The 57,671-nt window shown below is 57.5% G+C and carries 46 protein-coding genes (1 of these 46 running past the window's edge); 38 read left to right on the plus strand and 8 right to left on the minus strand.

The annotated features are described in order from the left end of the window. Positions 1-114 precede the first annotated feature (114 nt). Positions 115-1,299: an IS256 family transposase gene (locus ACEUKI_RS09170; protein ID WP_131218582.1), complete on the plus strand. Its 1,185-nt coding sequence runs from the start codon at positions 115-117 to the stop codon at positions 1,297-1,299. Positions 1,300-1,660: 361 nt separating this feature from the next. Here the strand turns inward: ACEUKI_RS09170 and ACEUKI_RS09175 are convergent, their stop codons facing one another. Continuing rightward, positions 1,661-2,095: a hypothetical protein gene (locus ACEUKI_RS09175; RefSeq protein WP_374156767.1), complete on the minus strand. Its 435-nt coding sequence runs from the start codon at positions 2,093-2,095 to the stop codon at positions 1,661-1,663. Positions 2,096-2,387: 292 nt separating this feature from the next. Between ACEUKI_RS09175 and ACEUKI_RS09180 the strand changes: the two genes are divergently transcribed. Together ACEUKI_RS09180 and ACEUKI_RS09185 are read left to right on the plus strand one after the other, a co-directional pair. After that, positions 2,388-3,806: a polysaccharide biosynthesis tyrosine autokinase gene (locus ACEUKI_RS09180; protein ID WP_374156768.1), complete on the plus strand. Its 1,419-nt coding sequence runs from the start codon at positions 2,388-2,390 to the stop codon at positions 3,804-3,806. Between the two features lie 226 nt (positions 3,807-4,032). Next, positions 4,033-5,355 (plus strand): hypothetical protein, encoded by a 1,323-nt coding sequence (locus ACEUKI_RS09185; protein ID WP_374156769.1) that lies wholly within the window; start codon positions 4,033-4,035, stop codon positions 5,353-5,355. Positions 5,356-5,418: 63 nt separating this feature from the next. Here ACEUKI_RS09185 and ACEUKI_RS09190 read toward each other — a convergent pair whose 3' ends face one another. Together ACEUKI_RS09190 and ACEUKI_RS09195 are read right to left on the minus strand one after the other, a co-directional pair. Next, positions 5,419-5,874, minus strand: coding sequence for a hypothetical protein (locus ACEUKI_RS09190; RefSeq protein WP_374156770.1), 456 nt, complete (start codon positions 5,872-5,874; stop codon positions 5,419-5,421). Positions 5,875-6,090: 216 nt separating this feature from the next. Beyond that, entirely contained in the window at positions 6,091-6,474 is a 384-nt protein-coding gene (locus ACEUKI_RS09195) for a YjzC family protein (RefSeq protein ID WP_374156771.1), read from the minus strand. A 108-nt stretch (positions 6,475-6,582) separates the two neighbouring features. Between ACEUKI_RS09195 and ACEUKI_RS09200 the strand changes: the two genes are divergently transcribed. Beyond that, positions 6,583-7,644, plus strand: a complete 1,062-nt coding sequence (locus ACEUKI_RS09200) for an AAA family ATPase (protein WP_374156772.1) — start codon at positions 6,583-6,585, stop codon at positions 7,642-7,644. Continuing rightward, positions 7,637-9,916, plus strand: a complete 2,280-nt coding sequence (locus ACEUKI_RS09205) for a S8 family peptidase (RefSeq protein WP_374156773.1) — start codon at positions 7,637-7,639, stop codon at positions 9,914-9,916. Before ACEUKI_RS09200 ends, ACEUKI_RS09205 begins: the two co-directional genes overlap by 8 nt. A gap of 138 nt (positions 9,917-10,054) precedes the next feature. Here the strand turns inward: ACEUKI_RS09205 and ACEUKI_RS09210 are convergent, their stop codons facing one another. From ACEUKI_RS09210 to trxA, 3 genes are all read right to left on the minus strand, one after another. Continuing rightward, positions 10,055-11,038 carry a G5 domain-containing protein gene (locus ACEUKI_RS09210; protein WP_374156774.1) on the minus strand — a complete coding sequence of 328 codons (984 nt, stop codon included), beginning with the start codon at positions 11,036-11,038 and terminating at the stop codon, positions 10,055-10,057. A 113-nt stretch (positions 11,039-11,151) separates the two neighbouring features. Further along, positions 11,152-12,420 (minus strand): ISL3 family transposase, encoded by a 1,269-nt coding sequence (locus ACEUKI_RS09215; protein WP_374156775.1) that lies wholly within the window; start codon positions 12,418-12,420, stop codon positions 11,152-11,154. A 258-nt stretch (positions 12,421-12,678) separates the two neighbouring features. Then, positions 12,679-13,050 carry a thioredoxin gene (gene trxA / locus ACEUKI_RS09220; RefSeq protein ID WP_374156776.1) on the minus strand — a complete coding sequence of 124 codons (372 nt, stop codon included), beginning with the start codon at positions 13,048-13,050 and terminating at the stop codon, positions 12,679-12,681. A 167-nt stretch (positions 13,051-13,217) separates the two neighbouring features. Here trxA and ACEUKI_RS09225 point away from each other — a divergent pair, with 167 nt between their 5' ends. The 11 genes from ACEUKI_RS09225 to ACEUKI_RS09275 all read left to right on the plus strand — a co-directional run bounded on the left by ACEUKI_RS09225 (position 13,218) and on the right by ACEUKI_RS09275 (position 27,752). Further along, positions 13,218-13,880 (plus strand): NUDIX hydrolase family protein, encoded by a 663-nt coding sequence (locus ACEUKI_RS09225; RefSeq protein ID WP_374156777.1) that lies wholly within the window; start codon positions 13,218-13,220, stop codon positions 13,878-13,880. A gap of 49 nt (positions 13,881-13,929) precedes the next feature. After that, positions 13,930-14,787, plus strand: a complete 858-nt coding sequence (locus ACEUKI_RS09230; RefSeq protein ID WP_374156778.1) for an alpha/beta fold hydrolase — start codon at positions 13,930-13,932, stop codon at positions 14,785-14,787. 9 nt (positions 14,788-14,796) lie between these two features. Then, the gene (gene nudC, locus ACEUKI_RS09235; RefSeq protein WP_374156779.1) at positions 14,797-16,089 is read left to right on the plus strand and encodes an NAD(+) diphosphatase; all 1,293 of its coding nucleotides are present in this window, start codon (positions 14,797-14,799) and stop codon (positions 16,087-16,089) included. Positions 16,090-16,114: 25 nt separating this feature from the next. Next, entirely contained in the window at positions 16,115-16,528 is a 414-nt protein-coding gene (gene gcvH / locus ACEUKI_RS09240) for a glycine cleavage system protein GcvH (RefSeq protein WP_007051338.1), read from the plus strand. Positions 16,529-16,645: 117 nt separating this feature from the next. Continuing rightward, complete coding sequence (locus ACEUKI_RS09245; RefSeq protein WP_374156780.1) at positions 16,646-17,977, plus strand: App1 family protein; 1,332 nt, start codon at positions 16,646-16,648, stop codon at positions 17,975-17,977. 60 nt (positions 17,978-18,037) lie between these two features. After that, positions 18,038-20,554 carry a S9 family peptidase gene (locus ACEUKI_RS09250; RefSeq protein WP_374156781.1) on the plus strand — a complete coding sequence of 839 codons (2,517 nt, stop codon included), beginning with the start codon at positions 18,038-18,040 and terminating at the stop codon, positions 20,552-20,554. A 64-nt stretch (positions 20,555-20,618) separates the two neighbouring features. Next, entirely contained in the window at positions 20,619-21,650 is a 1,032-nt protein-coding gene (locus tag ACEUKI_RS09255; protein ID WP_374156782.1) for a 3-isopropylmalate dehydrogenase, read from the plus strand. A 56-nt stretch (positions 21,651-21,706) separates the two neighbouring features. After that, complete coding sequence (locus ACEUKI_RS09260; RefSeq protein WP_374156783.1) at positions 21,707-22,792, plus strand: biotin/lipoate A/B protein ligase family protein; 1,086 nt, start codon at positions 21,707-21,709, stop codon at positions 22,790-22,792. Between the two features lie 238 nt (positions 22,793-23,030). After that, on the plus strand, positions 23,031-23,750 hold the full coding sequence (locus tag ACEUKI_RS09265) for a Crp/Fnr family transcriptional regulator (protein WP_010080827.1): 720 nt from the start codon (positions 23,031-23,033) through the stop codon (positions 23,748-23,750). A 103-nt stretch (positions 23,751-23,853) separates the two neighbouring features. Then, positions 23,854-26,157 (plus strand): transglycosylase domain-containing protein, encoded by a 2,304-nt coding sequence (locus ACEUKI_RS09270; RefSeq protein WP_374156784.1) that lies wholly within the window; start codon positions 23,854-23,856, stop codon positions 26,155-26,157. 221 nt (positions 26,158-26,378) lie between these two features. Further along, positions 26,379-27,752, plus strand: a complete 1,374-nt coding sequence (locus tag ACEUKI_RS09275; RefSeq protein WP_374156785.1) for an NADH:flavin oxidoreductase/NADH oxidase — start codon at positions 26,379-26,381, stop codon at positions 27,750-27,752. 167 nt (positions 27,753-27,919) lie between these two features. Here ACEUKI_RS09275 and ACEUKI_RS09280 read toward each other — a convergent pair whose 3' ends face one another. Then, positions 27,920-29,071, minus strand: a complete 1,152-nt coding sequence (locus ACEUKI_RS09280) for a quinone-dependent dihydroorotate dehydrogenase (RefSeq protein ID WP_080785337.1) — start codon at positions 29,069-29,071, stop codon at positions 27,920-27,922. Positions 29,072-29,427: 356 nt separating this feature from the next. Here ACEUKI_RS09280 and ACEUKI_RS09285 point away from each other — a divergent pair, with 356 nt between their 5' ends. From ACEUKI_RS09285 to ACEUKI_RS09340, 12 genes are all read left to right on the plus strand, one after another. Next, on the plus strand, positions 29,428-30,231 hold the full coding sequence (locus ACEUKI_RS09285) for a DeoR/GlpR family DNA-binding transcription regulator (protein ID WP_080785336.1): 804 nt from the start codon (positions 29,428-29,430) through the stop codon (positions 30,229-30,231). A 4-nt stretch (positions 30,232-30,235) separates the two neighbouring features. Continuing rightward, the gene (gene galT, locus ACEUKI_RS09290; protein ID WP_047378783.1) at positions 30,236-31,486 is read left to right on the plus strand and encodes a galactose-1-phosphate uridylyltransferase; all 1,251 of its coding nucleotides are present in this window, start codon (positions 30,236-30,238) and stop codon (positions 31,484-31,486) included. A gap of 17 nt (positions 31,487-31,503) precedes the next feature. After that, on the plus strand, positions 31,504-32,754 hold the full coding sequence (galK, locus tag ACEUKI_RS09295) for a galactokinase (protein WP_080785335.1): 1,251 nt from the start codon (positions 31,504-31,506) through the stop codon (positions 32,752-32,754). A 273-nt stretch (positions 32,755-33,027) separates the two neighbouring features. Continuing rightward, positions 33,028-34,527 (plus strand): MFS transporter, encoded by a 1,500-nt coding sequence (locus ACEUKI_RS09300; RefSeq protein ID WP_374156786.1) that lies wholly within the window; start codon positions 33,028-33,030, stop codon positions 34,525-34,527. Between the two features lie 407 nt (positions 34,528-34,934). Then, positions 34,935-36,542 carry an extracellular solute-binding protein gene (locus ACEUKI_RS09305; protein ID WP_080785334.1) on the plus strand — a complete coding sequence of 536 codons (1,608 nt, stop codon included), beginning with the start codon at positions 34,935-34,937 and terminating at the stop codon, positions 36,540-36,542. Positions 36,543-36,696: 154 nt separating this feature from the next. Then, positions 36,697-37,623, plus strand: coding sequence for a sugar ABC transporter permease (locus ACEUKI_RS09310; RefSeq protein ID WP_080785333.1), 927 nt, complete (start codon positions 36,697-36,699; stop codon positions 37,621-37,623). Positions 37,624-37,635: 12 nt separating this feature from the next. After that, entirely contained in the window at positions 37,636-38,571 is a 936-nt protein-coding gene (locus ACEUKI_RS09315) for a carbohydrate ABC transporter permease (RefSeq protein WP_115770431.1), read from the plus strand. A gap of 61 nt (positions 38,572-38,632) precedes the next feature. After that, a complete protein-coding gene (locus tag ACEUKI_RS09320; protein WP_374156787.1) occupies positions 38,633-39,310 on the plus strand; it encodes a YesL family protein in 678 nt (225 codons plus the stop codon). 28 nt (positions 39,311-39,338) lie between these two features. Then, the gene (locus tag ACEUKI_RS09325) at positions 39,339-40,430 is read left to right on the plus strand and encodes a LacI family DNA-binding transcriptional regulator (protein ID WP_080785330.1); all 1,092 of its coding nucleotides are present in this window, start codon (positions 39,339-39,341) and stop codon (positions 40,428-40,430) included. A gap of 74 nt (positions 40,431-40,504) precedes the next feature. Then, positions 40,505-42,436, plus strand: coding sequence for a glycoside hydrolase family 32 protein (locus ACEUKI_RS09330; RefSeq protein ID WP_374156788.1), 1,932 nt, complete (start codon positions 40,505-40,507; stop codon positions 42,434-42,436). A gap of 168 nt (positions 42,437-42,604) precedes the next feature. Beyond that, complete coding sequence (locus ACEUKI_RS09335) at positions 42,605-42,877, plus strand: ACT domain-containing protein (RefSeq protein ID WP_032682402.1); 273 nt, start codon at positions 42,605-42,607, stop codon at positions 42,875-42,877. 36 nt (positions 42,878-42,913) lie between these two features. After that, a complete protein-coding gene (locus ACEUKI_RS09340) occupies positions 42,914-44,278 on the plus strand; it encodes a PFL family protein (RefSeq protein ID WP_374156789.1) in 1,365 nt (454 codons plus the stop codon). Positions 44,279-44,596: 318 nt separating this feature from the next. Here ACEUKI_RS09340 and ACEUKI_RS09345 read toward each other — a convergent pair whose 3' ends face one another. Beyond that, positions 44,597-45,259: a tRNA (cytidine(34)-2'-O)-methyltransferase gene (locus ACEUKI_RS09345; protein WP_007053738.1), complete on the minus strand. Its 663-nt coding sequence runs from the start codon at positions 45,257-45,259 to the stop codon at positions 44,597-44,599. 20 nt (positions 45,260-45,279) lie between these two features. Here ACEUKI_RS09345 and ACEUKI_RS09350 point away from each other — a divergent pair, with 20 nt between their 5' ends. The 10 genes from ACEUKI_RS09350 to cas1e all read left to right on the plus strand — a co-directional run. Continuing rightward, positions 45,280-46,242 carry an A/G-specific adenine glycosylase gene (locus ACEUKI_RS09350; RefSeq protein WP_080785327.1) on the plus strand — a complete coding sequence of 321 codons (963 nt, stop codon included), beginning with the start codon at positions 45,280-45,282 and terminating at the stop codon, positions 46,240-46,242. A 164-nt stretch (positions 46,243-46,406) separates the two neighbouring features. Beyond that, positions 46,407-47,225, plus strand: a complete 819-nt coding sequence (locus ACEUKI_RS09355) for a hypothetical protein (protein ID WP_181896236.1) — start codon at positions 46,407-46,409, stop codon at positions 47,223-47,225. 242 nt (positions 47,226-47,467) lie between these two features. After that, positions 47,468-48,694, plus strand: a complete 1,227-nt coding sequence (locus tag ACEUKI_RS09360; RefSeq protein WP_115770435.1) for a Fic family protein — start codon at positions 47,468-47,470, stop codon at positions 48,692-48,694. Between the two features lie 2 nt (positions 48,695-48,696). Then, positions 48,697-51,861: a CRISPR-associated helicase Cas3' gene (gene cas3, locus ACEUKI_RS09365; RefSeq protein WP_115770436.1), complete on the plus strand. Its 3,165-nt coding sequence runs from the start codon at positions 48,697-48,699 to the stop codon at positions 51,859-51,861. Then, the gene (gene casA, locus ACEUKI_RS09370; protein WP_236838379.1) at positions 51,851-53,581 is read left to right on the plus strand and encodes a type I-E CRISPR-associated protein Cse1/CasA; all 1,731 of its coding nucleotides are present in this window, start codon (positions 51,851-51,853) and stop codon (positions 53,579-53,581) included. The genes cas3 and casA overlap by 11 nt, the downstream gene beginning before the upstream one ends. Next, positions 53,578-54,267: a type I-E CRISPR-associated protein Cse2/CasB gene (gene casB / locus ACEUKI_RS09375; protein ID WP_080785322.1), complete on the plus strand. Its 690-nt coding sequence runs from the start codon at positions 53,578-53,580 to the stop codon at positions 54,265-54,267. Before casA ends, casB begins: the two co-directional genes overlap by 4 nt. A gap of 87 nt (positions 54,268-54,354) precedes the next feature. Further along, the gene (gene cas7e / locus ACEUKI_RS09380; RefSeq protein ID WP_080785321.1) at positions 54,355-55,581 is read left to right on the plus strand and encodes a type I-E CRISPR-associated protein Cas7/Cse4/CasC; all 1,227 of its coding nucleotides are present in this window, start codon (positions 54,355-54,357) and stop codon (positions 55,579-55,581) included. A gap of 1 nt (position 55,582) precedes the next feature. Beyond that, a complete protein-coding gene (cas5e, locus tag ACEUKI_RS09385) occupies positions 55,583-56,425 on the plus strand; it encodes a type I-E CRISPR-associated protein Cas5/CasD (RefSeq protein WP_179133482.1) in 843 nt (280 codons plus the stop codon). After that, positions 56,425-57,114: a type I-E CRISPR-associated protein Cas6/Cse3/CasE gene (cas6e, locus tag ACEUKI_RS09390; RefSeq protein ID WP_080785319.1), complete on the plus strand. Its 690-nt coding sequence runs from the start codon at positions 56,425-56,427 to the stop codon at positions 57,112-57,114. The genes cas5e and cas6e overlap by 1 nt, the downstream gene beginning before the upstream one ends. A 47-nt stretch (positions 57,115-57,161) precedes the next feature. Then, on the plus strand, positions 57,162-57,671 hold the 5' portion of the coding sequence (gene cas1e / locus ACEUKI_RS09395) for a type I-E CRISPR-associated endonuclease Cas1e (protein ID WP_256866890.1). It continues 474 nt past the right edge of the window; only the first 510 of its 984 coding nucleotides appear in the window; its start codon is at positions 57,162-57,164; the stop codon falls past the right edge of the window.

Raw genomic sequence — 57,671 nt, forward strand, 5'->3', positions numbered from 1 at the left:
GAGATTTTGCGCACTTTGGTTTGGGCTTGAGATAGGGGCATGGCCCGTGTCCTGTGTACGATTTTCAGTCGCCAGACATTAGAAAACCGCGATTGGAAACGAGGGCACGAAGCCATGTCACAGCAGATTCTACAGGTCGACCAGGCCATGTTGGAAACCACCCTGGACCGGATGGTCCGCAAAAGCGTCGAGGAGACCCTGAACGCGATGCTCGACGCCGAGGCCGACGAGATCACCGGCGCCGCGCGCTACGAGCGCAGCGGGGACCGCAAGGCGTACCGGGCCGGCCACTACGAGCGCGACCTGACCGTCAAGGCCGGCAAAATGAGCCTGAAAGTGCCGAAACTCAAGGGCGCGGTGTTCGAGTCGGCCGTGATCGAACGATACCGTCGGCGTGAGGAGAGCGTCGAGGAGGCCTTGATCGACATGTACCTGGCCGGCGTCTCCACCCGCCAGGTCGATGATGTCAGCCGGCTCCTGTGGGGCGACCGCATGCCCTCGCAGACCCTGAGCGACAAGCTCAAGCGCGTCTATGCGGATATCGACGCATGGCGGGGCAGGCCCCTCGAACAGGATTACCCGTACCTGTTCATGGACGGCGTGTGGCACAAAAGGTGCTGGGGCGGGTCCGTGGAGAACGTGAGCATCCTGGTGGCCATCGGCGTCGGCATGGACGGGCGGCGCGAGGTGCTTTCGGTGGCCGAGGGCATGAAGGAGGACGCGGAAAGCTGGCGCGAATTCATCAAAGGCATGCTCGCACGAGGCCTCAAGGGCGTGAGACTGGTGACGGGAGATCGGTGCGCGGGGCTGGTCGCCGCCGCGGGCGAGCTGCTGCCCGATGCCCGCTACCAGCGGTGCATGGTGCATTTCGAGCGCAACATACTCGCCAGGGTCAACCCCGGGAACCGCGACTGGGCGGCCGACGCACTGAAGGCCGTGTTCTCCATGGAATCACGCGACAAGGCGTTGGAGAAGGCCGAATCCGTCGCCCGGGACATGGAATCCAGGAAACTCAAGGAGGCCGCCAAATGCCTGCGCGAGGGCATCGGCGAGACCACGACCTACCTGCTCGACGACTACCCGCGCGAGCATAGGCGTCGGATCCGCACCAACAACATGATCGAACGGCTCAACCGCGAGATCAGGCGCAGGACCCGCGTGGTCGGCTCGTTCCCCGACGGACGCAGCGCGTTGATGCTCGTCTGCGCGAGGGTCCGCTACGTGACATCCGACGAGTGGTCGACGCGCCGCTACCTCGACATGTCAAGGCTCGGTGAGACCGTACCAGCAGCGAACTGATCACCGCCACAGGGACGGGCGAAGACCAAAGTGCGCAAGAGTTCGGGCACTACCCTACGGCCTCCACCACGTCACCAACCTCATCGCCCTGGTCATGCTCCGATGCGGCGGACCCGACATACGACTGCCACAACCCGCAATCTAACCCACGAAAACAGCAGAAGCCTCTAACTTAAGTGCAATCTGACATATACTCATTGCCTGTTGTGCGCAATATTTCAAATTAGATTCTGTTTATTGATTTCAGCCATACCATTCATGTCGTGCGACATGAGGGGAAAATACTGTAGAGGCATGAATCCTCGGTAACTGAAAAACCAGGCCTCTACAGTATCCACGAAATCGCAAATTAAGCGAAAAATCACTCGGCCTTCTTGCGGCCGCGGCGCTTCATAGTGCCGGCGGTGGCGTTGGCAACGTCGAAAATCACAGTCTTGTCTTCCGGGTAAGCAGTGCCGTTGGTGGAAACGAAAGAGACTTCACCTTCCGGAGCCTCGGCAAGCGTGAAGTATTTAGAAATTGCTTCAACAAGCACGGCATCCTTGATGCTTACAGACGTAGTCTGCTTGCCTTCACCCTTGCTGAACTTCACGGCGTTGTCTGCCTTGGCGGTAGTCGGAGTGACGGCAATTTGTTTGGTCTTATCGTTGATGAGGATTTTGACCTGTGCTGGAAAATTCAGCACTTCTGCGGTGGCCTTATTAAAACGTACAACGGAATCGGTAACGGTCATTACCGTTTTGCCAACGGGCTTAACTAGCTGAACTTCTTCAAATCCTTGAAGCAAGGATGCCATAATATACTCCTTCGCACTGCATAAATATTATTGACAATATTGATTGTAATGAATGATGATTCGAATCACAATTTTGCATATCACATTTTTAGTTTCAATTCATAATATGGGATAGAGAAATATCGTCGTCGCAGGGTATATCGCGAAACTTTACTGTAATTGCAATCGTGTGCAGTTATTTTTGCGGCTGTATCAAGGGTTTCAGGCGATGCCCATGGTCTCGAGAAGTTCCCCAGTAGGTGCTAAGTTATGAATCATCTGTGAGAATTTCCCGAAGAGGTAAGGAAGAACATTGACCATCGCTGACTTGCTGCAGATTGTTCGCAAGCATCTCGCGTCTGCGATTATCTCGTTCGTGGTGGTGTTTGCTGCAGTCGCAGCTGTCACGTTCATCATGCCGCCGAAGTACACGGCTACGGCTGAAGTGTTCGCCACGTATGCCGGTCAGTCCGGCGAGACGCAGACCACCAACGATATGAGCTCGGGTGCCAATTATTTGAACACCCAGATCAAGACGTATCCGGAACTGGTAAAGACCGAAGCCGTGCTTCAGCCCGTCATTAAGGATCTCGGCCTGGATATGACCACGACCGATCTTGCCGGCGTGGTGACCGCTACGAACCCCACGAACACGTTCATGGTGGATATCTCGGCGGAAGTCGGCGATCCGCAGCAAGCGGCCGACATCGCCAACAGCGTGGCGAAGAACCTCTCCGATCAGATTTCCTCTGACCTGTACAACAACTCCTCTTCCAGCGGCTCTCCCATCAGGCTCACGGTAGTGCAGAAGGCCCAGACTCCTACCAGCCAGAGCTCCCCGAACATTCCGCTGTACCTGGCCGCCGGCCTGATTCTCGGCATCATCGTGGGTATCGGTGTTGCTCTGCTGAAGGACATCCTCAACACCAAGGTGGACTCCACCGATGACGTGCGCGAGCTGACCCATGCTTCTTCGCTGGGTACTGTGCCGCAGGCTTCGATTCTTGACGACAGCCGCCCGGTCGTAGTCGCTCAGCCGGCCGGTAGCGAGGCTGAGGAATTCCGTCGTATTCGCATGAACCTTTCGTTCCTTACCACCACCGCCACGCAGGGTCATGGCCGACTGCTGGTCATCACCTCTACCGATCCGTCCGAAGGTAAGACGACGGTTTCCTCCAACGTTGCCGTGGCTCTCGCCGAGGAAGGCAAGAGTGTGCTGCTTATCGACGCCGATCTGCGCCACCCGTCCGTGGCCCACAAACTCGGCATCGAAGGCCACGTGGGCCTGTCTCACGTGCTGTCTCGCCAGGCATCTCCGGCCGACGTCATCCAGAAGTACTGGAAGCCGAACCTGCACATCATGCCGGCCGGTAAGCGTCCGGCTAATGCCAGCATTCTGCTGAACTCCGATCTCATGAAGGAAATGGTTAATCAGGCTCTCACCCAGTACGATTACGTGATCATCGATACTGCTCCGCTGTCCATTGCCAGCGACGCCACCGTATTCGGTCGTATGGCCGGTGGTCTGGTGCTCGTGACCGGTAAGGGCGTTGTGGAGAAGAAGGAGCTGAAAAGCACCGCTACGGCTCTGCAGACCGCCGAAGTGCCGATTCTCGGCTTCATCTTCAACTTCGCTGACCCGAAGAAGATGCACTCGAAGAATTATTATTACTACTATTACGAGGACGGCAACAGGCGCAGCTCTCATAAGGGCGCCAAGAGCAAGGGCTAGGGCAAGAAGGAAGGCCGCAAGTAGTAGTTTCGGCGTTTGCCTATTGTCTTGCAATATGGACCGTGCGGTACCTCTGTGCCGCACGGTTTTTTACTGTTATAAGACTGAATTATTTGGGTGCATGATGCTGGCTGTATATCGAATAGTAAAGAATTGTGACATTCTTGAATACCAGCTGGCACGCTCGGCATAGGGCTGGATAAACTGACAGTTTGGAATGACTTCAATGACGCAAAGGAATGAGAAGAGCATGGGAACAGACGAACGCCCTGAACCGAACGCGGAATCTGGTTCCTCTACGTCGCCGGCTCGCGGCGATATCGTCGATACCTTCTGGGACATACCTCCTATCTCGTTTAACGAGAACGCAGGCAGCGCTGCGCCGGGTGACGGCAACAGTACTGGTGCTGTTGCGGCGAATACTGATGGCGGTGCCTCTCCCTTTTCCGATGCTGCGGAGAGCGCTCAGTCGCCTCAGCAAGATGACATTGCGACGCTGCCGCTTTTTGCGCCGGTTCCTGAAGCCAAGCCGCAACGTGATAGTGCCACAGACGATCTGAGCATCGATTTCAGTGCCATCGAGCGGAACCCTGAACCGGTGGAGGAGCCGGAGGGAGACCGCGCGGCAGAGGTGTCTCGCGGCGGCAAGGGCGGCAAGAAGAAGACCAAGGGCATTATCGTTTCGGTGATTGCTGCGCTGGTGGTGATTGCAGCGATCATTGGTGGTGTATGGTACTGGCGTTCCAGCGAGCAGCGTCAGGAAAGCCATCAGCCGCATCAGGATGCGTTGACGGCATGTACTGAGGCCGTGGACCAGAATTCCACCGCTCAGAAGGCGCTGACCAAGGCGTTGGCTGATACCAAGAGTGCTCAAAGCATTACAGCTGATCAAGTGGCTGACGGTGCGACCGTGGATGCGCTGAAGAAGACAATCGCCGCGGTAAAGAACGTGGAAGCGGTGGAGTGCAAGACTTCAGCTTCTACGTCGGACCTCAAGGAATATGCCAAGACGGCCACTAGCCAGACCAAGACCGCCAAGAAGAACGCCACTGCGATTACTGCCGCGGCAAAGGCCGTGACGGACAGCAAGAACGCTAAGGATCAGGCTGACGCCCAGCAGGCGTTGCAAGGCAAGATCACCGAGGCACAGACTTTGCTGGACAACAGCCTGTATGCCGTCGACGATAATTCAACGCGAGTGACGCTGGAAAGCGACATCGCCAACGCCAATACCGTGCTGTCCCAGCAGGGCACTGACGTAAAGACCATGCAGGATGCCGTCAACACGCTGACTGCGTCCATGGATGCAGTAAACACGTCCATGGCCAACTACAGCGCAGCTGTTGAGGCTCAGCGTGCGCAGAGCCAATATCGGTATCGCTATTCGAACCAGGGAACGACCACTACGACGCCCCGTGATACTACGACCACGACGCCCACTACTCCTACCGAGCCTACTACTCCGACGCCACCTACCACCCCAACTACGCCTCCTCCTCCGCCCGCCCCCACGCCTCCCCAGCCGGAGGATCCTAAGAGATCGGAATAATTTAGTTCGATGACAAATGAAGGCCCTGCAGATTTTCTGCAGGGCCTTCATAAATCCAAAACATTATTTTGTGAGGTCATCAAACCAATCTTTAGTGCGCTCCCATAATGCCCATTTTTTGTCATCGATTATGAAATCCTCGACATATTGGTATATGCCAAGAAAGTTGTACGTGCCCTTTTGCTTTAAGAAAGTAGCACGTTCATGACCGGGCTTGGTATGGTCAAACCGCTCTAGCAAGTATTTTTTGTCATATTCATCTGTGTTGGCCTTCTTTGATAAGCAGTTGCCATATGTCCCATTGTCTCCATTCAAAAAGACGACGATGTAATCGGTAGGTGTTGATTTGTTATCTGCCATATAAGAAATATTTAATGGGCCTACTCCGCGCATGTTTTTTGATTTGTAATCAGTCCCACACATGTCGTTCACCGCGTCTGCAATGATTCGGTAACCATGATCTGTCAAGGGCTTTTTGAATTTTCTAGTTCCAATATTTCTTGCTCGTCTATTGGCCATGTCAACTTCCTTGTATCGTGACGCTTCGGAGTTATCTAATTATATAAAAGTTTGTTTAGTGACGAGACAAAATATTGTCTTGCCTAAAGCAACACACCGGCGTCATGGCATTCATTGATTAATCTAATTGGATTGGGCGTTCTCTGGCGAAGCGGCCGGAGAACACCCAATCATCGCACCGCTGTGGCGTGAAATATTGGGCCTACAAACGACGACTCAATGTTTCGCCGCGGGACGGTGCTGCCATAGGTGTCCGCTTTCCTGTGTAGGTGGAAGCCTGTCTCCCTGATCGATGTGTACGATGCGTGGATTGGCAACTGCGCCTCCGCGCGGTCCGACCTCCACGTAGGTTCCCGGGCGGCGGTTGTCTTCGCCGGGCTTATGATTCGAAGCCATAGTGGTCTCCTTTATAGTCTGGAGCTCTATATCCGCATGGGGGTGGCCATGAGGCAATCCCACGCGGTAGACTTGCGATGTCGTTTTCTCAATGACATGCGAGTCCAAGGGCTCGTTCCGGACTCCGACCTGTTCCCGCAGGCCGGAGTTTTTCTTTACCGCGGCCCATGTGGACCGCTTAGCATAGCGTATCACTAGGAGCATTGAAAGACAAATCCTTATTGATTTGAGACATAGATGTCATTGATTAAAAGTATGCTGATTAGATATCAGTTGGAGTCGAGTGAGCGGATTGTGAGGGCGCATAGGATCATGAAGAAGAAAGACGTGCTGAACCTGATTCGGTACCACGCTGAGCATAACGATGCGGCATTCCGCAATGAGGCGTATGGTATCGCAAAGGATTTCGACCGTTCCGGCGATGTGCAGTTGGCATCCTATATCATCGCGCTATTGTCGGATGCTAACACTTTCATTCCACAGGTCGCAGATTCGGCCGCGCGGTCAGAGTTTCTTACGAAGAGGCCAGTGGTAAAGACGTCGCTGCCTTTGCCGGAGCCCATTACAAACGATATCCAGGGGATTCTCAATGCAATCGGTCGGAACGTTGGTATCCACCGGTTTCTGTTCCATGGTCCAGCAGGTACGGGCAAAACAGAGTCGGTTAAGCAAATATCAGCCATCCTACGGCGTGATTTGTACGTGGTGGATTTCAGTATGGTCGTGGACAGTAGGCTCGGACAGACGGCGAAAAACATTGCAAAGTTGTTCGATGAGATTAACGGTTTCACTCAGCCAGACCATGTGATTGTGTTGTTCGACGAGATTGACGCTCTCGCATTGGACCGTGTCGATTCCCATGATGTGCGCGAGATGGGTCGGGCCACGTCTGCGCTGCTGCGCCGGATGGACGAGCTGTCGGAGCAAGTTATGCTGTTCGCTACCACTAACCTGTTCACCAAGTTCGACAAGGCATTCGTCCGTCGATTCGATGCTGTCATTGATTTCGGCAGATATACGCGTGAGGATTTAGTTGACGTAGCCGAAAGCATCATGAACGACTACGCCGGCCAGTTCTCATTCATCAGCAAGAACATACGATTGTTTCGTAAGGTTCTTTCTCTGGCCGAGCGGCTACCGTATCCGGGCGAGATGGAGAACCTCATCCGCTCATCTATCGCATTTAGCAAGCCTAATGACGAGTTCGACTATCTACGGCGCCTCTACGTCGCGCTGGTATCTGACGGTGCAAAGAACATCCAAGATGTTCGAGCGCTGTATGGTCAGGGATTCACGCTACGCGAGGTGGAAATATTGACAGGTATTTCTCGTAGCACCATCGCACGGGAAGTGAAGGAGCGTGACAATGAATAACGCACTGCGACTTAAGGGTAAGTTCCAGACTAGGAAGGCCCAGCGTCCTGGAGCGCCCACACTGCCAGCACGCGCGAAGGTCTCTGCGGAAGACGTGGATGACAAGATCAAGCAACTGCAAAGTGTGCATGATTTTTGGAACAGACGGAAGGCGCCTGTCTTGCCTCTGGTTGAAGTGCATTATAGAACTGTGGTGGCAAAGAGCAATCGTATACGTCAACTGCTGTCTGGACCGGGGAAAAGAGCCAACGACTCTATCGTCGGGGCCTACTTCGAAGAGATTAACGGCCTGCCGTGCCATGTCATCACTCATTATGTGACTATGCCAATTATCGAATCAACTATCGCCGATTTGAAAGCATGTCGGACGATATTAGAACGACATGACGGTGACATCGACGCGGATGGTTTGGCTGCGCTCACCAAGGCTGGTCTCGACCGGATCGACTCGAACACTGGTCTAAGCAAGACTGCCTTCGCCCAGATTGTCCGAGACGTGTATTATATCAAGCGCTTCGATGTCAAGCAGCATGTTGACGAGCAGATGGACCGTTCTCTGGTTACCATCTATAATACCAATCGCGATATTCCCCAGACCGTGACGCTGCTGAACTCCCTAGGTGTGGACGTTATCTCAGCGAATCTGCTCGATTCCACCACCATCCGCATGACCCCCGACCAATACGATGTTCTCGCCAAGTCCGCGCCGTATCTGGTCGCCATGTCGTTGAAGGATGTTTCACAATTGGAGTTTGAACCGGCTTCCACACGCGATGAGTATGCGCCCGACATTCCCGAGCCGGGCAACGAGCCGATTATCGGCGTCATTGACACGCGATTCGACATGGGTGCATACTTCTCTGACTGGGTAGAATATCACGATGAAATCGACCCCAATCTGGGCGAGAATTCTGACGATTATATGCATGGTACAGAAGTCACATCGCTCATTGTTGATGGTCCCACTTTGAACCCGAGTCTTGATGATGGGTGCGGTCGTTTCCAAGTACGTCACTTCGCTGTTGCGAGGGAAGGGCGGAACAGCTCGTTCGCCATCCTCACTGCGATACATCGTATTGTTTCTGCAAACCGGGACATCACCGTCTGGAACCTGAGTCTTGGCTCAACTTTGGAGGCACCTGAGAACGCCATCTCACCCGAAGCGGCCATCCTAGATAGATTGCAGAACGAATACGGCGTAATCTTCATCGTTTCCGGAACCAACAAGACGGCAGCCGACGACCGGAACAAACCAAAACGCATCGGCGCACCTGCGGACTCTATCAACGCGTTGGTCGTTAACGCCATCTCCATCCTCAAGGAACCAGCAAGCTACACGCGAGAAGGTCCTGTGCTCCAATTCTTCCGCAAACCCGATCTCTCATGCTTCGGTGGTGACGACACTGAACGCATGGCCGTCTACAAGCCAGGCGGCATCGCTCTGACGGCTGGTACCTCGTTCGCGGCCCCGTGGATCACACGAAAGATGGCCTATCTGATACACGTTATGAACCTGTCACGGGAAACAGCCAAGGCTCTGCTCATTGATTCCGCATCTGGGTGGGGTGCCTTCCCATCTACTGGAATCAAGCTCGGTTACGGTATCGTACCCACGCATATCAAGGATATCTTGACTACGCCGTCCAATGAGATACGGTTCGTGCTCGAAGGTGCCGTCAATGCTTTCGAGACCTACAACTGGCGTATCCCGGTGCCAGTCGTGAATGGAAAATATCCCTATATGGCGAGAGCAACACTCTGTTACTTCCCGAAATGCGACAAGAACCAGGGTGTCGATTACACGGACACTGAGCTGGATCTTCATTTTGGACGGATGAAGGCCGATGGCGTTGATTCGCTCGACAACAACGTACAGGGCGACCCAACCGCGCGAACTTACGAAGGGGACGCACGAAGGCTCTATCGCAAATGGGATAACGTGAAACATGTCAGCGACATTGAGAAATCCCGTTTTGTGCCCCGAGCCACCCGAGGTATCCCGTACTGGGGCTTCAAGATTCGCAAAACCGAACGTTTCGACCCGCAAATCGACGAGAACGGTATTATAGGGGCCAATGCTGGCGACGGTATACGTTTCGGTATCGTGGTGACCCTGCGCGGTATGGATGGACGCAATCACTACGACGAGTTTAAACAAAACTGCCAGCTGCAGGAAGAGCCATGGATTGTCGAGGAAATCGATATGAATACTAATATTGAGCTCTACCACGAAGCAGACGTGAACATCGACTTTGATGATGATAATGAATAGAAATGAGCTTAGTTTTGTTTCGTGTGCTAACTAAATCGGCGAGATTAGACTATTCCGTTACTGGAACAGTCTGATGGCTGACCGTTTTTCTGAATATGCAAAAGCCCCGCGACTTAGGCGGGGCTTCAGATGCATGGCTTAGTAGCTCTTGTGTGCCTGCCAGTACGCGTACGCGCCGGAAATCGAACCATAGCGGCCGTTGCAGTAGTTCACAAACCACTTGAACTGGGTCTGGTAGTTGGTCTGCCAGTCTGCACCTGCGGAAGCCATCTTGCTGCCTGGCAGCGCCTGCGGCAGGCCGTAAGCACCTGAAGACGGGTTCGTGGCGGTGGGGCTCCAGCCGGATTCGTGGCTGATGATGAAGTTGGCGGCGGTGAAGTCGGCCTCGGAGTAGCCGTTGGAAATCAGGTAGTCATGCGCCCAGGACTGAATCTCGCCGGCCGGCGTGGTGGTGCCGAGGCTGGCGGCGCTGGACGAAGACACGGTGGCGGTGCCCACCAGAATCACCTTGTCGACCGGTGCCTTCTTGACCCATGAGGTGAACACGTTGGAGGAGACGACCTTATCGCCGGAGCGGGTCACCAGAGACGTGGTCTCCAGCACACCCTTCTCACCCTCGGTCTCGACCTTCTCCTGGCCATTGGGCAGGCTCGAGGTCTCTTTGCGTACTTCATTGAAGGCGATATCGGTGTCAGTGGTCTCCACCGTGGTGTTGGCGCGGTCGACGGAAATGACCGTGGACTCGGTGACCTTGGAATCCAGGCTTGGGCTCACGCTATCTTCCGGATCGAGAACGATATCACCGGTTTCCAGCACATCCTTGACGGTGGTCATGTTGTCTTTTTCGCCGAGAACCACGCGGGACTTGCCGTTGACCTTGACGGTCACATAAGTGGTGCTCTTGAGCGCGCCACGGGAGGCCGAGCGGGAAGCTGCGCCGTCGGTGGCGGAGAATGAGGTTGGGGTGATGGGATGCGTAGCGGTGCTCGCCTGATAGAAGTCGCGAGATATAATGCCTGCAGCGGCAATGAGACCCACTGCGGCTACGGCCGCTGCGATCTTCGCCCACTGACCCCGAGATAGGGTTTTGACGATTGAGGTTCGCTCAGCGTGCTTCGACATTGCGCTCCTTGGTTGGGTACACACTGCTCTCCATCATAGGACGTTGAGTGGATGAATAAAAAATGGCTCTTCGGGTGTTTGTGTGGGTGTGAATCATCTGTCTTGCTTACTGTCTATTGGCGTCCGGGGAGTTGGAGGTTGAGTCCGCCGCATTTGAGCATGACCAGGGCGATGAGGTTGTCGAGGTTCCGGTAGCCGTAGCCGATCTTGATGGTGGTCTTGATCCTGTTGTTCACGGCCTCGAGCCTTGCGTTGGACAGTCCGCTGCGGATGGTCCTGAGGATGTCGAAGCGGCGTCGGTCGATCTTCTCGCCGAGCGGGACGAATCCCGGGATGCCCGACAGGAACGCGTCCGCGGCCCATTGGCGCAGCAGGGGCGCGGCCGTCTCCGCCGTCTGTTTGAGGATCATCCTGAGGCGTTCCTTGAGCTTGTACGCCTGCCAGAGGGTCTCGTCGGTGTTCGCCACGCATTCCAGTTGGGCCTTCTGGCCGGCGGCCAGGTCCGGCCCGTTCTTGAGCAGCGCCCACCGGGCTCCTTTGATCGGGTCCTTCGCGCCCTTCCCGGCCGTGCCCGTCTTCCTGGCCTCGCGCCATGCGGCGGTGCGGACCTTGTCGAGCGCGTCGGTCGCCCAGCCGACGATGTGGAACCCGTCGAGGATGCGTTCGGCCTGCGGGCACCAGCGGAACGCGCACTCGTCGATCCATCTGGCCCCGTCGCCGGTGATGACCCGGATGGATTCGCGCTGGGCGGGCGTGAGCTGTTGGAAGAACAGGTCGAAGACCTTCTCCCCGTGGCCCTGGTGCATCCAGATGACGCGTCCCCGGTCGTGGTCGACGACGATCGTCATGTACTTGTGCCCGCGCTTGTAGCTGGTCTCGTCCACGCCGATGGAACGCAGATGGTCGAACAGGCCCGCGCCCTGTTCGGCGCGCAGCTCGTCGGCGACGCGCCGGCAGACCGGACCGACGCTCTTCCAGTCGACGCGCATCAGCGCCGATACCGCGCTCCTGGGCGCGTGCACGCTCAACCATGCCACCTGCCGCTCGAAGTCATACGTGTACGCGCTCTTGCGCCTCGCCCACGGCACCATCGCGACCGTCACCCCATGGGCCCCGCAGTCGACGCGCGGCGGCGCGTATTCCAGCAGGAGTTTCGCGCAGCCGATGTCGAGTTGCCGCCAACGCCGCGCGGGCAGACGGTCGTACGGCCGGCCATGCCCGCCGCATTCGGCGCAACGGCCCGTGTCCCTCGCGTACGGGCGCACCGGTACGACGACCACGTCGCCGCCACGGCGATCCTTCTCGATGCGCGGCGCGCCGGTCACGACGTTCGCGGGCAGGTGCAGCATGCGCTTGAGCGCGCCGGCTGATATGGTGGGCACAGGCGTTCCTCTGTTCTTCGGTTCTATTCTTGGCGGAAACAAACCTAACAGAAGAACGCCCCTCTCATACCCGCACACGCGAAAACCCCGGCAACGACACCGATACTCACACCCTCACCACACAAACTGGCGAAGACTCTAAAAAATCCGTGGTGGGTGTTCGACCCGCCACGGATGGCATATGTAGTAGTCATCAGTGCAAGGAAGCACTATATATGGGCTTTTTCCCGTGCTTCCGCTGCCGCAGCGTGATAAGGCTTACTGCTGCTCCTGTGCTGCCTGCTGTGCTTTGGCGGAGGCCAGATCCAGCGCCTTGGCCTGGGCGATGAGGTCGTCCAGATCGGAGGCCTGCAGCGCGCCGGCCTGCTGGAAAATGACATCGCCCTGCTTGGCAATCATCAACGTAGGCACAGCTTGAATGCCGGCAGCCTGAGCCAGATCCTGATTGGCGTCGATGTCCACCTTGACGAAAGCGATGTTCGCATTCTCCGGCTCGTTGGACGCAGCCTCGAAAATCGGGCCGAATGCTCGGCACGGACCGCACCACGTGGCCCAGAAGTCAACGAACACGATTTCGTTGTCGGTGATGGTCTTCTCAAACTCAGCTGAAGTGATGGCGGTGGTGGCCATTGAAGTTCCTTCCTCAAACACAGTGCTTGATGCTATGTACCAGCTTCCCAGCATCACCCAACATTTCGGCAAAAGTTTGTGCCCCAAGCTGAATGGATTGTGGGCGCATGGAGGCGATGAGGCGCTTTGCTGAGAATTCACAGACAATTTTTCGGTGAATTGTGCCCATGTTCATCAATGCGCGCGATAATGAGACCATGCCAGTCATGAATGATGAAGTGCCCGACGAGGGCGATTATGATGCCGGCCGTGGCCGCGGCGAATTCGACAACATCACGCCCGAGGACTTCATTCACGGAGGCGGTTCGGGCCACGGCAACCCGCCGGGCTGGCTGGGACCGGCCGACATCAACCGGGCGCGCCATCAGATGCCCATCGCGTACGTGGAGATCGTGCCCGTGCGCACCGATGAGATGGGCCGCATCTCCCAGGTGGGCTCACTGCTGCGCGTATCCGAGGACGGGTCGATCGAGCGTACGCTGATTACCGGCCGCGTGCTGTATCACGAAACGTTGCGCGAGGCCATCGCCCGCAATGTGGCCAAGGACTTGGGCGATATCGCCTTGCCGCTGCTGCCGGTCGGGCTCCAGCCGTTCACCGTAGCCGAATTCTTCCCCACGCCGGGACTAAGCGAATACTACGATCCGCGCCAGCACGCCATCGCACTGTGCTACGTGGTGCCTATCGCCGGCGACTGCAAGCCGCAGGACGAGACGCTGGATGTGGAATGGGTGGATCCCAAGAGCGACGTAATGAACACGTTCGTGGCGCAGATGGTCAACGGTCATGGTCGCATCGTGCGGCAGGCGTTGGCCTGGGCCGGAATCTGACAGTTGTTCTGCTTCCCGCTGGTGGGACGTGAATGTGAAGGAGTAATTCATGGCAATCGAATTGGCCAATCATATCTATCGCGACGGCGAAGGCGTGCCGGTGGTGCTGATGAACGCCTACCCGGTGGACCACCGCATGTGGGACGTGTGCGCGAAGGCGCTCGCCGATTTCGCCGATCTGAACGATGTGCCGGACTTCCCGATTTGGGCGCCGGATATGGCCGGCTCTGGCACCTCCCCGGTGCCGAGCGAGGCCGATTCTGGCCCCCGCATGGCGAACGGCGCGTACAGCGAGGCGCTGGATCGCCTGGCCGGAGCCTACGTGGACCTGATCAAGGCCGCCGGCTATGAGCAGGCGATTTGGGTCGGGCTGTCGATGGGCGGCTACGTGGCGATGGACATCCAGCGCCTGTACCCCGAAACGGTGGCCGGACTGGCCTTGTGCGACACGATGGCCGCGTCTGACGGCGTGGGCGGAGAGAACCGACTGAAGATGGCGGACGCCGCCGGACAGACGAACTCGGTCGAACCGGTCATGCACTTCGCGCAGCCGGCCGATGGCGATTCCACCGTCAAAAAGACTCCTGAATTCATCGCGACCATGACCGGCTGGATCAACGAACAGAACCCGGCTGGTCTGGCCTGGCGTCAGCGCATGACCTACGGACGGCCCGAACTGGGGGCGGTGCCGGAAACGATCAGCGCACCGAGCCTGGTGGTATCCGGCGAACTGGACCCCTCCAGCAATCCGAGTGTGATGCGTCCGCTCGCCGAACGAATCACCGGCGCCGAATTCATCGATATTCCGGACTGCGGCCATTTCAGTGCCGTCGAACATCCGGATACCGTGGCGCGAGCACTGCTCTCGCTCGTCAAGCGCGTGCAGAACGCGCAGAAGAACGCATAGGAGACTTCGATGACCGCTGACATTCATTTCTCGCCTCTGGCGCTGACCCATGCGTTGCCGTTCCTGCCGCTCGCACAAGGTGACATCGACTATCAGGTGGACCGGCGAAGCGAACCCGGCCTGATCGACGAGCTGCTGGCCGAGCCGACCACCAAAGTCGTGCTTACGCGCGGCGGACTTGTCGCCGTACCGCGCGGCCAAGGCGAGCTCGTGGACTATGAGAACGTGAAAATGCGGCTCGCCACGTTGCTGGGCGCCTATGTGTCCGCCGAACTGGCACGCTACCCCGAAGCGGTCGCCATGTTCCTCGGCTCCTATGTCGGGGCGCGCGGCGAATCCGTGGTCGCCGTGGATATCACGCGCGTGCCGGAAGCCGGCGTTCCCGGTGTTGGCGGGATTGCTGGTGTTTCCGGTGCTGCCGGCGGCGTGCTCGGCACCCAGGATTCCGGCACTGTGGACGGCGCGCTGGGCAAGAACGGCATCAGCGGAGGTGCTGCCGCCGGAATACGGCAGCCGGGAAACACCAAGGGCAATGGCGGCGTAGCCGCAGCCAAGATTTCCGGGTCGCTCGGTGTACCGGATTCGGCCGGGCAAGGTGCGGACGATGCCTTCGATGATTCGGTCGGCGCGCCCGTACAGCCCTTGGCCCCGAAGCCCACGCTGCTGCAACAGGCCGTGACCCGGTTCGACTGGGTGGACCTGCGCGGATTCGCCCCTCACGCCAACGCGCGCGAGGCCGGGCAAGCCACCAGTGCCATCACCTTAAGCATCTGGCACAGCCGCCAGCGGTTCTGCCCCACCTGTGGCGCGGCGGTCCGGCCGGCGCTCGCCGGATGGGCGCAGCGATGCACCAACGAGGCGGACGGCAACCGTGTGCTGTTCCCACGCGTGGAGCCGGCGGTCATCACCGCCATCGTGGACGGGCACGACCGTCTGCTGCTGCAACACAACGCGGCATGGAAGGATTCGAGGCTGTATTCGGTGTCCGCCGGATTCGTGGAGGCGGGGGAGAACCTTGAACACGCCTGCCGCCGCGAAGCCATGGAAGAGACCGGCATCAAGCTCGGCGAGGTACGGTACCTGGGCTCGCAGCCGTGGCCGTTCCCGGCTTCGCTGATGATGGCGTTCAAGGCACATGCGATCACCACCGACGTGCGTGTGGACGGCGAGGAGACCATGACCGCGCGATGGGTCACACGCGACGAATACACGGCCGAGCTCATCGCCGGCCGTATGGCGGCGCCGGGCCGCGCCACCATCGCCCGCTACATGATTGAGGAATGGCTCGGTCGCGAGCTGTGACGGACCGCGAAGATAGGTTAGACTTATGACTATGAGTGATGACAACGAAAACGAACAGCCGTTGAACCTCGACATTCCCGACCATCTCGAATACTCCGAGGAGCATGCGTGGGTGGACCGTTCGGTTGACCCCGCAATCATCGGCATCACCGAATACGCCGCCGACCAGCTTGGCGAACTTGTGTTCGTGGATCTGCCTGAGCCTGGCGCCCGTGTGGAGGCCGGCGACGAGATCGTGGAGCTTGAATCCTCCAAGGCCGTCCAGCCGCTGATCAGCCCCGTGGCGGGTACGGTCAAGTATGTGAACCGTGACGTGGCGGACGACCCGTCCGTGGTCAATGGAGATCCGTACGGCGAAGGCTGGCTGCTGAAGGTCGAGCTTGACGACGATGAGCCGGAGCTGCTGAGCGCCGACGAATACGCGAAGGTCGTGCGGTAGTTCTACCCGTGGCTCCCCTCAGAGAGGGGAGCCAGTATGTGGCATCAAACCTATATGCACCGTGCCTCTTATGGAGGGGAGCCAAGAAAATGAGGCGTATGGCCTATATTGGTGTCTATGAGAAGCCCACGCGAGGATTTTGAGGCGGCAGGCAAGCGACTGCCTTGGGATGCTGCTGCTCGCAATGCAGTGCTGTCCGCCACCGCGCCAGTCTCTGACGTCAAGGCATCCGCCAATGGCGCCGACAATGTCAGCAATGCTGAACATTCCGATGACATGCCCACCGTGCCGATTCCCGCACGCAAGGCTGCCACGACGTTCGACACCCCCTCCAAGCGTGAGCGCATCGAGGTCAAGCCTCCGATCACCCGATTCATACGTCGTGCCGTCACCCGCGTGTTCGGCGTATGGTCACGCGTCTCCACTCAGGTGGTGCGCCAATGGGGGTGGTATCCGCGAGTGGAACCCTATGTAGGTTATGGCACCGGTGATTACTCGCGTCTGATCTGCCGCACGGTATACGCCCCCAAGCACGCGCAATCCGGCGAACTGATCCGCGGCATCCGCGGCATGCTCGCCGTATCCGCGCCGCGCACCCACGTGCAGGCCAGCATTGATGACACGCCGCTCAACACCGTGCAGATCGGCGTCTCCGAGGTCTATGACAAGGTGGACCGCACGCGCGATCTCGGCAGCGAATACGCCATCTCCGATTCCGCCGGATACCTCGACCTCGTGGCCGAGCATCGTCTGGTGCCCGGCATCCATCGCGTCTCCTACAGCGTGGTCAACCGCAAACCCGTGAGCGCCAACCTGTACACCATCCCCGCCAGTGCCAAAGTCGGCATCATCTCCGATGTGGACGACACCATCATGATCACGCAGGCCCCGGTGCCATGGAAGGCCGCGTACAACCTGCTGTTCCTCGACCCCAAGAAGAAAGCCTCCGTGCCGGGCATGAGCGTGCTGTTCACCCGCATCGCCGACTTGTTCCCCGGCGCACCGTTCTTCTATCTTTCGACATCGCCCTGGAATGTGGAGAGTTCGATTCGCAACTTCATCACTGACCATGGTTTTCCCGAAGGCCCGCTGCTGCTGCGCGACCTCGACCCGAGGCCCAAGACCTTCGTACCCACCGGCCCCCAGCACAAACTTGAGTTTGCCGAACAACTTATGGCCGACTTCCCAGACATGAAGTTCATTCTGGTGGGCGATGACGGGCAGAAAGACCCGACCACGTACGCCACCATCGCCCGCAGATATCCCGGACGTGTACTGGCGATCGTCATTCGTGAGTTGAGCCCGCGCGAATCAACCGGATTGGCGTCGGTGACGGGGCTCACCTCGACCCAGCCGACTCCGGTAACCGATGTGCCAGTGTTCACCGGCACCACCGGCTCGAACATTCTGAAGACCATGCTGCCGTATCTGAAGACGGTGTTGCGATAGGCGCGGCGTAATGAACACTGAATGCGTCCCGGTGCGGTGCCTCGCCTATAATCGCGTGGTATGACTGACGAGAGCATAAACGCCGCGGCCGCGATGCCGCCTTACGCCAAGCGCGAGCCGAAGCGCCGCGAATTCCACGGTGACGTTTTCGAAGACGATTACGAGTGGATGCGAGACAAAGACTCCAATGATGTGCGCAGCTACGTAGCTGCCGAAAACCAGTACTGCGAGCGTCGCATGGCGCATCTGGCGGATTTCCGGCATACGTTGTTTGAAGAGCTGAAATCGCATGTGGAAGAGACCGATATGTCGGTTCCCACGCGCGTCAATGATTACTGGTACTTCACCCGCACGCAGCAGGGCAAACAGTATGGCGTGCAATGCCGCATCCCCGTGCGCGATGCCGATGACTGGGGCCCGCCGGTCGTGGATCCGCAAGGCGCGCCCGGCTCCATGCCCGGCGAACAGGTCGTTTTTGATGCGAACAAGGAATCCGAGGGGCATGACTTCTTCCGGCTCGGTGGCCTGGATCTGAGCAAGGACGGCCGTTGGATGCTGTACGGCGTGGATGTTGCGGGAGACGAACGATATGATTTCCGCATTCGCGACCTTGCCGGGCTGGAGACCGGGGAGCCGGTCAGCGAACTGCCCGAACAGTTCACCGGCATTGGCAGCGCATGCTTCACGCCGGACGGCCAATGGGTGTTCTGGGTGGAATTGGACGATTCCTGGCGGCCGCTCGCTGTGTGGCGGCATCGTGTTGGCACGGCGGTCGAATCGGATGTGTGCGTGTACCGAGAAACCGATGAACGGTTCTGGGTGGGCGTTGGCATCAGTTTTGATGAGCGCAATATCGTGATCGGCACCGGTTCCAAAACCACCACCGAAGTGCTGATGCTGCCGGTGGCCACGCCTGAAGGCGAATTCCAAGCTTTCATTCCGCGCCAGAACGATATTGAATATGATGTGAGCTTTGCCTGTTTTGAAGGCGCGGGGGAGAACGGTGCGGATGTGCCACTCGCCGTGGTCTACCACAACGCCGCCAATCCGAATTTCGAAATCGACGTCATTGACATGCGTGGCCATGAGCCGCCGTACCGACTCGGCGAAGGCGTGTGCATTGCCGCCGGGTCGCCGTACGGCTGTGAACATGGTGAGCCGGATAAGTCGATTACCGAGGCATACTTCAACGTCGCCAATCCGGCGATATTGCAGGGTGCCCACGGTCTGGGCATCGAAGGCATCGCGTTGCATCGCAACTTTGTGTCCCTGAGCTACCGTGCCGACGGCCAGCCGCACGTGGCATACATGACCAAGAGCGCGGCTGCCGCCGACTTCCTGGCCGGACGGCCGTGGCGGTTTACGGAATTGCTGCCGCCTGCCCTGGAGGATGACTGGGACATGGTTGCCGCCGATCGCGAAGACTTCACCGGCGATCATGGCGAAATCTTGTGGGCCGAAGATGAGGCCCCCACGGATCACACGTCATCTTCCGATGGTGCCAGCGACGACCAACTGCCCGGTGAGACCCGGCGCTTGTACACCATCGGCGTCGGCGGCAACCCCTCGTATGAGGCGCCGCGCATGCGCTACTCGTTCGCCAGCTACACCCGCCCGGGCGAGCTGCACGAAATCGATCCCGCCACCGGTGAAGATGCGCTGCTGAAGCGAGCCACCGTGTTGGGCAACTTCAATCCACGCGATTACATGGAACGCCGTGTGTGGATTACCGCGCGCGACGGCGAACGCATTCCTGTTTCCCTTGTCTGGCACCGCGATTGCCCGGCGCAGGATTCGCCGATGTTCATTACCGGATATGGTGCATACGGGATTTCCTCCGATCCGGGGTTCTCGGTCTCTCGTCTGAGCATGTTGGATCGCGGTGTGCTGTACGCCGTGCCGCATATTCGTGGCGGCGGCGAAATGGGACGCGCCTGGTATGAACAGGGGCGCAGACTGAACAAGAAGCATTCCTTTGAGGACTTCGTGGACGCCACACGCGCGCTGCAGAAGGCGCATTTGGCTGATGCTTGGCGCACTGTGGCCAACGGCGGATCCGCTGGCGGCCTGCTGATGGGCGCGATTGCCAATATGGCGCCCGAATGCTACGCCGGTGTTGAGGCGGATGTGCCGTTCGTGGACGCGTTGACCTCCATTCTTGACCCGGACTTGCCGTTGACCGTCACCGAATGGGACGAATGGGGAGACCCGTTGCATGACCCTGAGGTGTATCAGTACATGAAGTCGTACACGCCATACGAGAATGTGCCGGTCGCCGTGCTCGAGGGCGGCAACGACGAGGCTGCCGGTGACGGCAGTGCTGATGGGGCTGCCACCGGCGCGGTCGCCGCCGCGCAATTCCCGAGAATCTTCATTACCACTTCGATGAACGACACCCGCGTGCTGTACGTCGAGCCGCTCAAATGGCTGGCCCGGCTGCAGTCCGCCGGCGTGGACGCGGTGGCCAAGATTGAGGTCGAGGCCGGTCACGGCGGTCTATCCGGGCGTTACAAGCAATGGGAAGAGGTTTCCTATGAGAACGCTTGGTGCATGGATGTGATGGGACTCGCTCATTAGGCCATGTCCACTAGCTGAGCGGGTTCGGGCCGGCAGGTGATAGCGCGAGTAGGCTCCTTGAACTATGGCAAAGACATATAAAATCGCCGTTATTCCCGGCGACGGTATTGGCAAGGAAGTCACTCCGTGGGCTCAGAAGGCTTTGGAAAAGGCCGCTGAAGGCGTAGCTGACTTCGAGTACGAGAACTTCGACTTGGGTGCCGAGCGTTATCTGCGCGATGGTGCGATCCTGCCCGAGGACGAAGAGGAGCGCATCAAGGCCAACGACGCGATTCTGCTCGGTGCCGTGGGCGATCCACGCATCAAGGCCGGCATTCTGGAACGCGGGCTGCTGCTGAAGCTGCGCTTCGACCTCGACCAGTACGTGAACCTGCGCCCCTCCAAGCTGTACAAGGGCGTCACCTCGCCGCTCGCCAACCCCGGCGACATCGACTTCGTGGTGGTGCGTGAAGGCACCGAAGGTCTGTACTGCGGTGCCGGCGGCGCGGTGCGCCGCAACACCCCGCAGGAGGTGGCCACCGAGGTGTCCATCAACACCGCATACGGTGTGGAGCGTGTGGTGCGTTACGCCTTCAAGCTCGCTATGAAGCGCAAGAAGCACGTCACCCTGGTGCACAAGAAGAACGTGCTCGTCAACGCCGGTGATATGTGGCAGCGCATCGTCGACAAGGTCGGCGAGGAATACCCTGAGGTCACCCACGACTACCAGCACATCGATGCGGCCACCATCTTCCTGGTTTCCGACCCGAGCCGTTTCGATGTGATTCTCACCGACAATCTCTTTGGCGACATTCTGACCGATGAGGCCGGCTCCGTGGTGGGCGGCGTGGGCTACTCCGCCTCCGGCTGCATCAACGCCTCCGACGAGTTCCCGTCCATGTTCGAGCCGATTCACGGTTCCGCTCCGGACATCGCCGGTCAGAACAAGGCCAACCCGACCGCCGCCATCCTTTCCGCCGCCATGCTGCTCGAGCATCTCGGCTTTGATGATGCGGCCAAGAAGATCCATACCGCCGCCGAAGCGGACATCGAGGAGCTCGGCTCCACCGTGCGCTCCACCGACCAGGTCGGCAAGGACATTCTGGCCCGCATGTGACCTCAAACTTGGCTCCCCTCCAGAGGGGAGCCAGAAAACTCTCTATACTGAGTTGCATGCAAATGCGACATGGGGAATGCAAAACCGTTGGCAGCAAACTAGTCGCCGTGACCGTATCCGTCGATGGTGACGGCACCGCACAGTCATGCCATATCAGCGGTGATTTCTTTATTGAATCAGTTTCGGATGCCGAATCTCATGCTTTGTTGCATGACCTGGAACAAGCTCTAATTAGCGATGATTCATTGCGGTCCGTATTGGACGCTCATCCTAGTTGCCAAATTATCGGCACAGATGAAATTGCCATCAAAACCGCATACAGCCGAGCCGTAAGCAGCAACTTGCCCCCGCTAGCGGGGGCTCCCGCGCAGCGGGTGGGGGTGGTCAGCCCCGATGCGCCGAACATCCCAGCATCCATCAATACACAAACCAAGCAGCCCGACAAAAGCTCTGAATACCGGGAGCGCTGGAACGCCCTCAAGCCTCAACTCACCGTGATCCACGACCATCCGCGTACTCCGGACGAGCAAATGGCCATTGACGAGACCTGGGCGCGTGAAGTCGCAGCAGGAACACGACATCCGACCATCCGATTATGGGAGTGGGCGGGCCCGGCTGTGGTCATCGGCCGTTTCCAATCGGCCCAGGACGAGGTGAATCTGGACATTGCCAAGCAGCTCGGCTTCGACGTGGTACGCCGTTGCACGGGTGGCGGAGCGATGTTTATCGAACCGGGCAACACCATTACCTATTCGCTGTATGCACCGTTCGATTTCGTTCAGGGCGTAAGCATCGAAGAATCCTACCAGCTCTGTGACTGGTGGCTGATCGAAGCGCTGCGCGAACTTGGCTTGGATGTGCGGTTCGCAGGCCTCAATGATATCGCCTCGCAGTACGGCAAGATCGGGGGAGCGGCGCAACGGCGCTTCCCCGTAGGCTCAGGCGGCGCGGTGCTGCACCATGTGACCATGGCATATGACATCGATGCGGCCAAGATGAGCCGTGTGCTCAACACCAGTCGCGAGAAGATGTCAGACAAAGCGGTGAAATCAGCAGTCAAACGCGTGGACCCGATGAAAAGCCAGACGGGTCTCAGCCGCGAACACATCGTCGAACGCCTTATTGACTGGTTTGCGGCGTGATTTCATCAATGGCCGTATACGATTTTGCCGGTGGCCGTGCGTGGTTTTGTCATGGGCGAGCGCGGTAACCGCGACAGTGCCGTTTTTCGCGGTAACACATTCGTCAGCATGTCGTACGGCTATCGGATCGCGCCACACATGAAGTGACGAATGATGGCATGCTTCTGACGAAACCTGTGGGGCGCGTTACAATATGACGGATGGCCGACGACGGTCGTAGGACAATAAGGATGGTGCGATGAGCTTGGAAACGCCAAACGCTTTTGCTGACGAGGAGAACATCCTGCTGCATACGGCATTGTTCAAGCAGGTATCGCCAGCCGAAGCCGAGGAGCTGCTGCCGCATTTGAAGCGTGCGACCTTCGATAAGGGCGACTATATCTTCTCCGAAGGCGATACCGATCAGCGCATGTATCTACTGGAGCAGGGGCGCGTCAAGCTGATTCGCACTTCTTCCGATGACCGCGTGCAGCTGCTGTCCATCCACGCGCCGGGCGAAGTGCTTGGCGAGATTCCGGTATTCGACCCTCATGGTGGCCCGCGCACCGCGTCCGCGGTGTCCATGAGCCATGGCACGCGCGTGGTCTGGCTGGAGCATGATGCCCTGTTCGCATGGCTTGATGAACATCCGCGTGTGGCCATCGACATGTTGCAGGTCATGGCCAACCGCCAGCGCGGCAACAACGAACGCATCTCCGACTTGGTATTCATGGATGTGCCGGCGCGTCTGGCTAAGACATTGCTCAACTTGGGCTCACGTTTCGGCGAGCCGGTGGAACAGGGCCTCAAAGTGCCGCATGACCTGACTCAGGAAGAGCTGGCCCAACTGGTGGGCTCCAGTCGTGAGACCGTGAACAAGGCGTTGATGGACTTTTCCAACCGCGGATGGATCGCACGTGACGGCCGATCGATCATCATCTTCCAGCCAGGTATGCTGATTCGACGCTCGCGGCGCTGACCGTTCGGCTGACTTCCAGCCAATGTTACGCTAGTGCGGTTCTTGTGATGATATGTTCACGGGAGCTGACTGTGAGCCCGGTTGGTAGGGCACCCCATTTAGAATGGGGCCCATGCCCAAAAAGAAGTCCCTCACTCTCCAACGTGTGCTTGTTCTCCTCTTGGCCTATATCATGCTTGCCGTCTGCGGTGGCGTGGTGGCCAGCGTGTTGTTTGTACCGGGTGTGGTCGGTGCCAGTAAAGCCGCCAAAGCGGTGATTCCGTCGCTCAAGGTAGAAAACGTGGACTTCGACGTGACCAGTCTGCCCCAGAAGTCGACGATGTACGCGCGAGACGGTTCCACCGTTATCGCGACGTTCTACAACCAAAACCGTATCGTCGTGCCGCTGAAGAAGATTTCCAAAACCATGCAGCAGGCAGTGGTGGCGCGCGAGGACCGTCGATTCTGGACTCACGCCGGCGTCGACGTGCAAGGCGTGATGCGTGCGTTCGTGCAGACCTACCTCGTCAAAGGCTCCCAGCAGGGTGGTTCGTCGCTGACCCAGCAGTACGTCAAGAACGTGCTGCTCATGCAGGCAATCGGGGACGACGACCCGATCGCCCAGTACCATGCCACCGAAGACACCGTCGCCCGCAAGATCCGCGAGATGCTGATCTCCGTGCAGATGGAGAAGAAGTATTCCAAGGCCGAGATTCTGCAGGGCTATCTGAACATCGCCCAGTTCGGCAACAACCTGTACGGCGTGGAGACCGCGGCCCAGCGCTACTTCAGCGTGTCCGCCGCCGACCTGAACGTGGTGCAGTCCGCCACCATCGCGGCCATCACCAAGAACCCAAACCAGTACGATCCGCTGGTCGAGGAGAACCAGAAGGAAAGCGAGAACCAGCGCAACATCGTGCTCAAGCTGATGCTGCAGGAGGGGTACATCACCCAGGACCAGTACACCGAAGCCGTGGACACGCCGCTGAAGGACACGCTGAAGGTGCAGGCCGTGAACGTCGGCTGCCAGGACACCGGCGACTACGCATACTTCTGTGATTTCGTGGTGCATCGCATCCAGAACTCCGAAGAATTCGGCAAGACTCGTGCGGAGCGTAACAAGCTGCTGCAGGAGGGTGGCCTGAAGATCGTCACCACGCTGGATGTGGAAGCGAATTCCACGATGATGGAGACCGCGCGTAATACCATTCCACCGGACGATTCCAGCGGCATGGAAATAGCCATGGCCGCAGTCAAACCGGGAACCGGCGAAGTACTGAGCTTTGGCCTGAATCGTTACTATGACGCCACTCCGGCAGCCGCGAACGATCCGACCAAGTCGGGCCAGAACTATGCCGTCGATCTGGTGGACGGCGGCGGCTCCGGTTGGACCATTGGTTCGTCTTGGAAGCCGATCAACCTGATTGCGTGGATGGAGGCGGGTCATTCGATCAACGACAACCTGCAGACCACCACGACGTACCCCACGACCGACTTCGCCTGCAACAACTACAAGGGCGGTGCCGATTCGTGGAACGTGTCGAACGCCATGGGCGCCGGCACGGTGAACCCGGAAAGCCCGTTCCTCGGTCTGGTGCGATCGCACAACACCACCCAGGCCTCCATGGGCGCCATCCTCAAACTGTGCAAGGTGGCGGACACCGCGACCGAACTGGGATACCATGACGCCGCCACGGGTGAGACCATCGACAAAACCCAGGTGTATACACCATCCATGATGATCGGCTCGGTGAATGTGTCCCCGCTGACCATGGCGAGCATCTTCGCCGTATACGCCTCGAATGGTGTGCAATGCGACCCGATTGCCATCAGCAAGGTGACCGATAAGGACGGCAACGATCTCAAGGTTCCATCCGCGAACTGCCATCAGGCGGTGGATAAGGACATCATCCAAACACTCGCTTATACCCTGAACCAAGGCACGGTGCGGCCGGATGGTGCCGGTTGGTCATTCAGATTGGCTGACGGGCGTAAGTCGTTTGGTAAGACCGGTACCAGTGAGGACCTTGCGGTGTCCGGTGGATCGTTCATTCCTAATCAGATTGCGGCGTTCGCTGTGGTCGGCGATGCACAGAACCCGTACACCAACCGTATTTCCAACATTGCCATCAACGGACGGTACAACAGCTATTGGGATGGTTCGACAATCGCAGCTCCGGCCGTTACCAACTTCTTCAATAGCTACATTTCCAAGAAGAAAATACCGATTGACAACGATTACGGCCAGCCCGTCTCGAAGTACACCACGACTGGCAAGTATCTGGGCATTGGCGGACGAACGTTCAGCGTGCCGCAGACCACTACGAATGGCAACAGCCAATCGCAGACGACCACCAATGGTCAATCCCAGTCGCAGTCTCAGTCGCAGAACACTGGGCAAGACAACACCCAAACCCAGGGGCACTAATTCAGAGCAGTTGTGAATGATGGCCAGTGATTAGTGATTGGCGTTTGACATTTGGTGATTGCAGGCCGGCTGAGTCTACGTAACATGGCCGGCTGCGATACCCAAATTACGTAGTTTGCGGGCGTTACCTGTTTCAGGTGACGCCCGTTTTACAATACTTAATGACAACGCCAGCGCGTTCATCGAATATTCGCCATGAACGCGCATCGGAAAGGGGAACGATGAGCAACGACAATCTGACGCATGAGAATTTTAATTTTCGTGGATTCGACGTGCCGGATCTCAAAGCGGTGACGCTGGCTTCGTCTTCGGACGGCGATCAGTCCAAGCAGCCGAAGACCAAGCACGATGATGCATCGAAGAACCGTAAGCACGGTAAGAAGAAGTCAAAATCCGACGCACGGTCCAAGAAGCGGGCCGGCACGGGCAAGACGAACGAATCGTTCGATGATTATGAGGATTATGAGGGAAGGGAAGCTGTGAGCAAGGCAGATAAGGAAGCCAGCAAGGACCGTCTTGGGCTGTTTGCACCAATGACGCTGCGCGAGGTGACCGTGCATAATCGTATTTGGTTGCCTCCGATGTGCACGTATTCGTCGTTCGCCCGCGACGGTAGGCCCACGCCATTCCACTACCAGCATTACGTGTCTCGCGCGTTCGGCGGATTCGGCATGGTGATCGTCGAATCCACTGCCGTGGCTCCTGAGGGGCGTATCACGCCGTGCGATCTGGGCCTGTGGGAAGACGGGCAGATTGATGCTTGGCGCTGGATCGTGGACGGTATTCGCGAGGCGGGTGCGGTGCCTGCCATCCAACTCAACCATGCGGGGCGTAAGGCTTCGACTGGTTGCTTCGCCGTTGGCTACGACGGTCAGAGTGCGCCGGAGGAGGCGGGCGGCTGGCCCACCATGGCACCGTCTGAAATCGCGTTCGACGGGCTGCGTACGCCGCGCGCGCTGTCCGTGGATGAGATTCATGGTCTGGTCGGCGCGTTCGCCTCGGCGGCGGGCCGGGCGGTGGCCGCCGGCTTTCAGGCGATTCAGATTCATGCCGCGCATGGCTATCTGATTTCTCAGTTCCTTGACCCGCTGAGCAATGAGCGTGATGACGAATATGGTGGCGATTTGACCGGTCGCTCTCGGTTCCTGGTCGAGGTTGTGGATGCCGTGCGTGGGGCCGTCCCTGAGGGCGTGCCGGTTCTGGTGCGCATTTCGGCCACGGATTGGGCCGCTGGCGGTTGGGATTTGGACCAGACCATCGCACTATCCAAGGTGCTGAAGGAGCATGGCGTCGATGTGATGGACGTGTCCACTGGCGGCATCATGTCGGGAGTGTCGATTCCGGTCAAGCCGAACTATCAGGTGCCGTTCGCCGAGCAGGTTAAGGCCAAGGCCGATATTCCGGTGACCGCGGTGGGTCTTATCACCAAGCCGAAGCAGGCGGCCAAGATTCTGGCCCATGGCGAAGCCGATGCCGTGGAAATTGGCCGCGCCGCATTGCGCGATCCGTACTGGCCGTTGCGTGCGGCCAACAAGCTGGGCATACCGTCCATAGAGGTCCCCTACGCCCCGCAATACGTGGCCGGTGCGTACTAAATCCTCATGGGGCGGTAACTTTCCCATGGGGCGGTAAAACCCTCATGGGGCGGTAACCCAAAACGGCGGTATTCTGCGGAATGTGAAATTTGGCTAACCGCCCCATGGGACAATCACCGCCCCATGAGGGTTTTACCGCCCCATGGGTAATAGGGCAATATGTGAGTTCACTCCACGTCTACGCCGACGGCGTCGGAGACGTGCTCGAATCCGTCGCGGCGCAGCAGCTGGGCCAGACCGCGCTTCAACACGGTGATCTGCTGCGGGCCTCGGTACATCAGCGAGCTGATGAACATGACCAGGCTGGAGCCGGAACGAATCTTCGCATAGGCTTGCTCGGGGGTAAAGACGCCACCGATGCCGGCGATGGCGAACCGGTCGCCATATTCTTTATACACCTTGCGAATCAGCTCGGTGCTGGCGTTGGTGCACGGGCCGCCGGACAGGCCGCCCTCCCAATCGCGCGGAATCTCGAGGCCGGTGCGGTCCTTCTGCAGATTGGCGATGGACAGCCCCTGCACATTGTGCTCGGCCAGCACATCGAGCAGCTCCTTGTACTCGCCCCACGGCTTGTTCAACGGCATCTTGACCAGCGTGGGCTGCGGGCGGTCGATCTTGTCGAGCGCCGTAAACAGACGGTCGAGCGCTTCCGGAGTCGCGGTGAACGGTTCGCCGACGTGCGTGTTCGGGCAGGAGACGTTGACCTCCACCATCGCGGTGCGGCCGGCGGCGCGGCGCATTGAAATGCAGTAATCTTCAATGCCTTCGTCCAAATCGCCGCACTGGTCGTCGTTGGTGCGGGCGATCGACACGGACAGCTGCATCTGGCGGGCCTGAGTCCAAGCCTTCTCGGCGCGCTCGATGACCTTGTCCGAACCGATGTTGGCGAGGCCGACGTGCACCATCATCGAATCGTATTCAGGCAGACGGTGGAACCACGGCTTGGCGTTGCCTGGGCAGGGACGTGAGGTGGTGGAGCCTACGGTTTCGAAGCCGAAGCCGGCATGGTCCAGCACCACGGGCATCTCGCAGTTCTTGTCGAGGCCGGCGGACAGGCCGAACGGGTTGGTGAAATCGGCGCCCATCACATTCGTTTCCAGAATGGGGTCGGTGTAGTCGAGCATCAGCTGCTCGGCGAGCAGCAGCGGCGGGACGTTCTTGACGACATGGCAGAACTCGATCATCTGATCATGTGCCTCGTCGGGGCGGTGGTTGAACACGAAGTTCGGTTTGATGATGTGCTTGTAGCCGAAGGTGAACAGATCGGTGGTGGCTTTGTTGACGGCGTCGTGCCAGAAGCTTTCAGAAACGTAAGTCATACCGCCTATTGTCTCACGCTTGGGCTGGTGCGGCTAGGCGATTCCTGCCTAGGCGAATTGTGGGGAAGGGGCTACCGCGTGTCGAGGCGCACGCAGGCGTCGGCTCGGCAGAAGATACATGAATCGGGACGCACTAGGTATCAGGTGTGACTCGCCGCTGAGCAACGCGCGCTGGAGAGTCGTCGGTCGTGAGCTATCGCGCTAGTGGTCGCTGTGAGAATATCGGTTCGCACAATGTGCGATTTTGCGCGGTTTTGTGGAAATGAACACCTGAATTGCCCGGAATTTTCGAGAGATTGTCCCCAAAACGCTCAAGCCGGTTTGGTTTGTGAGCTTTTGTGTGCGATAATGTTCACATGATTTCGTCACAACGTCAGCACCTCATCTTGAGCAGGTTGCGCACACGCGGGGCAGTGCGCATTACGGCGCTATCGAAGGAACTGGGTGTGTCAGCGATGACCATCCGCCGCGATATCGCCGAACTTGCCGACAAGGGACTGCTGAAGCGCGTCCATGGCGGCGCGGTGACTACCAGTACTTTGCTCAGCGAACCCCTGTTCTCTGTCAAGTCCCAGATGGATATCGGCCTGAAGGGCGCCATCGCCCAGGAAGCCATCAAATATGTGGCTCCCGGCGACGTTATCGCCATCGGCGGCGGCACCACGGCCTATGTCTTCGCCCAGCATCTGCTCGAATCGCAGCAGTCCAGCGGCATCACCATCCTCACCAATTCGATTCCCGTGGCCGAGCTGGTCCAGGCCCTCGAATCCAAGGATGTGGAGGTGATCGTCACCGGCGGCGTGATCACCCGATCGAACTCGCTTGTCGGCCCGATCGCGGACAAGGTCGTCGCCTCGCTGCGTGTCAACACCGTATTCCTCGGCACCCACTCGGTGTCGATTCCCCGTGGTTTCCTGATGCCGAATTCGCTGGAAGCCGCAACCGATATGGCGATGATGGACATCGCCGATCGCACCATAGTTTTGACCGATCACACCAAGTGGAGCTGCACATCGCTGTCGCTGTTTGCGCGCTTCGACCAAGTGGACACGGTCATTACTGACGACGGGCTCGACCCCGACTCCGCCGCCAAAACCAAGGATTTGGTGAAGGAACTCGTGCTGGCCCACCAGAGCGAGACCATTGAGGAAAGTGAGTAAACCCATGGCTGATTTCGCCAACTACACCCCCGGGGAGTATGCGAAGGAGCACATCCGCATCACGCCGACGACGCTTGCCGACGGTCGTGACTTCTTCTACCTGGACGACGACCCCGAGTTCGTCTCCGGTGCCAAGACCCGCGAGCTCAAGGACCCGCGCCCGCTGGACTACCGTTTCGCCCCGCACCTGGACGCCGACGGCAACGAAGTGCCGTACGCCGCCCCGCAGATGCGCCGCGACCCGCTGACCGGCGACTGGATCCCGATGGCCACCGCCCGTATGAACCGCCCGATCACCGCCGGCCCCGGCGCCACCGCTAAGGGCAACCCGCTGGCCGCCCGCAAGCCCGGTGATCCGTACCAGGACGGCGAAGTGCCGGACACCGACTACAACGTCGTGGTGTTCGAGAACCGCTTCCCCTCGATGGTGCGCGTGCCCGGTGTCTCCGAGGACGTGACCTACGTTGACGGCAACCCGCTGTGGGAGAAGAAGCTCGCCGCCGGCCGCTGCGAAGTCATCTGCTTCGACCCGAACGAGGACGGCCTGCCGGCCGATTTGCCGGTCTCCCGCCTGCGCACCGTGGTTGAGGCTTGGGCCTTCCGTACCGCCGAAATCTCCAAGATGGAAGGCATCGAGCAGATTTTCCCGTTCGAGAACCACGGCCAGGAAATCGGCGTCTCCCTCGCCCACCCGCACGGCCAGGTCTACTGCTACCCGTTCATCGCCCCGAAGATGGAGAAGGAGCTCCAGCACACCGAGGCCTACCACGAGAAGACCGGTGGCAACCTCTTGAAGGACATCATGAACGCCGAGCTCGAAGCCGGCGAACGCATCGTGATGCGCAACCACAGCTGGGTCGCCTACGTGCCGGCCGCCGCCCGCTGGCCTCTTGAGGTCCACGTGGCCCCGGTGCGCGACGTGCTCACCCTCGACCAGCTCAACGACGAAGAGCGCTGGGACCTTGCCTCCATGTACTCGCACCTTCTGAAGCGCGGCAACGCCTTCTTCGACAAGGGCGACGGCAAGGGCATGGACCTGCCGTACATCGCTGCCTGGCACCAGGCCCCGATCCACGACAAGCGCCGCGAGAACTACCGCCTGAACCTGCAGTTCTTCTCCTTCCGCCGCGCCGCCAACAAGATCAAGTACCTCGCCGGCTCCGAATCCGGCATGGCCGCCTGGATCTCCGACACCACGCCGGAACTCATCGCCAAGCGCTTCCACGAGCTCGGCTCCATCGACATCGCCGACTGATAGAAAGAAAAACATCAATGACTGCTGTTGAATTCATTGAGCCGCTGACCCATGAGGAAGGCGTCTTGCAAGCTACCAAGCTGTTCGTCGACACCTACGGCGCTGCGCCCGAGGGCGTGTGGGCTGCTCCGGGCCGCGTGAACCTGATCGGTGAACACACCGATTACAACGCCGGTCTGTGCCTGCCGATCGCTCTGCCGCACCGCACCTTCATCGCTCTGAAGCCGCGCGAAGACACCAAGGTTCGCGTCGTCTCCGACGTGGCTCCCGACAAGGTTGCCGAAGCTGATCTCGATGGCCTCAAGGCCCGTGGCGTGGACGGCTGGTCCGCCTACCCGACCGGCGTGGCCTGGGCGCTGCGTGAAGCCGGCTTTGACAAGGTCAAGGGCTTTGACGCCGCTTTCGTCTCCTGCGTGCCGCTGGGCTCTGGCCTGAGCTCCTCCGCCGCCATGACCTGCTCCACCGCTCTGGCTCTGGACGACGTGTACGGCCTTGGTTACGGCGATTCCGACGCCGGCCGCGTGACCCTCATCAACGCTGCCATCAAGTCCGAGAACGAGATGGCCGGCGCCTCCACCGGTGGTCTTGACCAGAGTGCCTCCATGCGTTGCACCGAAGGCCACGCGCTGCTGCTCGACTGCCGCCCGGAGCTGACCCCGCTGGAGAACGTCTCCCAGCAGGAGTTCGACCTCGACAAGTACAACCTCGAATTGCTTGTGGTCGATACCCAGGCTCCGCACCAGCTCAACGACGGTCAGTACGCTCAGCGCCGCGCCACCTGCGAGCAGGCCGCGAAGATCCTCGGCGTGGCCAACCTGCGCGTCACCGCCGACGGCATCGCCAAGGCCGACGACCCGTTCCAGGCGCTCAAGGAGACGCTGGACGCGCTGCCGGACGAGACGATGAAGAAGCGCGTGCGCCACGTCGTCACCGAGATCGAGCGCGTGCGCTCCTTCGTGCGCGCCTTCGCCAACGGCGACATCGAGGCCGCGGGCCGCCTGTTCAACGCCTCCCATGATTCGCTGGCCGTGGACTACGAGGTCACTGTGCCCGAGCTCGACGTGGCCGTGGACGTGGCCCGCAAGAACGGTGCCTACGGTGCGCGTATGACCGGCGGCGGCTTCGGTGGCTCCATCATCGCTCTGGTCGGCAAGGGTCGTTCCCAGGAAGTCGCTCAGAAGATCGCCGACGAATTCGAAAAGCAAGGCTTCCACGCTCCTCGCGCTCTCGCGGCCTATGCCGCTCCGAGCGCTTCGCGCGAGGCCTGAGCCCGCATCTGAGCTCCCTCTGACGAGGGAGCTTCGTTTTATCCTGCGACACGCGGGGCGGACTTACGAAGAATCTTGAATCGTATTACGGTGACGGATTGTTTTGAAAATCGCATGGCTTCTGCCGAAATCACATGGCAGGCCATGCGATTTTTTGTTGCCGTCGTTGGCCCGGACGTTAGGGGCGTAACGACATTTTCGCGCGACGGCAATCTGAGAGGTAATCCAAGAGAGGTTTCGTTGTCCGCTATCCAGACAACTTCCGATAACATCATGCCCGCCGGCGAATCCGGCACCGCTTATTCCCGTAGCCCCCGCCACGCTTCCGAAACCAGGCATTTCGACCATCCGCATAAGGTGATGCTCGGCCTGTATATCGGCGCATTCCTAGGCATGCTGTCCGAGACATCCATGAACATCGCCCTGCCCGATCTGATGGACGAGTTCTCCGTATCCTCCGGTACCGCACAATGGATGGTCGTCGGCTACATGCTGGCCATTGGCGTGGTGCTGCCGTGCGTGGGTTGCATGCTCAAATGGATCAAAGCCAAAACGCTCGTGCTGTTCGCACTGGCCTGCTTCCTCGTCGGCGCTTTGGTATGCACCGTGGCCACTAGTTTCCCTGTGCTGCTTGCCGACCGAATCGTGCAGGGCATCAGCACCGGCATCGTGCTGCCCACCATGTACGCATCGATCATGCGCGTATTTCCACCGTATAGGATCGGTGCCGCCAACGGCGTGGCCGGCCTGGCGGTCATGTTCGCGCCGGTCATCGGCCCCACCCTGGCCGGCGCGCTGATTGGCGCGTTGAGCTGGCGTGCGATCGTTGCACTGTTTGCGGTCGTCGCTGTCATCGCCATTGTCTGTATAGCGGCGTTCTTCGTCACCTCGATTGAATGCACGCGCCCGGCGGTCGATATCCTATCCATCATCGCCTCGGCGTTGGGCTTTGGTTGCCTCGTGGCCGGCGTGAGCCTGATCAGCGACATGGGTTTCTCCGTGGCGGTAGTCGGTTTGTTGGTGATTGGCGTAGTCGTTCTTGCCCTCTACGCCTACCGTCAGCTGCACATCGCCGACCCACTGCCTGACCTGCGCGCGCTTGGCATTGCGGCGTTCCGTACGCCGGCCATCATGGTCAGCTGCTCGTTTGCCTGCACCTTAGCGTTCATGTATTTGGTGCCGCAGGAATTGCAGCGCGGACTGGGCATGAGCTCTACGCTCGCCGGTCTGCTCATGCTGCCCGGCGGCATCGTCAACGCGGTGTGCACGCTGATGGCCGGTCGCCTGTTCGACCGTCATGGTGCGAGGGTGCTCGTGTGGATCGGTGTGGTGATGGCAGCCATCGGTGGTGCGTTGTTCTTTGCCATCGGTGTTGACTCGGGTGTTGTGCTGTTCTTGGCCGCGCACATCATCGTGATGGTGGGCATTCCGTTTATTCAGCAGTCGGCGCAGTCCGCTGCGCTCAAATCGTTGCCGGGCCGCATGGCTGCTGATGGCAGCACCATTCTCAACACCATGCAGCAGGTGTGCGGTGCCATCGCCACCGCTGTGGCCACCTGCCTGCTGGTCCTGGGTCAGACCGGCTATGCGGCCGGTGGCGGCACCAATGCCGCGCAGGGCTTCGTGGACGGTTCGCGCTACGGCTATATGTTCGGTTTGGTGCTTGTGGCAATCGTGCTGGTCTTCTTCTTTATGCTCAAGGGCGGCAAGGAAGAACCGAAGCTGGTGCCGGTGCAGGTCGACGACGGTGCGGTTGAGAGTCTGGCCGTGTGAACATGACCCAACGGACTCGATGATTCCTGAGAGTCCGCGAATCCGGAAATGGAACAGCATGAATGGCGTGATGCAGGTTTGTGACTTGTCTGAGCTGTTCCATTCCGGCGGTATTGGTGCCTGGCAACGGTCAGACGACAAACGATACATACGTTATACGATTAACGGCGTGTCGCGATGTGGGTGATTCCGGTGTTCTGCGAGAACGGCAGTATGGAGCCGAAGTTTACGTTTGCGGCGCTGGGTGGACTGGTCAATGAGAGCGTCAACTATTGAGATAAACGATTAACGATTTATAGTGTTGACCACCGCGAAGAAACAGTCACAAAGCAAGTGGCTGACGGTCTCGTACAGGTGCGTTTTACATCGGTACGAGGAGGAAACATCAAGGAAGAAGGAGCCTAATCATGGCACGAAGGAGTGTTCGCCTGTTGGCATCAATCGCTGCAGTTGCGACTATGGCCACGGCGCTTGCCGCCTGCGGCAACAAGCAGGCCACCACAGATGAGAATGGCAAGCCGATTGTCAACATTCTGGTTCGTCGCAACGTGACCGACCATCCGATGCAGGACACCCAGTACACCAAGGATCTGGAAGCCGCCTGCGACTGCACCATCAAGTGGCAGGAAGTCTCCGACAACGCGTGGGGCCAGCAGAAGAGCGCCAAGATGGCCGCCGGTGAATTCCCGGACATTGGCTTGAGCTTGTTCAGCATGGTGGATGCGGCCAAGTACAGCACCTATTTCGAGGATCTGAAGCCGCATCTGGACAAGATGCCGAACGTCAAGGAGTTCCTCAAGGCCCAGCCGGGCGCCGCGAAGTACGTGACCGACGGAACCAAAATCGCCATGCTACCGTCTGATCGTGGCAAGGGTTACGAGGTTTCCGGCACTCACATGTTCATCAATCAAGACTGGCTTGACAAGCTCGGCCTCAAGATGCCAACCACTTGGGACGAGCTTGAGAACGTGCTCGAAGCATTCAAGACCCAGGATCCGAACGGCAACGGCAAGGCTGATGAGGTACCGATGAATATCCGCGGCCTCGGCTTCGGCCTGTGGAGCCCCCTGACGCTGATGAACTCCGAAGGCGTGGTAACCGCCTTCATGGGCGGCGGCGCTTCCGAACAGGGCTACTACGTGGACAACGGCAAGGTCAAGAGCTACTACACCTCCGACGCGCTCAAGAACGTCGTCTCCTACTTGCACGGACTCATGGCCAAGGGCCTTATCCCGAAGGATGTGCTTACCCGCGACGCCTCGCAATACACTTCGCAGACCGTCAGTGACGGCCAGACCGCGCTGACCGGCGTCTCCTTCGGCTGGTCCAACTACGCCGAATACGGCGACAAGCTTGGCGACCAGTACGTCACCATGCCGCCGCTGAAGAAGGACACCTCCACGCCCGACTCCCAGGTCAAGTGGGATTATTCCCAGGACGCCTGCCGCTGGGCCTACTCCGGTTCCGGCCTGACCGTCAACCCGAACGCCGCTAATCAGGACGCCATCTACAAGGTCATCAACGCCATGTATGGCGAGAAGCTTTCCGTGGCCGGTTTCTTCGGTTCCATCCCGGATATCGTCTCCGATGATGGCGATCACCAGTACACCATCGACAAGAAGAAGGCTTACGCCGAGTATCCCGACACCCGTGCCATCGCCCTGCAGGACCGCTTCGGCGGCTGGATCCGCGACGACGTGAAGATGGTCAACGACACCAACGCTGACCAGGTCACCGCCTCCGACCAGGCCATCCGCGAGGCGCGCAACCGCGTCGACGGCGTCAAGGACGTCATCCCGATCTACGTGCGCCCGAATACCGAGGACTCCAACACCTTGCAGAACAACAACACCGCCATCTCCAACTACGCGAACAACCAGATCGCGAAGTGGGTCCAGAAGGGCGGCATCGACAAGGAATGGGACGCCTACGTGAAGAAGGTGTCCGAACCGACCCTCGGCCTCGACGCCAACATCAAGATTTGGCAGAAGTGGTACGACAAGTACACCAAGTAGCCAAGCAATACCGCGGGGTCCATCGCACGGATTCGTTTCTCTCCTGTGACTGCCACCGTCGGACCCCGCACTTTTGTTCCCTAGTAATCATCCTAAATTGGAGACCAACATGAGTGCACAAACATCGCAAGGCGTTGCTGCACGGACCGTGGCGATGGAAGCGGCTCCCGACCGCAAGAAACCAGGTCTGCTCGATCGCATCGCCGACCATTTACGTCGCTACTGGCAGTTGTGGATTCTTTCCGCTCCGGCATTGTTCTTCGTGGGACTGTTCTCCTACGTGCCGATGTGGGGCATCCAGCTCGCCTTCCGCGAGTTCGATCCGACCAAAGGCCTGACCGGCGGCAAATTCGTCGGTTTCAAATACTTCCTGGAATTCTTCCACAACCCGCTGTTTGGTGAGATTATGACCAACACCATCCGCATTTCCCTGTGGACATTGGTCATGGGCTTCATCTTCCCGATTATCCTGGCCCTGCTGATCAACCAGATCGGTTCTAAGAAAATCAAAGGTTTCGTGCAGACGATTACCTACATGCCGCACTTCATCTCCGTGGTGGTCATCGTCTCCATGCTCAACATCTTCCTGACTCCTGGCACCGGAATTCTCGGTCGCTTCTTCGGCGACGAATCACTGATGGGTTCCACCAGCGCCATCACCGCGGTCTATTGGATTTCCGAAGTCTGGCAGCATGTTGGTTGGAACTCCATCATCTACCTAGCTGCGCTCGCCGGCGTGGACACATCGCTGTACGAGGCGGCGAAGATCGACGGTGCAGGCCGTTTGCAGCTGATTCGCTACGTCGATATTCCTACGATCATGCCGACATGCGCGATTCTGCTCATCATGAACATGGGCTCCGTGCTCAACGTGGGCTTCGATAAGATCTACCTGATGCAGAACTCGCTGAACATGCCGTCCACCGAAGTCATCGCCACATACACCTACAAAATCGGTATTATCAACGGCCAGTACTCGTACTCGACGGCAATCGGTCTGTTCAACACCTTGGTCAACTTCATCTTCCTGATCACCGCGAATGCAATCGCCAAGCGCGTTTCCGATACGAGCATTTTCTAGAAGGGTTTTATCATGTCTGCAACAATTGAGGCTGTTACCCAGAACAAGAACGACATTCCCTGGAACAAGCACGTGCGTCAGAAGCAGAAGCCGGGTGACTGGGCGGTGTCGGGCATCATCAATGTGCTGCTGCTCCTGACCATTGTGGCGGTGCTCTACCCGCTGTGGTTCGTGGTCATCGCATCATTTTCAAATCCGAACGCCGTGGCCGGCGGTGAAGTGCTGCTGCTACCCAAGGATGTGACCTTCGCTGGCTATGCTAAGGTGTTCGCCAACCAGCGCATCTGGCAGGGCTATCTCAACACCATCATCTATTCGGTGGTCGGCACCGCGGTCAACATGGCAGTGACCATTCCCTGCGCTTTCGCGCTATCCCGTCGCGAGTTCAAGCCGCGACGCGTGATCATGTTCCTGTTCACCGTGACCATGTTCATCGCCGGCGGCCTGATTCCGAACTACCTGCTGTACAAGAGCCTCGGCATCAACAACAGCATGTGGGTGTTCATCCTGCCTGGCGCGGTTTCCGTGTACAACGTGATCGTGGCCCGCTCCTTCTTCGAAACCTCTATCCCCGAAGAGCTCTTCGACGCGGCCCAGATCGACGGGTTGAGCTACTTTGGCTACTTCTTCAAGATTGTGCTGCCGTTAAGCTCCGCGATTCTGGCTGTAATTGGTCTGTACTACTTTGTCGGCCACTGGAACGACTTCATGACGGGCCTTATCTTCATCACCGACGACACGAAGCAGCCATTGCAGGTGGTGTTGCAGCAGTTGCTGCTGGTGGCGCAGGGTACTGGAACCAATGTCAACGCGGCTGCGCAGCAGCAGGCCGCCGATCAGATCAAGTTCGGCATCATCATCGTCTCTACCCTGCCTCTGCTTGTGCTCTATCCGTTCTTGCAGAAGTACTTCAACAAGGGTGTGTTGCTCGGCGCAGTCAAGGGCTGAATCAAACGCAATCCGACAAGAGACTACCAATCCAAAAGCCAGCCGATAGAAAGGATTCGCTATGCTTGCCCGCTTCTCTGTGGCCTACGAGCGGCTCTGCCGTCTGCTAGTCGCGATTTTCGTGGTCAACGTGGCCATACTCGCGCACACTCTGATGGGAGCAGTCGTGCTGGGATTTCTCCCCTCGTTCGCGGCTGCGCAGGCTACGTTCCGTGCGTGGCTGCTTTCTGAGGACTGTTCAATGCGGGCCAAGGAAGTTTGGAAGACGTTCCACGGCTTCTGGAAAAGCGAAGTCAAGCGCGCGAATCTTTTCGGTTGGCCTTTGATTATTCTCTGGGCCGTGGTTATCGTCGACTACTACGTGATGAACTGGCATGCTCGCGGCGATTTCGACATCATGGTTTCCGGCGTGCTGTTGCTCATCATCGTAGTTTTGGCGGTGTTCTCGTCCTTGGTTTGGGTGGTACGCGCGAACTATGAAGAGAGTCCCGTCTGGATTGTTCGTACAACACTGGCGATGATTGTGGCACGCCCGTTGTGCAGCCTTCTGCAGGTCGGACTGCTGATTCTCACCGTGCTTGTATGGGTGCAATGGCCTGGAATTCTCATGGTGTTCGGTTTGTCGCTGCCGATGTTCTGCACAGCTTGGATTGTTTATTCATTCGGCCGTCTGCCTGGAATGGACATTCATGACCGCATGGAACAGAGCACGGGCCGCGCCCGAAACCAGACATCGTGACATGTTCGCAGAAAAAGGGGGTGATAGAATGTTGCAGTCGTCAGTAAGTCAACGAGTGAACAGGTCCAAACGATTGGTATCTATCAAAGACATAGCTAAGGAAGCGGGTGTTTCCGTATGCACTGTGTCTTTGGTTATGAACAACAAGGATCACAATCGCGTCAGCAAGGCGGTTGCGCAGAAAATCCGTGCGACTGCCGAGAACATGGGGTACAAGTCTAATTCCGTGGCGCGCACCTTACGCACCAGCAAATCCAATACTCTGGGATTCGTCACCGATGAGATAGCCACGACTCCGTATGCGGGTCGGGTGCTCCAAGGGGCGCAGGACGCCGCGCGCAAGCTTGGATACATCCTGCTTACCGCAAACACCAACAATGATGCCGAACTTGAAGACCAAGAGATATCCGCCCTACGTCGATACAACGTGGACGGCTTCCTGTACGCCATCATGTATCACCGTAAAGTGGACATCCCTGAGGCATTGGAAGGCAGTCTGACAGTAGTGGTGGATAGTGAGGACGCCGCAGGGAAGGTTCCTTCAATCTACCCTGATGACGAGATGGCCGGGCACGATGCCACCAACCGTCTGATTCAAGCCGGATGCAGACGCATCGTTTACTACGGTTCCGCAACCACCATTATCGCGCAGGGGGAGCGTCTGAATGGCTATCGGCGTGCGCTTGCGGAAGCTGGCATTGCATTCGATGAGGCGTTGGTCGTCAATGTATTGGAGACGACCAACGCTGCTGCTGAGGCGGCGCGGGTATTCGACGAAATCAAGCCGGACGGCATCTTCTGTTTCAACGATGTGCGCGCCACCTTCATCTATGAAGCTGCGCGAGAACGCGGAGTGCGCATCGGAACCGACGTGTCGGTGATTAGCATCGACAATCAGCCGTTCATCACTGATGTGATCAAACCATCTCTGACCACGCTGGAGTTGCCCCATTATGAAATGGGCTTCGAAGCGGTTCGGCAGCTGGTTGCCATGCTTGACGGCGATAAGGCCGTGGCGGATCTCGAATCCGATCATGGCATGGCGGTACAGAGACAACGAGATGGCGGCAAAACAGCATTGCGCTGCCGCATCATCGAACGCGATTCCATCGCGTTGTGACGGGTGTTCCCCTTTTTTCATATCTAGTTTTCCGATTATCGGTTTTTCAATGCGTAGCCACGTGATATCTGATCATGTGGCGCTGTGGAGGAGATTATTCTGACAACTATTCCGTTGCCATCGAAACCGGCGGCTACCGTTTGCTGGAATTGTTCGCCGAAAGATGCGGCGATGACGCTGCCGTCACCATTACAGACGGGGACGGCCATCAAATCGCCAGCCATGCCATGCCGGTGGCCGAGCGTCGCCACCGTTTCTTGATTCCGGTGCCGACAAACGTGCGTCTCACGGTGAGAGCGCGCCAACTGACCGTGCGGTTCGCCTACTTGTCCGAGTGTGAGAATCTTCTTGATGAAGGCGTGCGTTTCATCAGCATGAATCCATATGACAATGAATGGGATACGCAGCCGACGCTGGAGCAGATCTATGATCGTTTCGCTCGCCCTGCGGCGCATTTCGAGCCATTCGCTCGCTGGATGAATGATCCTAACGGCCTGTGTCGTTTTCAAGGACGCTACCATCTGTTCTACCAATTCAATCCGTATGGTTTTGGCTGGGACAATATGCACTGGGGCCATGCAGTGAGCCGCGATCTGGTGCATTGGACGCATCTGCCAATCTTCCTCGAACCGCAGCCGGAGCTGCAGATCGACGAACGCATCGTTGGCGGCGCGTTCTCCGGATCCGCGGTGACGGTGGATGCGTGTGACAATCCCTGCAAGGGTGATGATGCGGCCGCTATTCGCCTGTATCTAACCCGGCACCTGGAGACTCGCGGAGACGAATCGTCTGTTACTGAATACCAGACCACCTGCTTGTGTGAGGATGGCGTGCATGTGAGTGTCGAATCTCCAGTCGCGTTGCGCGTTAACGATGGTTTTGGCTTCGATTTCCGTGATCCGAAGGTGGAAACCGGCATGTCCGGCGAGGCGATCAATCCGGAACGCGCTTACATGGTGACCGCCACGAATCTGCCGGTCGCCGAATTCGATACTGATGTTGTGTCCTCCGCGGCGCCTGGCATCAGCGTACAGGGTACAGACGGCTGGTTTACGTGCGGTCCGCAAGGCATGCCCGGCACCGACAAGCCCAATATGGATACGGTGCCTGCCATGGCGCTCTTCTCCGCGAAGAAACCGCTCAAGCGCAACGTGACGTGGCAGTATGAAGGACCGGTGCTCGCCGACTTCGGCCACCAGCTGTCGCGTACCTACGAATGTCCTGACCTGTTCCAGCTCGACGGCAAGACGGTCGCCATCGGAGCTCTGATGCACTACCGTGACAAGCAAGGTCGTTTCCAGCAGGTGCGTTGGTATGTTGGTGATCTCAAGGACACCGCCGATGGCCCACGTTTGCAGGAAGGGAACAGCGATTGGTGCGATTTCGGTACTGGCTACTACGCGACACAAAGCTTTGCTGCCGACGACGGGCGTCGTATCGTGTTCGGCTGGTATACCGACTTTCCCGCGATGCGTGTGGAAAAGCCGTGCATCGCTAACGGCATGATGTCGCTGCCACGTGAACTGCACGTGCGTGACGGCCGCTTGACCAGCCGTCCTGTCAAGGAAGCGTACGAGCAGCTGCTAGGCGATCGTTTGGAAGCGCATGCAGACGAAAACGGGACCTTCTTTATTGTGCCGAACAACGCGTATTATGCGGACATGCATCTGGCTGACGATGATGATTTCACAATGCTCATCGCGACCGGTACCAATCCCGCCAATGGTAATTCGATGGAATTGCAGCTGCAGCGTCGCGACGGCGTGACCCGACTGGTCACGAAGGGAACAGTCGTGGACGACATCGATTTCGATAGCGGCATCGCCGATGTGCGTCGCGTCGAAATCTTCTTCGACCGTAATGTGGTGGAAGTCTTCCTTAACAACGGCGAAGCGGCCGGCAGTATGCTGTTCCAAGGTGCGGACGGCGATGGCGAGTTCCGTTTTGTTGCTGACGGCAAGGTCGATTGCGTGGATGTGCGTGTGCTTGACGGCATCTGGCGGTGACATACAGCTGCTGCAGCGGCAGGTGGTAACCGGCAGTCATCTCAGTATGTAAGGCAAAATAGACGAAAGGCACGTGTTTTGGCACGTGCCTTCCCTATACTTGAGGGCACGTCCGGCAATTCGCCAAGACGGTAACTGGATATTCACACCTCACGTTTAGGGAGCGCCATGAACAAGGCAATCATCACCGTCGTCGGCCAGGATACTGTCGGCATCATCGCACGCGTCTGCACATACCTTTCCGAACATCAGGTCAACGTGCTTGACATTTCCCAGACCATCATCGACGGTTTCTTCAACATGATGATGATCGTGGATTATTCCAAGGCCGACAAGGAATTCGGCGAGATTGTGGACGATCTCGACAAGCTCGGCGAGGAGATTGGCGTGCGCATCCGCTGCCAGCGCGAGGAGATCTTTACCAAGATGCACCGCATCTGAGCCGGGCCTCAAAAGAAAAGGACTTAAGGGAATACCATGCTGAATATCATGGAGGTCCACGAGACCAATCAGATGATCGAGCAGGAAAAGCTCGACGTTCGCACCATCACGATGGGTATTTCGTTGCTCGACTGCGCGGCGGATTCCGTTGAGCAAACCTGCGACAATATCTACCGTAAAATCACCACGTATGCCAAAGACCTGGTCTCCACAGGCCAAGCCATCGAAAGCGATTATGGCATCCCGATTGTCAACAAGCGCATCACCGTGACTCCTATTTCTCTGGTGGGCGCCAGCTGTTGCAAGACTTCGGAAGATTTTGTGCAAATCGCGCACGCGTTGGATAAGGCAGCCAAGGAAGTCGGCGTCGATCTGATCGGCGGTTATTCGGCATTGGTCTCCAAAGCCATGACCCCGGCCGAAGAACTGTTAATCAAATCATTGCCGCAGGCGCTTTCCGAAACGGACATCGTCTGCTCGTCGGTAAACGTTGGCTCCACGAAAACCGGTATCGACATGAATGCGGTGGAGTTGCTCGGCCATATCATCAAAGACATCGCCGAGCGCACCGCAGACAACGATTCCTACGGTTGCGTGAAATTCGTGGCCTTCTGCAATGTTCCGGACGACAATCCATTCATGGCGGGCGGCTTCCACGGCGTTACTGAAGGCGACGCCGTGATCAACGTGGGCGTTTCCGGTCCGGGTGTCGTCTCCCGCGCATTGGATGCGGCCAAAGGCAAGGATTTCGAGTTCCTGTGCGAAACCATCAAGCGTACGGCGTTCAAGATCACTCGTGTCGGTCAGTTGGTGGCTCAGGAGGCTTCCCGCCGCCTCGGCATTCCGTTCGGCATCATCGACCTTTCCCTCGCTCCGACCCCGGCTGTAGGCGACTCGGTGGGTGAAGTGCTGGAGAAGATCGGTCTTGAGCAGGTTGGCGCTCCTGGCACTACCGCGGCTTTGGCCATGCTGAACGATCAGGTGAAGAAGGGCGGCATCATGGCCTCCAGCTACGTGGGTGGCCTGTCTGGTGCGTTCATCCCCGTCTCCGAAGACAAGAACATGATTGACGCTGCCGCCTCCGGTTGCCTGACCCTCGAGAAGCTCGAGGCCATGACCTGCGTATGCTCGGTGGGTCTTGACATGATCGCCATTCCGGGCGATACCTCTGCTTCCACCATCTCCGGCCTGATCGCCGACGAAGCCGCCATCGGCATGGTCAATCAGAAGACCACTGCCGTGCGTGTGATCCCCGTGGCGGGCAAGGGCGTGGGAGAGATGGCGAACTTCGGCGGCCTGATGGGCTACGCGCCCATCATGCCGGTCAACCAGACCAGCTGCGAGGCCTTCGTGACTCGTGGCGGTCGTATTCCTGCGCCGATTCACAGCTTCAAGAACTGATTCAGTAGGGTATCTGCCTTCAAAGAGGTACATTTGCGCAGATAGGTATCTGCTTTCAGAGGGGTACCTCAATCAAGAAACCCCGAGTACAAGCGTTGATATTTCAACGCCTATACTCGGGGTTTCGTCCTTTAACAGCCCCTCGAAGTGGCAATAAACCTCCGGCAGATGCCAAATCAGCCCCTCGAAGCGCCGATAGACCCATTTTCTGCGTTCATTTCCACAATGATGGTCGTGCTGCGAGGCTCAGGGTTTCCTCTCTCACGCCTGTCGGCGTTCGTTCGGCGTCGCTACTCGAAGGCCCACCGGGCCTTCTCCTCAGCGCCCTCCAGCGAAGTTGAGTTGGCGCCAGGCTTCGTAGATGGCGATGGACGCGCAATTGGTGAGGTTCAGGGAACGCAAGGACGGGCGCATGGGCAGTCGCACTTGTTCGGCCACATGAGGGCCCTCCATGATGTCCATCGGGTCGGGGATGTCGCCGGGCTCGGGGCCGAACAGCAGGATGTCGGTCGGCTTGTATTCCACCTCGGTGTACAGCTTGGTGGCATGTGCGGTGAACGCGATGATGCGCGAATTGGGCATGGACTCCACCAGGTTGTCGAAATTCGGGTGCAGCACCACGTGGGCCATGTCGTGGTAGTCGAGGCCTGCTCGGCGCAGCTTGGTGTCGCGCAGGTTGAAACCCAACGGCTCCACCAAATGCAGGATGGTGCCGGTCACCGCGCACAGGCGGATGGCCGAGCCGGTGTTGCCGGGAATGCGCGGTGAGTAGTAGCACAGATGCGGTGTTACGGTTTCGGTGGTGGCGGCCTTTTCCGCCGAGAGCATCGCGTCCACCACGGAGATGGGGTTGCCATGCGCGTCGGTTACGAGTTCGTCCGGTCCGTAATTCGATTTACGGTACCCGTACTCGAACATCTTCTCGACTTTTGTTTCGGGATTCTGTGCGTTCTGCGAATTCTGTTCTGCCTCGTTCGTCATAGCTGCTAAGAATAGGAACGATGAACGACACAGCAATTTCTTTACGGCTCGGCGCATGGTGGGAGGCCAATGCGCGTGACTTGCCATGGCGCTTCGGACGGGCCACGCCGTGGGGCGTGCTGGTCAGTGAGGTGATGAGCCAGCAGACGCAGATGAGTCGTGTGGTGCCGTATTGGAACGATTGGATGGCACGCTGGCCTGACGCCCGTGCTCTTGCCGCAGCACCTAAAGCCGATGTGATCACCGCATGGGGCCGGCTTGGCTATCCTCGCCGTGCGCTGCGATTGCAGGAATGCGCCCGCGTGGTGGCGGAAGAATATGGCGATGAGCCGCCTCGCACCTACGACGAGCTCGTCGCTCTGCCTGGTATTGGCGACTACACCGCCTCCGCCGTGCTGAGCTTTGCATTCGGTGAGCGCATTGCGGTGATCGATACGAATATTCGCCGCGTGCTGAGCCGCGTATTCCTCGGCACCGAATCTCGCGGGGGAGCGGCGAGCCCGGCCGAACGCGCGCTCGCCAACCGCATGTTGCCCCAAGACAGGGTTCGTGGGGACGGTGCCGATTGCACGGACCATGCATACCGATCCGGCGAACACACTTTCCTGCAGCGCAGCGAACCTCCATCGGTCACGTGGAATCAGTCGGTGATGGAATTGGGCGCGGTGGTTTGCACGGCTAAGACGCCGTTATGCGAGATTTGCCCGATTGCGGATGATTGTGCATTTCTCAAAGCTGGCCGCCCCGGACTGGGGGAGCGGCGCACCCGCCCGCGGCAGCGATTCCAAGGCACTGATCGTCAGGTGCGCGGACTGGTGCTTGCGGCGTTGCGCGCATTGCCGGCGAATGACACGCTTGCCAGAGTGGATGCCGAAAACCTATGGAAAGACCAGATTCAGCTCGACTCCTGCATCGCGAGCCTTGATGATGACGGGTTGATCGAGATTCTGGAGAATGGTGCCCTTCGTCTGCCCCACGGCTGATTCCGTACAGTGCTATAAAGTGGTTGAACCGCACACGTGTGAGAGCGTACGCGTGGATGAGCGGATGATATCGCTGAGCGGAATATTGGTCTTGGCTGACATTCTGTGAAAAATATGGGACTGCCGTGCGTGCATGGCGATGACGACCGTACACTGAAGAGGTTATGGCAGTGCAGAGGAATAAGTCAGGTGCGAATCCTAAAAGCGCCGGAGATGGTCGTGGCGGGTGGGGCCATCCGATGTCTCGCGGCAAAAACACCTCTCGCAAGTCTGCTTCTCGGAAGTTCTCCAATCCCGTTCGCTCCGGTAGGACTGCCAAAACCGCGATACCTGCAAAGACCATCCGGTCTGCCAAGGCAGGTGCTGCCACAAAGCGCACCATCAGTAAGAAGAAGCAGGTGATGTACCGTCGCCGCCGCATCGTGGTTGGTGTGGCATTGGTGTTAGTTCTCGCGTTAATCGTATTTTGCGTCTACAGCCTTGGCCGTGGTGTCGGAGCCATCAACACGGCAATTCATCATGACGAGGTGTATGCCATTTCCCGCGACACCGTGCCGACGCCGAAGAAAACCAGTGGCGTTAAGGATTGCTCGGCCAAGAATTTGTCGCTTGATCTGAGCTCGGCGTCCCAATCCGTGCCGGTTGGCGGGTCATTGGAATTCACCGCCAAGATCGTGCATGACGGTTCCGACAGCTGTCTGGTCGATGGATCCGATGCGGGCCGCGTGCTCACCATTACTTCCGGTCAGCAAACCGTCTATACCTCCGCCTTGTGCGCCACGGATTCCCGCATGCTGTTGATGGCCAAGGGAGACAAAGACATTCAGCAGCTCAAATGGAATGCCGATTCCAATGCCGCGCTGACCGAGTGCACGGATGAGGCGGACTGGCCTCGCGTGAACGCGGGAACGTATGTGGCTCAGCTGAGCCTGAAGGATCATCCCAAGGTGAAGAGCGATTCAGTGACGTTTACGGTGGAGTAACTGCAACAAGAGTAACTAGGCTGGATTCGCTGTGAATGGGCTGAGGGTACTCTTGGTGATAATCTACTCGCGCTGTCCCGCAGTTTGCGGGAGTGATCCGATAAGACAGATTTGGTTGTCGACTTCCCTGCAGTTGCGGGGGTGTGATGGCTGTAGTATGCTAATTCATTATTAACAAGATAAGTCAGAAATGGTTTTAATTTAACACTTATTTCGATAACTGTTATTACAAAGGAGTGAACATGACAGATCAGGAGCTAACACCGATCTCGGTTCCTCCTATGGGCAAGGAGCCGCACTTTTGGCACCCAGACAGTGATGCGTACCTTTCCCGCTCTGAACGTGTGAGGGAGACAGGCGAATACTGGTCTGCGATTCCTGCAAGCATTGCTGGATTATCTGTAATTGTATCGACTGATATTAGTGCGACATTGGAGGAGTCTGCTCATGCATTAGGAGAGCTAGATATATATGCCGGCGCTAAATTCGGTATAAAAAGTAGGGTGCTTGGTCCGATGTTTTCGATTCTGCTTCGGACTGAATCCACGTCATCTTCGCAGATTGAAAATCTCACGGTTGGGGCAAAAAACCTTGCTTTGCAGGAGTTGGGCGAAGGTAAGGGTGGTAATGCTGCGGTTGTGGTAGGCAATGTGCATGCTATGGAATCCGCGCTGGCATTGTCTGAGGAGTTCGACAAACAGCATTTGCTTAACATGCATAAGTCGCTATTGTTGGCGCAGCCTGGAATGCAGTCCTATGCAGGCCGCTTTCGCGATCAGCTTGTTTGGATCGGGGGAAGTTCTGCGGGGCCGGTGCATGCGCGGCACGTCGGTCCGCAGCCTGAACTCATCGAACCTTTGATGGATGATTTGCTGCTGTATCTGCGTCGGAATGATCTTCCTGTGATTTTGCAGTGCGCTATCGCACATGCTCAATTTGAAACCATCCATCCGTTTGCGGACGGCAATGGTAGAGTCGGTCGTGCTCTGGTTCATGCAGTGCTGCGCAATAAGGGGCTGATTCGCAATGTTACGCCGCCAGTATCTGCTGGCTTGCTGACGGATACAGGTCGATATTTCGATGCGCTAATGGCATTTCGTGACGGCAACGCTCGTCCCATTGTTGAATGCTTTGCACATGCATGTCGCTATGCCTCTGCAACAGGGATGCAATTGATTGATTCATTAGATAGCCAATTGAACCAGTCGCGGGAATTATTATCGGGCCTACGTAAAGACGCTGCGGCTTGGAGTGTTCTTCCGGCTCTTATCGAACAACCGATTATCAATCAGGAATACCTAGTCCAGCATCTTGGACTGGGAACAATGACTGCTCGACGAGCCATTGAAACGCTTGCAGAGCGAGGGGTGCTTAAACAGATTACTGGTGGGCGACGTAACAAGGTATGGATTCATCGAGGAATCTTGCAAGTCTTGGATGAGTATGCCGCACAGCTGAGGAGGCGGTGATTATGCATGACGCTCATTTTTCGAAAGGCCGTCCGAATCTGTCTGCTAGGGCGCTGTCGGTGTGGGCAAAAAGCGTGTATCTCAATCCGGGTGATGACCATTACCTTCAACTGTGGCAGCATCTGGAGGATACTGGCGAGATTGCTTTACTCGTATGGGATAAGTTCGTCGCCGATGATATCAAGATAATAATCAGCGAAGATGTTGGTTCAGAGCGTGCAGCTCGGCTGTTGTACCGATTCATCGCGGCGATTCATGACATAGGCAAGGTGTCACCTGCCTTTGTGGTGCAGATGTCACGCCTCGCCGATAGTGTTCGCCAGACCGGGCTTCGCATTCATCCAAGTATCGGGAACAGTCAAGATCGGTCGCAGTTCCGTCACGAACTCGTTGGTTGCGGGGCTGTTGAATCGTGGATGGCTCATAAGGGTTTTCGTACGGGAATCGAAACATTGGCGCATGGTATTGCAGGTATTGTTGCGGGGCATCACGGCACATCGCTGACTGACACCAAACAGGAACTGTTACATCGGTGGGATTGCGAACTGTTCTCCGGTGATCAAGCATGGCAGGATGTGCGATTCGAAATGCTCGACTGGGTTGCCGACGTCACTGAGTCTGTGCCGATTCTGCAAGAACTGCAGGAGCGTCCATTGCGCAGGAGAACACAAATCCTGTTGACTGCGTTGGTCATCATCGCTGATTGGATTGCCAGTGACAGCAGGTTATGCCCGCTGAATGTACCATCTTCGGATAATCGAGACGAGACCCGTTTCAACCCGCAACGTCGTGCGGCACGGGCGTGGAACATGCTGGGGCTGCCAAAACCTTGGAATCCTGCACTAATAATGCGTGATCCCGATACATTGTTCGGGGAACAATTTGACATTCCTGGAGCCCGTTTACGTCCAGTGCAGCGTGAGGCCATCCGTATGGCCCAGACAATAACCGAACCCAGTCTGATGATTGTCGAAGCCAACATGGGAGAGGGCAAAACTGAAGCGGCGTTGCTGTCCGCGGAGATTCTCGCGTCGCGATTCCACTGTGGCGGCATCTACTATACGTTGCCCACGCAAGCAACTGTCAACGCGATGTTTGGTCGTGTCTTGGATTGGATTGAACATCTGCCGGCCGCCGACCGGTGTATGGTGACATCGCTTTTCTTGGCGCACGGAAAACGTGAATTGAATGACGATTATGAAACTCTGCGGGAACGCTGGTTCGATGATGGGCACGGACTTGCTCGCTCGTTACAGACTAGGTCTTCGGAAGGCTTTGTCGATGGTGACGCCGATAACGCCAAATCGTCTGAGAGCTTGCAAGCCGTAGTTAATTCGTGGCTTACTGGTCGAAAGCGTGGCAACCTGTCTGATTTTGTCGTAGGCACCATTGACCAGGTGCTTATGGCAGGTTTGCGTTGCAAGCATGTGGTGCTCAGGCATATGGCGCTTGCCGGCAAGGTGGTGATTTTGGATGAGATTCATTCGAACACTGCCTACATGAATGTGTATATGGAAACTGTGTTGGCTTGGCTTGGCGCTTATGGGGTGCCGGTGATTATGCTCAGTGCTACATTGCCGCAATCGAGGCGTAAAGCGTTTTTGGACGCTTATCAGCAAGGGGCAAAAGCGGCAGATACGGTGGAGTGCGTAGAGGAACGACAGCAAGTATGCAATGATGCTGGTTCGATGCAATCCCAAGGTCGGCGAAGATTGCTGGATCGCAAAATGAAGTACAACCGTTCGGTATCGGTAGCAGCGGTTGAGGGAGGAAATGCCAAACAGGTTGCAGGAACTGTTGACATGGCGCCTGAGGTCATTCCTAATCGTTTGGATTTGCGTTATCCGCTGATTTCGGTATCCAATGCCGGTGGTTTTGTTGATGTATCTCCGGAACCATCCGGTCGTGCCTTGGATGTGACTATCTCTATGATTTCGGATGATGATGACGCGTTGGTCGGTGTACTGAAGAGCTATCTTCGTGATGGTGGGTGCGCGGTGGTCATCCGTGATACGGTCGCACGGGCACAACATACGTATGATTTGCTGTCGCGATGCATGGATGTGGATGTCGTGTTGGCTCACTCACGGTTTTTAGCCTGTGATCGTGCCCGTATCGATCGGAACCTGATAAACCGGTATGGCAAGTACGGCGACCAGGGATGTCGCAGTGGTGTCGTCGTTGCCACGCAAGTCGTGGAACAATCACTGGATGTCGATTTCGACCTGATGATTACCGACGTGGCTCCAATAGACCTGATTTTGCAGCGTGCAGGTCGTCTGCATCGGCATCGGCGCGGCATAGCGGAGTGTGAACGTCCAGAACCCCTGCGTTGTGCCCATATGATCATCACTGGCGTGGAGAAGGTCGATGATGAACAACCGCCGCGGTTCGCGAGAGGATTAGAACAGGTATACCAGCGGTACCTGTTGATGAGGTCTCTATCGGTGCTGCGCATAGGCTCACAGAGTTTCACGACAATCTGTGTCCCAGATGATATCCCTCAATTAGTTCAGACGGTGTATGGCTCCGATGATATTTGTCCGGATGCCTGGAGACCAGGTGAGGATGGTGAACAATCGGCACGCACTTGTATGGAAGGAGTGATTGCGAACAGTGAGAATCAAGCAAGTCAGCTGCGGATTTTCACGCCGATGGATCGTCGCCAGCCGTTCTCTCTCGATGGATGGCTATACGTGAACATGCCCGATCCTGATACTCCGGGAGGATCTCGGGAGCAGCTGGTATCCGCTGGGGTTCGGGAGAGCGACGATTCATTCGAGGTCATAATGCTGCAACGAGACATGGATGGCAACTTGCAATTGCCTTCATGGACGTTTTCGTCATCTGCGCCGTTGCCGGCGGGAACCGGAGTTCCGAACCGGCAGCAGGTCAGAGACATCCTGTCCTGCACGATTTCCTTGAGTCGATCTTCGCTGAAAGGATGCAGTATCGACGCAGTTATCGAATCACTGGAGAACGACGTTCCAGAGCAATGGAAAGTATATATGGAAAACCGCGAACTGGCCGGACAACTGCTTGTTGTACTGGACGGCGATGGGAATGCGACGTATATCATTCACGATTCGCGCAAGGAAAGTGAGACAATGAAAACATTGCATGTGCACTATTCAATGGAGAAGGGGCTGACAGCGGATGTTGAATAATAATGAGGTCTCGTTCAATCTGATGAACCGCCCATGGATTCCGGTCACGATGCTGAACAATAACGAGCATAGGGAGCTGTCCATCATCGAAACGTTCGAACGGGCATGCGACATCAGAAGCATCGACGGGGAAATCCCATTGCAGCGGTTTGCGATTGTCCGCCTGCTTGTGGCCATTTTGTACGGCCGTTTCGGCAGCGACATTACCGCTGAGGAGTGGAAAGAAGATCTCTACGACGCTGGCGCTGATGATCCTGACATCATGTATGCAATACGTGATTATTGCGAGACATGGTGTTGGAGATTTGACCTGTTCGATGGCAAAGCGCCGTTTTACCAGGTCGCTGGACTGCGCACTGCCAAACATGAAGTCTCTGGGTTGGAACGACTAATTCTGGATGTGCCGAGTGGAGAACCGTTGTTCACGACACGGCTGGGCGAAGGCCTACGGTCCATCAGTGCGGCGGAAGCCGCACGATGGCTGGTCACCGTGCAAGCGTATGACGCTTCGGGTATCAAGTCGGGAGCAGTCGGTGATCCGCGTGTCAAGGGAGGCAAAGGATATCCAATAGGGGTTGCATGGGCCGGGCATCTTGGCGGATATCTGATTGAGGGCGCTAATCTCTGGCAGACGTTGATTCTCAACTTTGCAGGATGCGAAGCTCTGGGACTCGGCATTACCAATGCCCACTGGTCGGACGATATCCCGGTGTGGGAACGCGAGCTGTTGGAATCACATCCTGCCACGGGATTCGATCAACCAGTCGAACGAACTGCGGACACCTCGTACTTCCACGGGCCAGCGACGCTGATGACATGGCAGTCCAGACGCATGTTGCTCACCCATGAAGGAGAGATGGTCACAGGAGTATTGGTATGCAATGGAGATCGGTTGAAACCGCAAAATGCGCAGTACTTTGAGACCATGACCGGTTGGAGGCGCAGCCCAACGCAAGAAAAGGCTTTAAAGCGGCAAGTGGTTTATATGCCGCGCAAGCATGATTCCGCGCGCGCCTTGTGGCGAGGATTGCCGTTGCTGACCAGTGGTGAGGACACGAGCAATGCCAATACGGACAATGCGTTGCGACCATATACGATGACGTGGCTCTCCCATGTACGATCAGCAATGCGTTGGAATGATGCAATACCCATCCGGCTGCACGCATTCGGCGTTGAATACGGAAACAATGATGCGGTCATTGATGCTGCCGTTGACGACATGCTTGACCTGAATCTCATCGTAATCACATCGAGGAACCCGAAGATGGGACAGATGCTGCGGCAGGCAGTAGACAACACCGACCAAGGCGTTTCCTCGCTGCGCACCTTAGCGGCCAACATTGCATCGGCAGCCGGACTGCCATCTGAATCGGCGCAACGTCAGGCATCGGAGCTGGGGTACACCACATTCGATCGCGTGTTTCGCCAATGGGTACGAGGCATCGATCATGACAACGATTTGTATGAACTGCAGACACAATGGAGCCGCACCGCCAAAACGATTCTTCTGCGTCTGGCGTCCCAAATCATGGCGCAAGCATCTCCTCAGGCCATCGTTGGCAGGGATGTGACCGACAGCAATGGCACTGTTCGGCATTACAGCGTGGCACTCGCGGAAATATGGTTCAGAAGCAGATTGAAATCCATCTTTTCGACGGATGCTTCGGCATCTGGATCGGTAGTTCCTGAACCATCACAAGACAAGGAGACTGAACAATGACGGAACAAGACAAGGAGCGAGCGTCACGCCTCACCTCGTTCGGCATGTGGGTCAGTAGCCAAGTGCGTCGTCTGGCGACTGGTGGCCGTGATGAAGCGGGCATTTACCGTGCTGGATATCTGCGAAACGATCCATATTCTATCGCTGCGGTTGCACGTTTACGTCATGCCGTAGGACGTGAGGTGGGGGCCGATCCCGATATATTCGTCTGGACAATTCCTGATCCCACGAAATCAGATGTCTGCGGAACAGACGTCGACTGTTATACTGACACCCCATCGCCTCGTGAACGTGCTGCGCATGCCACGCTCACATTGTTTGCAACACACCAGCAGTCTATTCATGATAAGTCGATGCATACCGATGCGGATGTGTCTCTGGGACGCGCGGTGGGGCGGATGGCTTATGGCAATTTCAATGAATCCGGTATCAGACGAGTATTCAGCCAGATGCAGACGGCCAGTAGTTGGAAGGAACTCGTCCGCCACGCACGTAGCCTGATTAGTCTGCTCAGACGTGAGCGGATTGCATTGAATTATGGCCTTCTGGCTCAGGATTTGTTGGCGTTACGATCCACTCGCAGTCATGCAAACGCCGTGCGCGCCAGATGGGGGCGGGATTTCCAAAGCGGTTACCGACGCAAACAGACTGACGATAGTGTTGGAGAATCGCCTGAAATCATCTGATTATTCGGATCATTTAGTGGAATTTGAAACGTCTGAACCAAACATCAGTTATTGCGTCATTCCATATTTTTAGAAAGGAACTCACTCATGAACGCATCCAATAACTCGAGCCGCACTATCGTGGAAATCCATATCTTGGAGACGACCGCGGCAGGCAACCTGAATCGAGACGATACAGGAAGCCCCAAAACGGTGGAATATGGTGGCGTTACTCGTGCTAGAGTTTCCAGCCAGGCATGGAAACGACCTACCCGCGAGACATTTAGGGACCTGCTAGATCCGCGTGATCTAGGCGTCCGTACCAAGCGGATCGTGGAACTGTTGCGTAATCGCATCCTCGAACAGACTCCTCAGACTGACGCAGAACTGGCAGCTAAGATTGCGGAAAGTATTCTTAGCGACGGAGCTGGCATCAAACTGACCAAACCACGGGCGAGAAAAAATGCCGCAGGTGATGCCGGTAATGAATTGCAACAGTCTGGCTATCTGTTGTTTATGGGCAATCGGCAGTATGACCGTTTGGCGGACATTGCGGTGGAAGCTTTGGCTCAGAATGATCCGGTTAAGTTTGTGAAGTCGGAGAAGAAACGTATCAAGCAGATTGTGTCGGACGATCGGTCCATTGATGTGGCTTTGTTCGGTCGTATGGTCGCCGATGCCACCGATCTCAACGTGGATGCCGCGGCTCAGGTCGCTCATGCCATCAGCGTGCAGGCGGTTGATGCGGAATCGGATTTCTTTACCGCAGTCGATGACGTCAAGCAGAACAATGATGATGAAAGTGATGCTGGAGCGGCCATGATTGGCCAGATTGAGTTCAACGCCGCGACTTACTACCGGTATGCGAATGTCGATGCGAACAGGCTGAATGATACGTTGGGCGATGCCAGCGTGACCGCCAAGGCTGCTGCGGCATTTGTGCAGGCATTCGTCACCAGCATGCCGAAAGGCAAAATTAATACGTTTGCCCAAGGCACTTTGCCGGATCTGGTAGTGGTCAACATTCGTGATACGCAGGCGGTGAATCTTGTCGGTGCATTCCAGAAGCCGGTCGAACCCGATTACGTACGTCATGCGACTGAGGCATTGGTGCAGCGAGAGCGGGAGCTTGACGATGCGTATGGCATTACGCCAGTGAATACGTGGGTAGTACGTATCGGTGATGCGACGGAGGCAGCTGAAGGCCCGGACGGACTGGTCGAGCGACGCTCCACCCTGCGCCAGATGTTGGAATGCATTGAGACGACGGTGGCACAGCGTCTTTCGGAACAATCGAACCAACCGACTATGCAGATGGGCGTTCAGGAGTCGTGACATGCCGGTACTGCTCATGAGATTGGCCGCGCCTATGCAATCATGGGGTGCGAGCAGCAGGTTCACCCGTCGCGAGACCGAGATGATGCCGACGAAAAGCGGCGTTATCGGTATGCTGGCTGCCGCATTGGGCATTGGTCGAGACGAACCATTGACACGGTTTGCTGGGCTTCGGTTCGGTGTGCGCATTGACCAACCGGGCACCATAATGTCCGATTTCCACACAGCGGAAGATTTGAAGAATGAGCGTCCTGGAAGTTCGAAGAAGGAAATGCTGCCGCTATCGATTCGATATTATCTACAGGACTCTGTGTTTTTGGTAGGTATTGAAAGCCGGGATGGTGACGAATTGAAACAGTACCGATGCGCATTGGCATCACCGTACTACCCAATTTTTCTCGGGCGACGATCCTGCCCTCCCGATGGGCCAATACAGACGTGGATGTCGGACGAGACGCTGGAGAACGCGTTGCATAATGCTCCGTGGCATGCTGACGAATGGTACCAACGCAAGGCGCTACGTGGCTCGGTGACTTTCCCGGAACGGTGTTTCGCGCGGATTGTTGTGGAACCTAGTGCGAATGATACGGAAAACAGGAGCGAATTCATCGACACGATTGCAGATGAGCCGGTGAGCTTCAATCCTCGTGAACGTCGATGGAGTACACGAGGCGTCATGCATCTTGCCGATGACACGAAGCCAGCTCCTACCGTTGAAACGACGGAAGGTGCGGGCCATAATGGCACCCTCGACGGAGGGGATGCAATATTTGATGCCGTTCGAAATGCCACGCAGGATTCCGGGACACATCACGAATCATACGATGCGAAGGAGGAAACGTGATGACACAGTTCACCAGGATTATGGTGGATGCTCGCAGCAGGCATGCTCGCTGGGCGATGGCATCGTTGGAACGGCAACATGCCATTATCGCCAAATCTCTTGATCCGAATCGTGTTGGAGGTAGACGATCGCTTTGGCGCTTGGATAAGGGCCGGGGCGGAGCGTCAAGCCGGTTGTATGTTGTATCTGATGCCGTGCCGGATATTCGGGTATTACATGACGAACTCGATGTGGGACCAAGTGATTTGGCGTCCTGTGCATACGAGCCGTTCCTTGACCGTCTGAGCATCGGACAAGAATGGGGATTTCGTCTTCGGGCCAATCCGACTAAATCTCTTCCCTCTGCAGAGCGTGGTCGGCGTGGTCGGCGTGTGGGCATTTCTCGCATTGACGAGCAGCTGCAGTGGTTGCAACGAAAAACGCGGGAATGTGGATTCCATATGCCTATCAATCGTCTGGAACTACCGGAGGTAGTGGTAAAAGACTCTCAGACGATTGATTTCACCAGACAAGGTTCAACCGTCACCCTGACATCAGCCGTATACGACGGTGTGTTGGTGGTTGATGACCCTGAGTTGTTGCGTACGGCTTTGCTGGATGGCATAGGGCGGGCCAAGGGATATGGATTTGGATTGTTGACGCTCGTGCCATTGGCAGACGATTATCGTACGGGGAACAGCGCACTATGAGTAAGATACCGGGCGTCAGACCGCCGTCGTTGCCGTCGTTGGTGCGCATGCAGGATCGCATGACATTCCTATACGCTGAGCATTGTGTTGTCAACCGTGCGGACAATGCAGTAACCATCACCGACTCTCGGGGCACAGTCCATGTGCCGGCCGCCGCGCTGAGCGTGCTGATGCTCGGACCTGGTAGCAATATCACTTATGCGGCAATCTGCTTGCTGGCGGAATCCCGTTCCACTTGCATATGGGTCGGAGAGAGGGGAGTGCGATATTACTGTCACGGAGCGTCGCTCGCCCAATCCTCACGTTTGCTGGAAGCACAGGCGAAACTGGTATCGTCTGAACGTACCCGGGTGAAGGTTGCCCGTCGTATGTACGCGATGAGGTTTCCGGACGAGTCGACGGAAGGCCTTACCATGCAGCAGCTGCTCGGCAAGGAGGGAACGCGAGTTCGACGTGCATATGAACATGAGTCTGAACGTACCGGTGTTCCATGGTCTGGTAGGTCCTACAAGGTCACGGATTTTGATGATGCCGATAGCGTGAATCGTGCGCTTTCT

The sequence above is a fragment of the Bifidobacterium sp. 2450 genome (assembly GCF_041900695.1).
Lineage (GTDB): Bacteria > Actinomycetota > Actinomycetes > Actinomycetales > Bifidobacteriaceae > Bifidobacterium > Bifidobacterium longum.

What these genes read in the sequence shown, in the direction of transcription:
- ACEUKI_RS09250 (WP_374156781.1), top strand. Translation starts at nt 18,038, where the DNA reads ATGACTGACGAGAGCATAAACGCCGCGGCCGCGATGCCGCCTTACGCC.
- ACEUKI_RS09335 (WP_032682402.1), top strand. Translation starts at nt 42,605, where the DNA reads ATGAACAAGGCAATCATCACCGTCGTCGGCCAGGATACTGTCGGCATC.
- ACEUKI_RS09245 (WP_374156780.1), top strand. Translation starts at nt 16,646, where the DNA reads ATGAGAAGCCCACGCGAGGATTTTGAGGCGGCAGGCAAGCGACTGCCT.
- ACEUKI_RS09275 (WP_374156785.1), top strand. Translation starts at nt 26,379, where the DNA reads ATGAGCAACGACAATCTGACGCATGAGAATTTTAATTTTCGTGGATTC.
- ACEUKI_RS09355 (WP_181896236.1), top strand. Translation starts at nt 46,407, where the DNA reads ATGGCAGTGCAGAGGAATAAGTCAGGTGCGAATCCTAAAAGCGCCGGA.
- ACEUKI_RS09315 (WP_115770431.1), top strand. Translation starts at nt 37,636, where the DNA reads ATGTCTGCAACAATTGAGGCTGTTACCCAGAACAAGAACGACATTCCC.
- nudC (WP_374156779.1), top strand. Translation starts at nt 14,797, where the DNA reads ATGACCGCTGACATTCATTTCTCGCCTCTGGCGCTGACCCATGCGTTG.
- ACEUKI_RS09205 (WP_374156773.1), top strand. Translation starts at nt 7,637, where the DNA reads ATGAATAACGCACTGCGACTTAAGGGTAAGTTCCAGACTAGGAAGGCC.
- ACEUKI_RS09330 (WP_374156788.1), top strand. Translation starts at nt 40,505, where the DNA reads ATGTGGCGCTGTGGAGGAGATTATTCTGACAACTATTCCGTTGCCATC.
- ACEUKI_RS09325 (WP_080785330.1), top strand. Translation starts at nt 39,339, where the DNA reads ATGTTGCAGTCGTCAGTAAGTCAACGAGTGAACAGGTCCAAACGATTG.
- casB (WP_080785322.1), top strand. Translation starts at nt 53,578, where the DNA reads ATGACGGAACAAGACAAGGAGCGAGCGTCACGCCTCACCTCGTTCGGC.
- ACEUKI_RS09340 (WP_374156789.1), top strand. Translation starts at nt 42,914, where the DNA reads ATGCTGAATATCATGGAGGTCCACGAGACCAATCAGATGATCGAGCAG.
- ACEUKI_RS09210 (WP_374156774.1), bottom strand. Translation starts at nt 11,038, where the DNA reads ATGTCGAAGCACGCTGAGCGAACCTCAATCGTCAAAACCCTATCTCGG.
- ACEUKI_RS09260 (WP_374156783.1), top strand. Translation starts at nt 21,707, where the DNA reads ATGCAAATGCGACATGGGGAATGCAAAACCGTTGGCAGCAAACTAGTC.
- casA (WP_236838379.1), top strand. Translation starts at nt 51,851, where the DNA reads ATGTTGAATAATAATGAGGTCTCGTTCAATCTGATGAACCGCCCATGG.
- ACEUKI_RS09285 (WP_080785336.1), top strand. Translation starts at nt 29,428, where the DNA reads ATGATTTCGTCACAACGTCAGCACCTCATCTTGAGCAGGTTGCGCACA.
- ACEUKI_RS09265 (WP_010080827.1), top strand. Translation starts at nt 23,031, where the DNA reads ATGAGCTTGGAAACGCCAAACGCTTTTGCTGACGAGGAGAACATCCTG.
- cas5e (WP_179133482.1), top strand. Translation starts at nt 55,583, where the DNA reads ATGCCGGTACTGCTCATGAGATTGGCCGCGCCTATGCAATCATGGGGT.
- cas3 (WP_115770436.1), top strand. Translation starts at nt 48,697, where the DNA reads ATGCATGACGCTCATTTTTCGAAAGGCCGTCCGAATCTGTCTGCTAGG.
- ACEUKI_RS09300 (WP_374156786.1), top strand. Translation starts at nt 33,028, where the DNA reads ATGCCCGCCGGCGAATCCGGCACCGCTTATTCCCGTAGCCCCCGCCAC.
- ACEUKI_RS09170 (WP_131218582.1), top strand. Translation starts at nt 115, where the DNA reads ATGTCACAGCAGATTCTACAGGTCGACCAGGCCATGTTGGAAACCACC.
- ACEUKI_RS09350 (WP_080785327.1), top strand. Translation starts at nt 45,280, where the DNA reads ATGAACGACACAGCAATTTCTTTACGGCTCGGCGCATGGTGGGAGGCC.
- ACEUKI_RS09230 (WP_374156778.1), top strand. Translation starts at nt 13,930, where the DNA reads ATGGCAATCGAATTGGCCAATCATATCTATCGCGACGGCGAAGGCGTG.
- ACEUKI_RS09305 (WP_080785334.1), top strand. Translation starts at nt 34,935, where the DNA reads ATGGCACGAAGGAGTGTTCGCCTGTTGGCATCAATCGCTGCAGTTGCG.
- ACEUKI_RS09190 (WP_374156770.1), bottom strand. Translation starts at nt 5,874, where the DNA reads ATGGCCAATAGACGAGCAAGAAATATTGGAACTAGAAAATTCAAAAAG.
- ACEUKI_RS09255 (WP_374156782.1), top strand. Translation starts at nt 20,619, where the DNA reads ATGGCAAAGACATATAAAATCGCCGTTATTCCCGGCGACGGTATTGGC.
- ACEUKI_RS09195 (WP_374156771.1), bottom strand. Translation starts at nt 6,474, where the DNA reads ATGCTCCTAGTGATACGCTATGCTAAGCGGTCCACATGGGCCGCGGTA.
- ACEUKI_RS09345 (WP_007053738.1), bottom strand. Translation starts at nt 45,259, where the DNA reads ATGACGAACGAGGCAGAACAGAATTCGCAGAACGCACAGAATCCCGAA.
- ACEUKI_RS09360 (WP_115770435.1), top strand. Translation starts at nt 47,468, where the DNA reads ATGACAGATCAGGAGCTAACACCGATCTCGGTTCCTCCTATGGGCAAG.
- galK (WP_080785335.1), top strand. Translation starts at nt 31,504, where the DNA reads ATGACTGCTGTTGAATTCATTGAGCCGCTGACCCATGAGGAAGGCGTC.
- ACEUKI_RS09225 (WP_374156777.1), top strand. Translation starts at nt 13,218, where the DNA reads ATGTTCATCAATGCGCGCGATAATGAGACCATGCCAGTCATGAATGAT.
- ACEUKI_RS09310 (WP_080785333.1), top strand. Translation starts at nt 36,697, where the DNA reads ATGGAAGCGGCTCCCGACCGCAAGAAACCAGGTCTGCTCGATCGCATC.
- ACEUKI_RS09200 (WP_374156772.1), top strand. Translation starts at nt 6,583, where the DNA reads ATGAAGAAGAAAGACGTGCTGAACCTGATTCGGTACCACGCTGAGCAT.
- cas7e (WP_080785321.1), top strand. Translation starts at nt 54,355, where the DNA reads ATGAACGCATCCAATAACTCGAGCCGCACTATCGTGGAAATCCATATC.
- trxA (WP_374156776.1), bottom strand. Translation starts at nt 13,050, where the DNA reads ATGGCCACCACCGCCATCACTTCAGCTGAGTTTGAGAAGACCATCACC.
- ACEUKI_RS09175 (WP_374156767.1), bottom strand. Translation starts at nt 2,095, where the DNA reads ATGGCATCCTTGCTTCAAGGATTTGAAGAAGTTCAGCTAGTTAAGCCC.
- ACEUKI_RS09185 (WP_374156769.1), top strand. Translation starts at nt 4,033, where the DNA reads ATGACGCAAAGGAATGAGAAGAGCATGGGAACAGACGAACGCCCTGAA.
- gcvH (WP_007051338.1), top strand. Translation starts at nt 16,115, where the DNA reads ATGACTATGAGTGATGACAACGAAAACGAACAGCCGTTGAACCTCGAC.
- cas6e (WP_080785319.1), top strand. Translation starts at nt 56,425, where the DNA reads ATGACACAGTTCACCAGGATTATGGTGGATGCTCGCAGCAGGCATGCT.
- galT (WP_047378783.1), top strand. Translation starts at nt 30,236, where the DNA reads ATGGCTGATTTCGCCAACTACACCCCCGGGGAGTATGCGAAGGAGCAC.
- ACEUKI_RS09320 (WP_374156787.1), top strand. Translation starts at nt 38,633, where the DNA reads ATGCTTGCCCGCTTCTCTGTGGCCTACGAGCGGCTCTGCCGTCTGCTA.
- ACEUKI_RS09270 (WP_374156784.1), top strand. Translation starts at nt 23,854, where the DNA reads ATGGGGCCCATGCCCAAAAAGAAGTCCCTCACTCTCCAACGTGTGCTT.
- ACEUKI_RS09280 (WP_080785337.1), bottom strand. Translation starts at nt 29,071, where the DNA reads ATGACTTACGTTTCTGAAAGCTTCTGGCACGACGCCGTCAACAAAGCC.